This is a genomic window from Thalassospira sp. (assembly GCF_040218635.1).
Taxonomy (GTDB): domain Bacteria; phylum Pseudomonadota; class Alphaproteobacteria; order Rhodospirillales; family Thalassospiraceae; genus Thalassospira.
The window spans coordinates 173,014-229,643 of record NZ_JAVJRB010000007.1 but is presented as its reverse complement, the minus strand read 5'-3'; the positions used below and the strand labels follow the sequence as shown (position 1 = coordinate 229,643).

At 54.8% G+C, this 56,630-nt stretch carries 61 protein-coding genes (2 of these 61 only partly in view); 18 read left to right on the top strand and 43 right to left on the bottom strand.

What is annotated here, in order from left to right:
• Positions 1-103: the 3' portion of an FGGY-family carbohydrate kinase gene (locus tag RIC05_RS07515; RefSeq protein ID WP_350046573.1), read on the top strand. Its footprint begins 1,487 nt before the window's first position; 103 of the gene's 1,590 nt are visible here — the last part of the coding sequence; the start codon falls outside the window, past its left edge; it ends in the stop codon at positions 101-103.
• Between the two features lie 238 nt (positions 104-341).
• On the opposite strand, the gene RIC05_RS07510 is transcribed toward RIC05_RS07515, so the two are convergent.
• Positions 342-3,488 carry an efflux RND transporter permease subunit gene (locus RIC05_RS07510; protein ID WP_350041819.1) on the bottom strand — a complete coding sequence of 1,049 codons (3,147 nt, stop codon included), beginning with the start codon at positions 3,486-3,488 and terminating at the stop codon, positions 342-344.
• An 11-nt stretch (positions 3,489-3,499) separates the two neighbouring features.
• Positions 3,500-4,663, bottom strand: coding sequence for an efflux RND transporter periplasmic adaptor subunit (locus tag RIC05_RS07505; protein WP_350041820.1), 1,164 nt, complete (start codon positions 4,661-4,663; stop codon positions 3,500-3,502).
• Positions 4,664-4,799: 136 nt separating this feature from the next.
• Between RIC05_RS07505 and RIC05_RS07500 the strand changes: the two genes are divergently transcribed.
• From RIC05_RS07500 to RIC05_RS07475, 6 genes are all read left to right on the top strand, one after another.
• Entirely contained in the window at positions 4,800-5,471 is a 672-nt protein-coding gene (locus RIC05_RS07500) for a TetR/AcrR family transcriptional regulator (RefSeq protein WP_350046572.1), read from the top strand.
• 163 nt (positions 5,472-5,634) lie between these two features.
• The gene (locus tag RIC05_RS07495) at positions 5,635-6,798 is read left to right on the top strand and encodes a hypothetical protein (protein WP_350046571.1); all 1,164 of its coding nucleotides are present in this window, start codon (positions 5,635-5,637) and stop codon (positions 6,796-6,798) included.
• A gap of 18 nt (positions 6,799-6,816) precedes the next feature.
• Positions 6,817-7,194: a VOC family protein gene (locus RIC05_RS07490; protein ID WP_350046570.1), complete on the top strand. Its 378-nt coding sequence runs from the start codon at positions 6,817-6,819 to the stop codon at positions 7,192-7,194.
• A gap of 221 nt (positions 7,195-7,415) precedes the next feature.
• Positions 7,416-8,402: an ABC transporter substrate-binding protein gene (locus tag RIC05_RS07485; protein WP_350041824.1), complete on the top strand. Its 987-nt coding sequence runs from the start codon at positions 7,416-7,418 to the stop codon at positions 8,400-8,402.
• A gap of 342 nt (positions 8,403-8,744) precedes the next feature.
• On the top strand, positions 8,745-9,530 hold the full coding sequence (locus RIC05_RS07480; protein ID WP_350046569.1) for an ABC transporter ATP-binding protein: 786 nt from the start codon (positions 8,745-8,747) through the stop codon (positions 9,528-9,530).
• Between the two features lie 4 nt (positions 9,531-9,534).
• Complete coding sequence (locus tag RIC05_RS07475) at positions 9,535-10,461, top strand: ABC transporter permease (protein ID WP_350046568.1); 927 nt, start codon at positions 9,535-9,537, stop codon at positions 10,459-10,461.
• 158 nt (positions 10,462-10,619) lie between these two features.
• Here RIC05_RS07475 and RIC05_RS07470 read toward each other — a convergent pair whose 3' ends face one another.
• The 5 genes from RIC05_RS07470 to RIC05_RS07450 form a co-directional block, all read right to left on the bottom strand.
• A complete protein-coding gene (locus RIC05_RS07470) occupies positions 10,620-11,702 on the bottom strand; it encodes a tartrate dehydrogenase (RefSeq protein WP_350046567.1) in 1,083 nt (360 codons plus the stop codon).
• The gene (locus RIC05_RS07465) at positions 11,699-13,033 is read right to left on the bottom strand and encodes a glycerate kinase type-2 family protein (protein WP_350046566.1); all 1,335 of its coding nucleotides are present in this window, start codon (positions 13,031-13,033) and stop codon (positions 11,699-11,701) included. Before RIC05_RS07465 ends, RIC05_RS07470 begins: the two co-directional genes overlap by 4 nt.
• A 35-nt stretch (positions 13,034-13,068) precedes the next feature.
• Positions 13,069-14,145, bottom strand: a complete 1,077-nt coding sequence (locus tag RIC05_RS07460; protein ID WP_350046565.1) for a tartrate dehydrogenase — start codon at positions 14,143-14,145, stop codon at positions 13,069-13,071.
• Positions 14,146-14,197: 52 nt separating this feature from the next.
• On the bottom strand, positions 14,198-16,267 hold the full coding sequence (locus RIC05_RS07455; RefSeq protein ID WP_350046564.1) for a tripartite tricarboxylate transporter permease: 2,070 nt from the start codon (positions 16,265-16,267) through the stop codon (positions 14,198-14,200).
• Positions 16,268-16,333: 66 nt separating this feature from the next.
• Positions 16,334-17,281 (bottom strand): tripartite tricarboxylate transporter substrate binding protein, encoded by a 948-nt coding sequence (locus tag RIC05_RS07450; RefSeq protein WP_350046563.1) that lies wholly within the window; start codon positions 17,279-17,281, stop codon positions 16,334-16,336.
• Between the two features lie 241 nt (positions 17,282-17,522).
• On the opposite strand from RIC05_RS07450, the gene RIC05_RS07445 reads away from it, so the two are divergent.
• Entirely contained in the window at positions 17,523-18,431 is a 909-nt protein-coding gene (locus tag RIC05_RS07445; RefSeq protein ID WP_350041832.1) for a LysR family transcriptional regulator, read from the top strand.
• A gap of 87 nt (positions 18,432-18,518) precedes the next feature.
• Here the strand turns inward: RIC05_RS07445 and RIC05_RS07440 are convergent, their stop codons facing one another.
• From RIC05_RS07440 to RIC05_RS07425, 4 genes are all read right to left on the bottom strand, one after another.
• Complete coding sequence (locus RIC05_RS07440; RefSeq protein WP_350046562.1) at positions 18,519-20,948, bottom strand: TonB-dependent siderophore receptor; 2,430 nt, start codon at positions 20,946-20,948, stop codon at positions 18,519-18,521.
• A 231-nt stretch (positions 20,949-21,179) separates the two neighbouring features.
• Complete coding sequence (locus RIC05_RS07435) at positions 21,180-22,358, bottom strand: FecR family protein (RefSeq protein ID WP_350046561.1); 1,179 nt, start codon at positions 22,356-22,358, stop codon at positions 21,180-21,182.
• Positions 22,358-22,504, bottom strand: coding sequence for a hypothetical protein (locus RIC05_RS07430; RefSeq protein WP_350046560.1), 147 nt, complete (start codon positions 22,502-22,504; stop codon positions 22,358-22,360). The genes RIC05_RS07435 and RIC05_RS07430 overlap by 1 nt, the downstream gene beginning before the upstream one ends.
• A complete protein-coding gene (locus tag RIC05_RS07425) occupies positions 22,501-23,016 on the bottom strand; it encodes a sigma-70 family RNA polymerase sigma factor (RefSeq protein ID WP_350046559.1) in 516 nt (171 codons plus the stop codon). The genes RIC05_RS07430 and RIC05_RS07425 overlap by 4 nt, the downstream gene beginning before the upstream one ends.
• 204 nt (positions 23,017-23,220) lie before the next feature.
• Between RIC05_RS07425 and RIC05_RS07420 the strand changes: the two genes are divergently transcribed.
• Together RIC05_RS07420 and RIC05_RS07415 are read left to right on the top strand one after the other, a co-directional pair.
• Positions 23,221-23,607: a c-type cytochrome gene (locus RIC05_RS07420; RefSeq protein ID WP_350046558.1), complete on the top strand. Its 387-nt coding sequence runs from the start codon at positions 23,221-23,223 to the stop codon at positions 23,605-23,607.
• Between the two features lie 277 nt (positions 23,608-23,884).
• Complete coding sequence (locus RIC05_RS07415; protein ID WP_350046557.1) at positions 23,885-24,679, top strand: alpha/beta fold hydrolase; 795 nt, start codon at positions 23,885-23,887, stop codon at positions 24,677-24,679.
• Positions 24,680-24,810: 131 nt separating this feature from the next.
• Here RIC05_RS07415 and RIC05_RS07410 read toward each other — a convergent pair whose 3' ends face one another.
• Entirely contained in the window at positions 24,811-25,728 is a 918-nt protein-coding gene (locus tag RIC05_RS07410) for an arylamine N-acetyltransferase family protein (protein ID WP_350046556.1), read from the bottom strand.
• Between the two features lie 369 nt (positions 25,729-26,097).
• Between RIC05_RS07410 and RIC05_RS07405 the strand changes: the two genes are divergently transcribed.
• Complete coding sequence (locus tag RIC05_RS07405) at positions 26,098-26,952, top strand: D-amino-acid transaminase (RefSeq protein WP_350046555.1); 855 nt, start codon at positions 26,098-26,100, stop codon at positions 26,950-26,952.
• A 205-nt stretch (positions 26,953-27,157) separates the two neighbouring features.
• Positions 27,158-28,033, top strand: coding sequence for a DMT family transporter (locus tag RIC05_RS07400; protein WP_350046625.1), 876 nt, complete (start codon positions 27,158-27,160; stop codon positions 28,031-28,033).
• 44 nt (positions 28,034-28,077) lie between these two features.
• Here RIC05_RS07400 and RIC05_RS07395 read toward each other — a convergent pair whose 3' ends face one another.
• The 5 genes from RIC05_RS07395 to RIC05_RS07375 form a co-directional block, all read right to left on the bottom strand.
• A complete protein-coding gene (locus RIC05_RS07395) occupies positions 28,078-28,536 on the bottom strand; it encodes a pyridoxamine 5'-phosphate oxidase family protein (protein WP_350046554.1) in 459 nt (152 codons plus the stop codon).
• Positions 28,537-28,797: 261 nt separating this feature from the next.
• Positions 28,798-28,992: a hypothetical protein gene (locus tag RIC05_RS07390; RefSeq protein WP_350043218.1), complete on the bottom strand. Its 195-nt coding sequence runs from the start codon at positions 28,990-28,992 to the stop codon at positions 28,798-28,800.
• 49 nt (positions 28,993-29,041) lie between these two features.
• Positions 29,042-29,923 carry a TIGR01459 family HAD-type hydrolase gene (locus RIC05_RS07385; protein WP_350046553.1) on the bottom strand — a complete coding sequence of 294 codons (882 nt, stop codon included), beginning with the start codon at positions 29,921-29,923 and terminating at the stop codon, positions 29,042-29,044.
• A gap of 138 nt (positions 29,924-30,061) precedes the next feature.
• Complete coding sequence (locus RIC05_RS07380) at positions 30,062-31,195, bottom strand: quinone-dependent dihydroorotate dehydrogenase (RefSeq protein ID WP_350046552.1); 1,134 nt, start codon at positions 31,193-31,195, stop codon at positions 30,062-30,064.
• A gap of 90 nt (positions 31,196-31,285) precedes the next feature.
• Entirely contained in the window at positions 31,286-31,663 is a 378-nt protein-coding gene (locus RIC05_RS07375; RefSeq protein WP_350059751.1) for a winged helix-turn-helix transcriptional regulator, read from the bottom strand.
• Positions 31,664-31,802: 139 nt separating this feature from the next.
• Between RIC05_RS07375 and RIC05_RS07370 the strand changes: the two genes are divergently transcribed.
• Both RIC05_RS07370 and RIC05_RS07365 read left to right on the top strand, forming a co-directional pair.
• Entirely contained in the window at positions 31,803-32,918 is a 1,116-nt protein-coding gene (locus RIC05_RS07370) for an NADH:flavin oxidoreductase (protein WP_350046550.1), read from the top strand.
• A gap of 243 nt (positions 32,919-33,161) precedes the next feature.
• The gene (locus RIC05_RS07365; RefSeq protein ID WP_350046549.1) at positions 33,162-34,274 is read left to right on the top strand and encodes an NADH:flavin oxidoreductase; all 1,113 of its coding nucleotides are present in this window, start codon (positions 33,162-33,164) and stop codon (positions 34,272-34,274) included.
• Between the two features lie 165 nt (positions 34,275-34,439).
• Here RIC05_RS07365 and RIC05_RS07360 read toward each other — a convergent pair whose 3' ends face one another.
• Positions 34,440-34,799, bottom strand: a complete 360-nt coding sequence (locus tag RIC05_RS07360; protein ID WP_350046548.1) for a DUF952 domain-containing protein — start codon at positions 34,797-34,799, stop codon at positions 34,440-34,442.
• A gap of 279 nt (positions 34,800-35,078) precedes the next feature.
• Between RIC05_RS07360 and RIC05_RS07355 the strand changes: the two genes are divergently transcribed.
• Together RIC05_RS07355 and RIC05_RS07350 are read left to right on the top strand one after the other, a co-directional pair.
• Complete coding sequence (locus RIC05_RS07355) at positions 35,079-35,483, top strand: hypothetical protein (RefSeq protein WP_350046547.1); 405 nt, start codon at positions 35,079-35,081, stop codon at positions 35,481-35,483.
• Entirely contained in the window at positions 35,480-36,052 is a 573-nt protein-coding gene (locus tag RIC05_RS07350; RefSeq protein WP_350046546.1) for a hypothetical protein, read from the top strand. Before RIC05_RS07355 ends, RIC05_RS07350 begins: the two co-directional genes overlap by 4 nt.
• A gap of 44 nt (positions 36,053-36,096) precedes the next feature.
• On the opposite strand, the gene RIC05_RS07345 is transcribed toward RIC05_RS07350, so the two are convergent.
• The 8 genes from RIC05_RS07345 to terL all read right to left on the bottom strand — a co-directional run bounded on the left by RIC05_RS07345 (position 36,097) and on the right by terL (position 41,675).
• Positions 36,097-36,672 (bottom strand): PIN domain-containing protein, encoded by a 576-nt coding sequence (locus RIC05_RS07345; RefSeq protein ID WP_350046545.1) that lies wholly within the window; start codon positions 36,670-36,672, stop codon positions 36,097-36,099.
• A 6-nt stretch (positions 36,673-36,678) separates the two neighbouring features.
• Positions 36,679-37,149, bottom strand: a complete 471-nt coding sequence (locus tag RIC05_RS07340; protein ID WP_350046544.1) for a helix-turn-helix domain-containing protein — start codon at positions 37,147-37,149, stop codon at positions 36,679-36,681.
• A 142-nt stretch (positions 37,150-37,291) separates the two neighbouring features.
• Positions 37,292-37,780 (bottom strand): 3TM-type holin, encoded by a 489-nt coding sequence (locus tag RIC05_RS07335; protein WP_350046543.1) that lies wholly within the window; start codon positions 37,778-37,780, stop codon positions 37,292-37,294.
• Positions 37,781-37,955: 175 nt separating this feature from the next.
• Positions 37,956-38,420, bottom strand: a complete 465-nt coding sequence (locus RIC05_RS07330) for a cell wall hydrolase (RefSeq protein ID WP_350046542.1) — start codon at positions 38,418-38,420, stop codon at positions 37,956-37,958.
• Positions 38,410-38,718 carry a hypothetical protein gene (locus RIC05_RS07325; protein WP_350046541.1) on the bottom strand — a complete coding sequence of 103 codons (309 nt, stop codon included), beginning with the start codon at positions 38,716-38,718 and terminating at the stop codon, positions 38,410-38,412. The genes RIC05_RS07330 and RIC05_RS07325 overlap by 11 nt, the downstream gene beginning before the upstream one ends.
• 113 nt (positions 38,719-38,831) lie before the next feature.
• Positions 38,832-39,257 (bottom strand): DoxX family protein, encoded by a 426-nt coding sequence (locus RIC05_RS07320; protein ID WP_350046540.1) that lies wholly within the window; start codon positions 39,255-39,257, stop codon positions 38,832-38,834.
• A gap of 309 nt (positions 39,258-39,566) precedes the next feature.
• Complete coding sequence (locus RIC05_RS07315; RefSeq protein WP_350043233.1) at positions 39,567-39,872, bottom strand: hypothetical protein; 306 nt, start codon at positions 39,870-39,872, stop codon at positions 39,567-39,569.
• Between the two features lie 270 nt (positions 39,873-40,142).
• Complete coding sequence (gene terL, locus RIC05_RS07310; protein WP_350046539.1) at positions 40,143-41,675, bottom strand: phage terminase large subunit; 1,533 nt, start codon at positions 41,673-41,675, stop codon at positions 40,143-40,145.
• Between the two features lie 517 nt (positions 41,676-42,192).
• Between terL and RIC05_RS07305 the strand changes: the two genes are divergently transcribed.
• Positions 42,193-42,501 (top strand): GIY-YIG nuclease family protein, encoded by a 309-nt coding sequence (locus RIC05_RS07305; protein ID WP_350046538.1) that lies wholly within the window; start codon positions 42,193-42,195, stop codon positions 42,499-42,501.
• A 379-nt stretch (positions 42,502-42,880) separates the two neighbouring features.
• On the opposite strand, the gene RIC05_RS07300 is transcribed toward RIC05_RS07305, so the two are convergent.
• From RIC05_RS07300 to RIC05_RS07250, 11 genes are all read right to left on the bottom strand, one after another.
• Positions 42,881-43,207, bottom strand: coding sequence for a hypothetical protein (locus tag RIC05_RS07300; protein WP_350046537.1), 327 nt, complete (start codon positions 43,205-43,207; stop codon positions 42,881-42,883).
• Positions 43,208-43,216: 9 nt separating this feature from the next.
• A complete protein-coding gene (locus RIC05_RS07295; protein WP_350046536.1) occupies positions 43,217-44,314 on the bottom strand; it encodes a phage head spike fiber domain-containing protein in 1,098 nt (365 codons plus the stop codon).
• 53 nt (positions 44,315-44,367) lie between these two features.
• Positions 44,368-45,780, bottom strand: coding sequence for a hypothetical protein (locus RIC05_RS07290; protein ID WP_350046535.1), 1,413 nt, complete (start codon positions 45,778-45,780; stop codon positions 44,368-44,370).
• 29 nt (positions 45,781-45,809) lie between these two features.
• Positions 45,810-46,244: a hypothetical protein gene (locus tag RIC05_RS07285; protein ID WP_350046534.1), complete on the bottom strand. Its 435-nt coding sequence runs from the start codon at positions 46,242-46,244 to the stop codon at positions 45,810-45,812.
• Entirely contained in the window at positions 46,244-48,184 is a 1,941-nt protein-coding gene (locus tag RIC05_RS07280) for a phage tail protein (RefSeq protein ID WP_350046533.1), read from the bottom strand. The genes RIC05_RS07285 and RIC05_RS07280 overlap by 1 nt, the downstream gene beginning before the upstream one ends.
• 254 nt (positions 48,185-48,438) lie before the next feature.
• On the bottom strand, positions 48,439-49,017 hold the full coding sequence (locus RIC05_RS07275) for a phage connector family protein (RefSeq protein ID WP_350046532.1): 579 nt from the start codon (positions 49,015-49,017) through the stop codon (positions 48,439-48,441).
• Positions 49,018-49,083: 66 nt separating this feature from the next.
• Complete coding sequence (locus tag RIC05_RS07270) at positions 49,084-49,674, bottom strand: phage tail protein (RefSeq protein WP_350046531.1); 591 nt, start codon at positions 49,672-49,674, stop codon at positions 49,084-49,086.
• 79 nt (positions 49,675-49,753) lie between these two features.
• Positions 49,754-50,380: a phage tail protein gene (locus RIC05_RS07265; protein WP_350046530.1), complete on the bottom strand. Its 627-nt coding sequence runs from the start codon at positions 50,378-50,380 to the stop codon at positions 49,754-49,756.
• A gap of 99 nt (positions 50,381-50,479) precedes the next feature.
• Positions 50,480-51,064, bottom strand: a complete 585-nt coding sequence (locus RIC05_RS07260) for a phage tail protein (protein ID WP_350046529.1) — start codon at positions 51,062-51,064, stop codon at positions 50,480-50,482.
• Positions 51,065-51,154: 90 nt separating this feature from the next.
• Complete coding sequence (locus RIC05_RS07255) at positions 51,155-51,430, bottom strand: hypothetical protein (RefSeq protein ID WP_350046528.1); 276 nt, start codon at positions 51,428-51,430, stop codon at positions 51,155-51,157.
• A 60-nt stretch (positions 51,431-51,490) separates the two neighbouring features.
• Positions 51,491-52,306, bottom strand: a complete 816-nt coding sequence (locus tag RIC05_RS07250; protein ID WP_350046527.1) for a phage capsid protein — start codon at positions 52,304-52,306, stop codon at positions 51,491-51,493.
• Positions 52,307-52,489: 183 nt separating this feature from the next.
• On the opposite strand from RIC05_RS07250, the gene RIC05_RS07245 reads away from it, so the two are divergent.
• Positions 52,490-52,648, top strand: a complete 159-nt coding sequence (locus RIC05_RS07245) for a hypothetical protein (RefSeq protein ID WP_350046526.1) — start codon at positions 52,490-52,492, stop codon at positions 52,646-52,648.
• A gap of 32 nt (positions 52,649-52,680) precedes the next feature.
• On the opposite strand, the gene RIC05_RS07240 is transcribed toward RIC05_RS07245, so the two are convergent.
• From RIC05_RS07240 to RIC05_RS07215, 6 genes are all read right to left on the bottom strand, one after another.
• Positions 52,681-53,406: a capsid assembly protein gene (locus tag RIC05_RS07240; RefSeq protein WP_350046525.1), complete on the bottom strand. Its 726-nt coding sequence runs from the start codon at positions 53,404-53,406 to the stop codon at positions 52,681-52,683.
• 88 nt (positions 53,407-53,494) lie between these two features.
• Positions 53,495-53,734, bottom strand: a complete 240-nt coding sequence (locus RIC05_RS07235) for a Bbp19 family protein (protein ID WP_350046524.1) — start codon at positions 53,732-53,734, stop codon at positions 53,495-53,497.
• Positions 53,731-55,332, bottom strand: coding sequence for a portal protein (locus RIC05_RS07230; RefSeq protein WP_350046523.1), 1,602 nt, complete (start codon positions 55,330-55,332; stop codon positions 53,731-53,733). The genes RIC05_RS07235 and RIC05_RS07230 overlap by 4 nt, the downstream gene beginning before the upstream one ends.
• On the bottom strand, positions 55,333-55,569 hold the full coding sequence (locus RIC05_RS07225; protein WP_350046522.1) for a hypothetical protein: 237 nt from the start codon (positions 55,567-55,569) through the stop codon (positions 55,333-55,335).
• A 119-nt stretch (positions 55,570-55,688) separates the two neighbouring features.
• Complete coding sequence (locus RIC05_RS07220) at positions 55,689-56,219, bottom strand: hypothetical protein (protein WP_350046521.1); 531 nt, start codon at positions 56,217-56,219, stop codon at positions 55,689-55,691.
• Positions 56,207-56,630, bottom strand: the 3' portion of a protein-coding gene (locus tag RIC05_RS07215) for a hypothetical protein (protein ID WP_350046520.1). It continues 17 nt past the right edge of the window; only the last 424 of its 441 coding nucleotides appear in the window; its start codon lies beyond the right edge, outside the window — the gene reads right to left on this strand; its stop codon occupies positions 56,207-56,209. Before RIC05_RS07215 ends, RIC05_RS07220 begins: the two co-directional genes overlap by 13 nt.

The following is a 56,630-nucleotide window of genomic DNA, read 5'->3' as shown; positions in this document are numbered from 1 at the left end:
TGCACCGGACCTGTCCGCCAAGGCCGATCATGACCGTCGCTATGGAATTTTCCATCAAATGCATGCCCATCGTCAGACCCTTGATGGCATGAGCAAAAACTGAATTTTTGGCAACTCAATCCCCGTCGAATCCCACCTCCTCCCTGTGTGACCCATTCAAAAGGCTCTTGACGGCACTTTTGGATAGGGCCACAACAAAAGGGCCGATGCTTTCGCATCGGCCCTTTTTACGCACGCGCAACGGCGGGGTCGGGGGATCACGCAGATTTTTAAATCTGCACCGTCACGGCGCGATGCCACACAAGGCCGGTCCAGTTTGGACCGGCCTTGTTCGTTTCAGGTTATTCCGCCGGATGTTCGTGGGCTGCCTTGACGTCACCGCGTTTGGAACGGCTTTTGGCAAAGGTGCCAACAATCAAGACAAAGAACAGCGGCACGAAGAAGATCGCAAGCACGGTCGCGGCAATCATACCGCCCATCACACCGGTACCCACCGCCACACGCGCAGCAGCACCGGCACCGGTCGAGATCGCCAAGGGAACAACACCAAGGGTGAAGGCCATCGACGTCATAATGATCGGACGTAGACGCTGACGTGCGGCTTCAACAGTTGCCTCCAGAAGCCCCATCCCCTGATCGTAAAGTTCGCGGGCGAACTCGACAATCAGGATGGCGTTTTTGGCCGACAGACCAATCGTGGTCAGGATCGCAACCTGGAAGTAAACGTCATCGGGAAGCCCACGCAGCAAGGCTGCGATCACGGCACCCAGAACGCCCAACGGCACGACCATCATGACCGAGATCGGAATGGCCCAGCTTTCATACAACGCCGCAAGACACAGGAAGACGACGATCATGGACAAAGCATACAATGCCGGTCCCTGTTCCCCTGCTTCGCGTTCCTCATAGGAAACGCCCTGCCACTCAAGCCCGAAACCACCCGGGATCTTGGCAACAAGTTCTTCCATTGCGATCATTGCATCACCCGATGCAACGCCCGGTGCGGCAGCACCCTGAATATTCAGGGACGACAAACCGTTAAAGCGTTCCAGTCGCGGCGAGCCATATGTCCATTCCGTCGTGGCAAAGGCCGAAATCGGCACCATTTCGCCCAGTTCGTTGCGGACATACCAGAAATCAAGGTCTTTCGGCATCATGCGGTATTTCGCATCTGCCTGCATATAAACCCGTTTCACACGGCCGTTTTCGATGAAGTCATTGACATAGCTTGACCCCCACGCCGTTGCCAGCGTGCGGTTAACATCGGCCAGATCAATCGCAAGCGCGCTTGCCTTTTCCTGATCGATATTGATGGCAAACTGCGGCATATCGGCCAGGCCGTTCGGACGCACACCGACAAGACGCGGGTCCTGTGCGGCCATGCCCAAAAGCTGGTTGCGGGCGGCCATCAACGCATCATGTCCGTTGCCGCCAAGATCAACCAATTGAAGATCAAAGCCGTTTGCCGTCCCCAACTCGATAATCGCAGGCGGGGCAAAGGCAAAGACCATGGCATCGCGGATTTGGGCAAACGCACCATAAGCACGTCCGATCACGGCACCGACGGCCTGATCGGGGCGCGTACGTTCCGACCAGTCTTTCATGTTCACAAAGGCAATACCCGCATTCTGACCGCTACCGGCAAAGGAGAAACCGGCAACCGTGAACAGACCCTGGATATTTTCTTTTTCATTCTCAAGGAAGTGGGTTTCCAGCTTCTTGAGAACTTCGACCGTACGTTCCTGCGAAGCACCGGCAGGCAACTGAACCATCGAGAACATGATACCCTGATCTTCGTCTGGCAGGAACGAACCCGGCAGTCGAATGAACAAGGCCGCAAGCCCGCCAACAAGGATCACATAGACAAACAGATAGCGCCATTTGCGATGCACAACATGATCAACGCTGCCCTGATAGAACCGGTTGGTTTTATCAAAGCCACGGTTAAACCAGCCAAATGGTCCCCTTTTCGTAAGCGGATCGACATGGGTCGGTTTAAGCATCGTTGCGCAAAGGGCCGGTGTCAGAACAATTGCCACCACAACAGACAAGGCCATTGCAGATACAATCGTGATCGAGAACTGGCGATAAATCGCCCCTGTCGACCCGGCAAAGAACGCCATCGGCACAAACACCGCCGAAAGAACCAGCGCGATACCAATCAACGCACCGGTAATCTGATCCATGGATTTGCGGGTTGCTTCACGCGGCGGAAGCCCGTCTTCGTGCATCACACGTTCGACGTTTTCGACCACAACGATGGCATCATCAACCAAAAGGCCGATGGCCAGAACCATGGCAAACATGGTCAGCGTGTTGATCGAATAGCCAAAGGCCGCAAGAATGCCGAATGTGCCCAGCAAAACCACCGGAACCGCGATCGTCGGGATTAGGGTCGCACGCCAGTTTTGCAGGAACAGCAACATCACCAGGAAGACAAGAACAATTGCTTCAAACAGGGTATGAACAACTTCCTCGATCGACACTTTGACGAACGGGGTGGTGTCATACGGATAAACGATTTCCACGCCCTTCGGGAAGAACGGCTTGAGTTCCGCCAGACGCGCTTTAATGGCCTCGGCCGTATCAAGCGCGTTCGAACCGGTTGCAAGGTTCACCCCGATACCCGTTGCAGACTGCGCATTATAGCGCGCGACAACGTCATAGCTTTCGCCACCGATTTCGATGCGGGCAACGTCACCAAGACGAACCTGTGAACCATCGGTTTCGACCTTAAGCAGGATGTTGGCAAACTCGTCAACCGTCTGCAATTTGCTTTGGGCGGTGATGGTCGCGTTGATCTGCTGGCCGGGAATGGACGGCGCACCGCCAATCTGACCGGCGGTAACTTCGGTATTCTGGGCTTGAACCGCGGCACTGATATCGGTCACGGCAAGGTTGTATGAAAGCATCTTGTTCGGATCAAGCCAGATGCGCATTGCATGCTGCGCACCAAACACCTGAACCGAACCAACACCGTTCACACGACCAAGCGGATCTTCAACAGTTGAAACCACAAAGTCCGAAAGGTCTTCTGCGTTCATCGAACCGTCAGACGACACAAAGCCGACAACCATCAGGAACGAACCGCTCGATTTGGTAACGGTCACACCCTGCTGCTGCACTTCGGTCGGAAGTGACGACATCGCAGCTTGCAATTTGTTCTGAACCTGAACCTGTGCAATGTCCGGATCGGCTTCGGGTTCAAACGTCAGTTTGATCGACACCTGACCGTTTGCCGAAGAATTCGACGACATATAACGCAGATAATCCAGACCGTTCATCTGCTGTTCGATCACCTGTGTCACCGTGTTTTCAACGGTTTGCGCAGATGCCCCCGGATAGTTCGCCGAGATTTCAACAGATGGCGGTGCGATGGACGGATACTGTTCGATTGGCAATTGCCAAAGTGACAGTCCCCCCGCCAGCATAATCACCAAGGCCACAACCCAAGCGAATACGGGACGGTCAATAAAGAATTTTGCCATTGAATAAGTCCTTATTCGGCGGCTTTGGCGGTTTCAACAGGCTGGGCAGCAACAGGTGCGCCCGGTCCGATGCGCTGGATGCCATCAACAATCAGTTGATCGCCATCTTCAACACCAGCCGAAACCAGCCAATCTTGTCCTTGGGACTGCTCAATCGTGATGTCTTTGGAAACGACTTTGCCATCCCCGACCACATAGACATAAGCCGATCCATCCGGGCGACGCATCACCGCTTTCTGCGGGACAAGGAACGCCCCTTCAATGCGACCCTGACGCACCTGACCACGGACAAACATGCCTGGCAAAAGGGTGCCATCCGGGTTCGGGAAGACAACGCGCAACCGGATGGTGCCGGTGGTTTCATTCACCGTAACGTCTGAAAATTGCAATGTTCCCTTGTGCGGATATTCTTCGCCGGTGGCATCAACAATCAGCGACACTTCGACATTGCCGTCTTCAACACCCTTGATGCGGCCATTCGCAATGGCATGCTTGATTTTCATCAAACGACCACCGGCCTGCGTCACATCAACATAGATCGGATCAAGCTGGGTAATCGTGGTCAGCTTGGTGCTTTGATTGGCCGTGACAAGCGCACCTTCGGAATAATCCGAAGATCCGATCTGCCCTGAAATCGGGGCGGTCACAGTGGTATATTCCAGATCAATACGGGCCTGTTCCAGTTCGGCACGGGCGGCAGCAACAGATGCCTTGCCCTGTGCTTCGGCGGAAACCGCGTCGTCATATGTCTGCTGGCTGACCGCCTGCGACTTGATCAAAGGGTCATAGCGCGAACGGGTTTTGGTTGCCTGATCAAGGGATGCACGCTGACGGGAAAGTTCGGCCTGTGCGGCATCAACTTTCGCCAGATAGACATCCTGATCAATCATATAAAGCTGCTGACCAGCTTCAACAAACGCGCCCTCGGTGAAATTGCGTTCTTTGATAATGCCATCGACCTGCGGACGAATATCCGCCTGTCGGAATGCGATCGTGCGACCGGGCATTTCTTCGACAAGACCAACGGTCTGTGCCTCCAAGGTCACGGTTCCAACCGGCGTTGCCTGCTGCTGTGGCGCGGCTGCCTGTTGTTCTCCGCCTTTATTTTCTTCGCTGCAGGCAGCTACCATCACGGCAAGCGCGGCCATACCAGCAAATTTCAAACAAGATCGCATGGACAAATTGCTTTTCCTTCTAAGTCCGGGCAAAGCATTTTGAGGGCGCTTTGCCATTGCATTTCGAAATACTGTACGGTACAGTACACATTGTGCACTGCACGATCAAGAGCCGAAAACAGCAGTATCAAAAATCATGAGTGAAACGCCAGAAAAGCTTGAAAATCAATCCTCTCGCGGGTCTGCGCGTCGGCGTGCGATGATGGATGCTGCATGGCAAATTCTGCTTGATAAAGGGTTCTCTGGCGTCACACTTAATGATGTTATTTCGCAATCGGGTGGCTCTCGTACAACCCTTTACGAAGCATTTGGCGGAAAAGACGGTCTTATTGCTGCTGTCATGACCGAACGCTGCATGGAGTTTTCCGCAGAATTACACATCTCGCTGGAAACTGATCTCCCCCCTCGTGATGCCCTTACGGACTTCGCAACCAAATTGGCCAAAAAGATACTATCCGAGGAAGCCGTTCGCTTCACGAAGATTCTCTACACAGAAGGCCATCATTTTATACCGCTAGTTGATAAATTCATGAAAGTCGGCCCCGACAGCACCCGGGCACGCCTGGCAAGATACCTGAAACGTCAGCACGATCTTGGCCGTATCGTGATCGATGACCCGGATCATTACGCCGAACTGTTTGATTCCATGATATCGGGCGGCTGGCAAAAACAGATGCTGCGGCTGATAAATCCTCCTCACTATGCCGACGCGGAAATCACCCAGCGCGTCACACGGGTTGTTGATATTTTTCTCTGTGGTGTCGCAAGCCCTGCGTACCGCAACGACGTCAGCACCAACACCCCCTAACACCTTCATCTCTAACAGCCCCCTCCTGACAGCATCCTGTCAGGTGTCAGGGGCAGTCTGCATAATAATTGTCATTCCTTGCCCTACCTTCACCAAAATTGGGGTAAATAGTACGATACGTTTAAGTCGTGTTCGCCAATTATAAAGCTCAGGGGATCAGTTCATGCGTGTGCGTCATGCTTTGTTCAGTGTTGGAATTTGTGCAATTTCAATGATTGCGTTCAACAGCCGCGCCCAAGCGATTTCCGTTCAGGATGCCCGCACAGCCGTTGATGCCATTTTGATGCAGTCGGGTATTTCCGCAACCGAACTTGATGCCCGTATGATTGATGGCGACGCGGTCGAACTGGTCTATGACGCCATTTCCCTTGATCTGCGCGGATATTCGACCGCCCGCGAACTGACCATGGATGATGTGCGCGTCATTGTGCGTAACACAGATACCGCCGATCAGCTTGATCTTGATATCAAGCTTCCCGAACGCGCCAAAATGCAGGCCGAAGCCACAAGCGACCAGCGCGACATCACCATGCGCAATGCCGGTGGCTATCTGCGCTGGGACACCAAACGCAATGTGCCTGTCACCTTTGATGGTTCGGCCAGTTTCCTGACCGGGGATGAACCGATCACGCGCAAACACTGGTTGATGAACGGCCTTGTCATCCAATGGTTGCCGGAACTGGCCCGCATTGCATGGCAGGCAGCGGAATGGACCGGGGCGAACCGCGAAAAGCGCGGATCGATGCAATCGGCAAGCTTTGTGCTGTATCCCGGTGAAAACGGTGAAACCCATCTTGATTACGGCCATGATGGCCTGTGGCTGCCAAGCCTGTTCCAACCGCGCACCGTCCGGGTCAAAAGCAGCAGCACCGGCCTGCCTTGGACCGATGCCAAACCGATCATTGAAAAAGGCTTCCACGATATCCTGACCGGAACGGCCCCGCGCATGGCGCGCCGTCAGATCGGTGATGCTCTGTGGCAAAAGGCCGCGGCAAATGGCGCACCGGTCAAGGTGGATGAATTTTATATTGAATCCCGTGGCCTAGAGGCCCTTGGATCAGGTGAATTCCTGGCCCAGGCCGCCGCACGATATGGCTTCACCGGCGATTTCGATGTCAAATTGCTCGGACAGGATCGCCTTGTCGATCTGCTGGGCACCCCTGATAGCCCGACCCTTCTGGGCGCACTTGTCCCATTCGCTGTAGATGGCCTTGCCGCCGGACGTCCCGGCCCACAAGGCACCACAGAATATGATGGCAAGTTGCTGCCCGATGGTCGGGTGATTGTGAATGGCCTGACCGTATTTCGCACCGCCGATGGCAGCTAGACGGTGACAGGTATTGTTTTGGATAATCTAATCGCCGGACCGTGCAACCGGCTGATCATTTATGCCAAAAAGATCGACGCCATGGTGCAGTTCTATTCTGATTACTTTGGGTATCAGGTTTTCACAAAGCCCGATGACCGCATCATCGAGCTGCGCCGAAACGATGGCGGCATGATCCTGATGCTCCATCCCGCCGGCAAGGGCCAGAAAGAAGGCCAGTCTTTGATCAAACTGGTTTTCGATGTCAGCAATGTCGAAGCTTTCCGCCAGAAATTGATCGACGACGGCATCGATATCGGCCCGATCCATCAGGCTGATAACTATCAGTTTGCCAATTTTAAAGACCCGTCAGGCAATTCTGTCTCGATCTCAAGCCGGGCCTTTGCACCGCACTGATCTGCTTGGCAACCGATGCCCAAGACGACAAACCTCACATATCCAAAACACTTATGGCCGCTTTGCCATTGGTCAAAGCATGCCCCGCGCCCGGTGTGCAAAGGGTGTCGGCATATTTTGATCATACATATTATTGACGTAGTACGCGGAACTACGCATGATCCGCGATCAAGGTCGGTTTGACGCAATACCGACCCAAAAGAATCAGGGAGTTTCAAAGAATGAAATTGAACAAAAGTGGTCTTCTTTCCGGGCTGGTCCTGGCAGGCAGCCTTTTCGCATCCATCAGCAGCGCATCTGCCGACACCATCAAAGTCGGGATCGCCAATTTTGGCGAACATCCGCAGCTGAATGCCGCGATTGTTGGCTTCAAAGAAGCCATGGCCGCCAACGGCTTTGTCGAAGGCACGGACGTGACCTATTCCGAAAGCCACACCAACTTTGACGCATCCCTTGTGCCGCAAATGATCACGAAGCTGCAGTCAGAAAACCCCAAACTGATCTATACGGTCACCACCCCGGTTTCCCAGATCGCCAAACAGGCCTTGGCTGGATCAGGCATTCCGATTGTGTTTTCCGCCGTAACCGACCCGGTTGCCGCCAAGCTGGTCCCGTCATGGGACGCCGGTGACGAAGGCATGACCGGCGCATCGGATTTGCAGGACATTGCAGCGGTTCTTGAATTTACCCGCAAACTTCTGCCCGATGCCAAACGCCTTGCCATCCCGTACAATCCGGGCGAAGCAAACGACGTTGCCTTGCTTGAAAAGGTCGAAGAACTCGCACCGGCTGCCGGTTTCTCGGTCGTGGCCGTTGGTATTGATAACGTCAATGACATCTTGCAGCGCATTACATCTGTCGCCGGCAAAGCCGATGTCATCTATACCCCGGCATCAAACCTGATCCAGCCGGCAATTGCCGCGGTTTCCGCAGCCGCCCGCCAGATTGGCGTTCCGATTGTGAACTCCGACAGTTCTGCGGTTGCCAATGGCACGGTCCCGGCCAGCTTCTCGGTCGATTACGGTCAGGTTGGTTTGAATGCAGGTAAAATTGCCGCCCAGATTCTCAAGGGCACCTCACCTGCCGACATCCCACCATCGGCACCGTCCTATGAAACGCATGCACCCATGATTTCAAAATCAGCGGCAGCTGCCTTTGGCGTTGAAATTCCGGCATCCTTTAACGATTGCGGTTGCATCGTTGAATAATTCGAACGCGACTTGAACAAACATTGGCGCTGGTAGGAACCATTCTTACCAGCGCCAATGGTTTCGGGTTCATTCTTATCCACGTAACCGGACCAGCAATCACTATGAGAGTGAAATACAAGGAAAGACCCGCAGCGTGGGGCACTCCCCCACGCAAGGGGTTTGACGCAGGAGTTCTCTCTCATAGCGATTGTCCTTTGGATTGCCCGGATTTGCACGGGCTGACTTTGTCGTAAAACCTTGAAAGATTCATATCTTTCCGCAATTTTACTCCGCGTATCCGCACAAATCCGGGCAACCGGTTCAGTTGCGTGGATAAGAATAAACCCTGGGAGAAGACGGGTGCTCGAAATCCGATCTGCACGAAAAACATTCTATGCCGGACAAGCCGATGAAAAAATCGCGCTTGATGATCTTGATCTGACCCTGAAAACCGGCGAATTCGGTGTTGTCATTGGCTCGAACGGGGCGGGCAAAAGCACCATGCTAAACGCCGTTTCCGGCGCCATGCCCCTTGATAGCGGTCAAATCCTGATCAATGGCGATGACGTGACCGACACCCCGGTCCATACCCGCGCCACCCGGATTGCCCGGGTGTTTCAGGACCCGATGCTCGGCACAGCGGCCAGCATGACCGTTGCCGAAAACATGCTTCTGGCAGATTTGCGCAGCACCAAACGCACCTTGTCGCGCGGGCTGAATGCCAAACGCCTTGCCGATTACAAGGAACGGCTTTCCGCCCTTGGTCTGGGTCTGGAAAACCGGCTTGAAACCAAGGTCGAATTGCTATCTGGCGGACAGCGCCAATCCTTGTCCTTGATCATGGCGGTTGGTGGATCGCCTGATTTGTTGTTGCTTGACGAACATACCGCTGCCCTTGATCCGCGCACTGCCGATCTGGTGATGCAGGCAACCGTGCGTGCGGTTGATACCCTGAAACTGACAACCTTGATGGTCACCCACAACATGCAGCACGCGGTTGATTATGGTCACCGGGTGATCATGCTCGATGCCGGTCGGGTCAAACTGGAAATCGGGGGCGCTGAAAAGGCCAATGTCACGGTGGCAAAACTGGTCGACCATTTTGCGGTCAAGACCGATGCCATGATGTTAGGGGCCGGGGTGTAATCCAATGATGGAATTTTTGTCTTCGACCTTCACAAGCTATGTCGCCCTGGTGCCTGTCACCCTATCGCAAAGCTTGATCCTTGCCTTTGTCGTCTTGGGGATCATGATCCCGTTCCGCACCCTGCATTTCCCTGATCTGACCAGCGAAGGCGCCTATCCTTTGGGCGGTTGTGTCTGCGGTGTCATGATTGCAGCGGGTTTTAACCCGGCTTTGGCGATTGTTGCCGCCCTTTTGTGTGGTTTTCTGGCCGGGTGCTGTACCGCGCTTATTCACCTGCGGTTCCGTATTCATACCCTGCTTGCCGGTATCTTGATGATGACGATGCTCTACAGCATCAATCTGCGGATCATGGGCAAATCAAACCTGTCGATCTTTGGATCAGACAGCGTTTACAACTGGGCACCCTTTGTCACACCGGGCTTCCCGGTCAGCAAGATCATCATCGCCGGGATCATTGGTGCTGGTGTGTTCTTGGCCCTGAACTGGTTCTTTAAAACCGAAAAGGGAACGGCATTACGCGCCGTTGGCTCCAACCCGGCCATGGCCGAGGCACAAGGCATTTCGGTTTGGGTATCAACCATCATCGGTGTCGGCCTTGCCAGTGCATTTTCGGCCACCAGTGGCGCGCTGATGGTTCAGTCACAGGGCTTTGCCGATGTGAATATGGGCCTTGGCATCCTGATCAACGGGCTTGCCGCCCTTATGATCGGCGAGGCCGTCGTTGGCAAACAATCGGTGTTTCGACAGCTTCTTGCCCCGTTTGTCGGTGCGATCATTTATTATCAACTGGTCTCGCTGTGTCTGGCCGCCGGCATGCCACCGCCCGATCTTAAACTGGCGACCGGTCTGTTCGTTCTGGCCATGCTGGCCCTGCCCAGCCTGAAACGTGGCCGTGGTGGCGCGCCTGCCCGTGAAAAGTTCCGCGAATAGGCTAAGGCCAACTCCAACCACATCTGCAAAACGGCCGCCTGTTGGGCGGCCGTTTTCGTTTAAGAGATGCCGGTATGTTTTCAGAAAACAGGAACCCGACCTCCTGACTAGACGCCAGAAGATCGGGCGGGAGGACGACCTGCCGGGAAATCTGAAAATCAGCCCTGTGCCAACACCGCATCGACGATTGCCTGTCCGCAGGTCACGGTATCGGCTTTGCCGCCAAGGTCTGCTGTGCGGAACTCTTCTGTTGCAAGTGCCGTTTCCACCGCCTGCAAAATCCCGTCATGTGCGGCGGTATATCCCAAATGATCAAGCATCATGGCACCGGCCCAGATTTGACCAATCGGGTTGGCAATGCCCTTGCCCGCGATATCGGGGGCAGAACCATGAACCGGCTCAAACAATGACGGGAATTTGCCTTCGGGATTGATGTTGCCAGATGGCGCAATGCCGATGGTTCCGGTACAGGCCGGACCAAGATCGGACAGGATATCGCCAAACAGGTTCGATGCGACAACCACATCAAAACGATCCGGGTTCAGCACGAACTGCGCGGTCAGAATATCAATATGATACTTGTCCCAACGGACATCAGGATATTCTTTGGCCATTTCGATCACCCGTTCATCCCAATAGGGCATGGTGATGGAAATACCGTTGGATTTTGTCGCCGAAGTCAGATGTTTTTTCGGGCGCTTCTGTGCCAGATCGAATGCATATTTCAAAATCCGGTCAACGCCGATCCGCGACATGATCGTTTCCTGAATGACGATCTCGCGGTCCGTACCGGGATACATTTTTCCGCCGACCGATGAATATTCACCTTCGGTATTTTCGCGAACAACATAGAAATCAATATCGCCCGGCTTGCGCCCGGCAAGCGGTGAACGAACGCCGGGCATCAGCTTTGCCGGACGCAGGCTGACATACTGGTCAAAATCACGCCGAAACTGGATAAGCGATCCCCACAGTGAAATATGATCCGGAACCGTATCGGGCCAGCCAACCGCGCCAAAGAAGATCGCATCGTGATTACCCACCTGCGCCTTCCAGTCATCAGGCATCATCTGACCGTGTCTAAGGTAATAATCGCATGATCCGAACTCGAACGTCTCAAACGTCAGATCAATGCCGTAAACCTTGGCCGCTGCTTCCAGAACGCGCACACCTTCGGGCATCACTTCGGTCCCGATGCCATCCCCGGCAATCACTGCAATCTTGTGGGCTTTGTTCGTCATTTTATGTCTCCTCCGACCGGGGTGTTGGTGTGTTTCCCGGTAATAAATACTGCGCGAAAATCATTTACATTGGTCAATGTCGGGCCTGTGACAATCTGGTCATTCAGTGCTTCAAAAAAGCTGTGCCCGTCATTGTTTTCCAAACTTTCAATTGCCTTGATCCCAAGCCCCGCCGCCCGGGAAATCGTATCGGGCCCAAAATACGCACCAGCGATTTCTTCCATGCCATCGACCCCGTCGGTATCCCCGGCAACACCATAAACATTTGCCATACCGTCCAAGGCAACGGCCAATCCCAAAAGAAACTCGACATTCCGCCCACCCCGGCCATTCCCAAGGATCGTAACCGTCGTCTCCCCGCCAGACAATAAAACGCATGGCGGTTTAAACGGTTGTCCCCGGCAGGCAACCTGGCGGGCAATTCCGGCCATGACGCATCCTGCTTCTGACGCCTCGCCTTCAATCGCATCGCCAAGAATATGGGCATCAATGCCAGCTTGGCGCACCATATCGGCCGCTGCTTCCAATGCCATTTGTGGCGTTGCAATCAAAACCGCCTGACAATTTGCCATGCGCGGATCATCGGGTTTGATGCTTTCGCTTTCGCCGTTTTCCAACATGGTCCGGGTTTTGGCCGGAACCGAAATGCCATACCGATCAAGGATCGCCAAAGCATCCCGGCAAGATGTCGGGTCGGCAACCGTCGGACCAGAGGCAATATCAAGCAACCGATCACCCGGCACATCCGAAATCGCCAAAGTGACAACCTTTGCCGGGAAACACATCGCCGCCAGACGCCCGCCCTTGACGTTTGAAACATGCCGTCGAACACAATTCATCTCGTCAATCGACGCACCGGATTTCAGCAAATCGCGATTGATCGCCTGCATCCCGTCAAGATCAAGCGGCGAAATCGGATCGACCAGCAAGGCCGATCCGCCCCCAGAAATCAAACAAATCACCAGATCATCTGACGATAATCCCGCCACCGCATCCTTGATACGCTGGGTTGCCAACCAACCGGCCTGATCGGGCACAGGATGGGCGGCTTCGATAATCTCGATATGCTCTGTTCGAACGCTGTGGCCATAGCGGGTGACCACAACACCCGAAAGGCTCCCTTCCCAATGCTGTTCAAGCGCACGGGCCATCTTGGCCGACGCCTTGCCCGCACCAATAACAATCGTTCGTCCCTTGGGCGGCGCTGGCAAATGCGGGGGAACGCATATATCGGGATCAGCCGCGCGAATGGCGGCTTCAAACAGACCAACCAGAAACGGTTTGATATCGGTCTGGTTCTGAAGTTCAAACAGGTCTGCCCCGTTTTGCATGATGCGTTCCCCCGCCGTGATTTTACCCTGCGCGATCAAGCATTATCGCCCTGGATCGCGGCAATCACGGCATCTGTCACCTGACGGGTCGTTGCCGTTCCGCCAAGATCAGGCGTATGAAGGGTACGATCCGCAGTGACGCGTTCAACCGCCCGCATCAATCGTTCGGACGCTGCCTGCTCGCCCAGATGGTCAAGCATCATCACCGCACTCCAGAACGTCGCCACAGGATTGGCAATGCCCTGACCCGTAATATCAAATGCCGACCCATGAATGGGTTCGAACATGGACGGGAATTTGCCTTCCGGATTAAGGTTGGCGGTCGGTGCAATGCCAAGCGACCCGGCAAGGGCCGCGGCAAGGTCTGATAAAATATCGGCATGCAAGTTGGTTGCGACAATCGTATCAAGGGTTTCCGGGCGCAGGGTCATGCGCATGGTCATGGCATCGACCAGCATCTTGTCCCATTCAACATCCGGGTAATCCTGTGCGACTTCGCTGGCAATTTCATCCCACATGACCATGCCGTTACGCTGAGCATTTGATTTGGTCACGACAGTCAATTTCTTACGCGGACGGCTGAGCGCCATATCAAAGGCAAACCGCATGATCCGGGTGACACCGGCACGGGTGAAAATCGAAACTTCAGTTGCGACTTCTTCGGGCAAACCCACATGCGAACGCCCGCCTTGACCGGCATATTCGCCTTCGGAATTTTCCCGCACAATCACCCAGTCAAGTTCGCTTTGCTTAACGTTGCGAAGCGGGCTTTCAATGCCCGGTAGAATACGGGTCGGGCGGACATTGGCGTATTGATCAAACGGCTGACAAATCGCCAGACGCAAACCCCAAAGAGTAACATGGTCCGGCACATCGGGCGCACCAACTGCACCAAAATAGATCGCATCATGATCGCGTATCTGATCGCGACCATCGGCTGGCATCATCAGCCCGTGCTTTTTGTAATAGTCCGAACCCCAGTCGAAATGATCAAAGCTCATGGTAAAGCCACCGTCGCGCTTGGCAAGCACGTCAAGAACTTCAACACCGGCCGCAACAACCTCTTTACCGATCCCGTCGCCGGGGATGGCTGCAATACGATAGTTTTTCATTTTCAGTCTCTGTTCGTTAGCAGGTTAAGGAGTTTTCTTGTGACCGATGGTCCTAGAACAGAAGCCCCTTTGGCATTCTGATCAGAAGAACTTCTGCCATAAGAAGGTAAAGACCGCCGACAATCACAATGCCGGCAACGGCCTCACCAAGAATTTGTTTCCGGGTCATCGCCTCATAACAGGATATCCGGGCCAGCAATAAGAACGCCAGAACCGCCATACAACCAAACCCGACAATTGGCACACCGGCAACCCAAATCGCCATGACGGCCACCAAGGCATACCGCCGAGATGATGATTCTTCGACTGCTCCGTGGCCTGCTGCCTTGCCTGCTGGTTTGCGCAAGAAATTCAACCCCAGAAGCACGATCGACAGGACAATGATGGCAACCGAAATTGTGCTTGGGAACACCGATCCCATCGGCGACATCGATGATGTCTGGACAAAGGCCAGGACAGCAACAATGATCAACAATACCGACAACATCATCCCGGCAGCATCGCGTGGCTGCGCCATCAGTTTTTTAACACCCGCAAATGGTTCAAACCCGGGTTTTGGTGCATCTGCCTCAGGCAACGTCGTGGCGCCGTCACTGTCATTAAAGTTCCGTGCCGCATCCAGTGCACGTTTCCGGGCTTTTTCCTTACGCTTGGCAAACACCAGCGGATAAAGCAACGTGAAGCCCGCCAGAACCACAATCGCCAGACTGATCGGCCGACCAAAGAACATGCCGGTCAGGTTCCCGGTCGCATTGCCAATCAGATAGGATTGAACAAACCCCTGTTCGGCAATCTGACCCAGTACAAGTCCAAGAACAATTGGTGATGGCGCAAAACCACAGCGGTTCAAAAGCCAGCCAATCACGCCAAGCGCCAGCATCATCTGCACATCATGCAGGTTGCTGTGGATGGCAAAGCTGCCAACGACGGTTAAGAACGCAATGGTCGGCACCAGAAGGGTCTTGGGGATGGATGCGATGGATTTATAGGCATAGCGCCCGATCAAAAGCCCCGCCGGCAGCATCAAGGCGGTCGCGATCAGCAAGCCAAAAATAAAGGTATAAACAATGTCGCCTTGTTGGGTGAACAGGGTCGGCCCGATCTTGATCCCCTGCACCAGCAAGGCGCCAAGAATAACCGCATCTGGCGGTGTGCCGGGAATACCCAACACCAATGTCGGGATAAAGCCGCCGCCAACCGTGGCGTTATTGGCTGATTCCGTGGCAATGATGCCATCCGGCGCCCCGTTGCCAAAGGTTTCAGGATGTTTGGATGACCGGCGCGCTTCGGAATAGGACACCAACCCGGCAATCGATCCCCCGGCACCGGGCAAAACACCGATCACAGTCCCGATCAATGAACTTCGCAGAACGTTGAATTTACTGCTCCAGGCAATGCCGAATGCTTCGCGCAGGCGAATGCCGCGATTGCCCTGTTCGACCTTTAAATGCGGGTCCGGGGTTGCCACCAGATCAATCAAAACCGGAATGCAGTAAAGACCGATCAATGCGGAAACAATATCGAACCCGCCCAGCAACATATGGGTTCCCATGGTAAAACGGATATCCCCGCCAACCACGGCCACCCCGACCATTGCCAACATCAGGCCGACACAACCGCCCAGCAATCCTTTAAGCGTATTGCCAACCGACAGGGCGGAAATAAGGGTCAGTCCAAAAATCGCCAGCCAGAAATATTCCGGTGGCCCGAAGGCCAAGGCAACCTTGGCCAGCGGCGGTGACAGCAGCAACAGGAACACACCCCCGACAAGCCCGCCAAAAACAGACGCAAGCGTTGCCAGTGTTACTGCCAGACTACCATCACCGCGTTTGGCCATCGGGAAACCATCAAAGGTGGTCGCGATTGCTGATGGCGTTCCCGGTGTATTAACCAGAATGGCGGCATAGGCCCCGCCATAAATGGCCCCGGTATAAATCGCACCCAGTGCGATCAAGCCGGTAGCTGGATCCATTGTGAATGTAAAAGGGACCAGAACGGCCACCGCCATAGTTGCCGACAATCCCGGCAAAGCACCGATTACCGTGCCAAGAACCACGCCGCCAAGCGCCATCAAAATATTCAAAGGCGTCAGGGCGTTAACGAAATAGCCAAGGAGCTCCATGACGATGGACCTTTCCAATCCCGATTTTTTTATTGTCGCAGGTTTCTTATTGGTCGCTTGCGCCGGTTATCGATTGGCGATGCCAAGCGTCTCGGCGATTGCGCGGTATTCTTCTGCTTTGGCCGCGACGAAATCATTGATGAAATCGTACGGGATATCGGTCAGAACAAAGCCGGCATCTTCCATCTTTTTCTGGAATTCGCTGTTATTGTTCACCTCGGTCACCATCTGCGAGATTTTTTCACGGATCGGTTCCGGGGTTGAATTCGGAACAGCCACACCGCGGAATGCACCGCCGGTAATGTCAAATCCAAGTTCCTTGAATGTCGGAACATCCGGGAAAGCCTTCACACGGTTTTCCGAGGCCACGGCAAGCATCCGCATGCCATCGCCGTTATTCACACCCGATGTGACATAGTTAAAGCCACCCGTGGTCTGACTGCCCAGAATTGCCGTCACCGCCGGGCCGGTTCCGCTAAACGGAACATAGGTTGTGGTGATATCTGCAAGCTGGTCAAACTGAACCTGACCAAGATGGTTGGCGGAATTCGACCCGGACCCGCTCAGCGTCACCATCCCCGGATTGGCTTTTGCATATTCGATCAAATCGCCAAGCGAGTTAAATTCGCTGTCTTTGGGAACGAACAAGGCATTCGGCGTGTAGTGAAAGAAGTTGATATAGGTCAGGTCCTTGGTCTCGTACCCGACATCTTTTTCCATCGGCTGCAGGATGGTATGGGGCAGATTGATCCCCATGATGGTGTAGCCATCACCTTCCATGCCATTTAGCTGCGACCATGCCTGTGCACCACCGGCACCGGCCATATATTGAATGACAACCGGCTGACCGGAAATCTGTTCGAGATAGGCCTGCTGAAAACGTGCGGACACATCAGACTCACCACCCGCATTAAACGGAATGATGTAATTGATGGTCTTTTCCGGAAATTCGGCAAATGCAGGGGTTGCAAAGAAAGTCGCGGCCAAGGCCGCCGCAAGTGCGAGCTTACGCATTGGTATTCCTCCCGGTTATGAATGGGCTGACCATTTTGATCAGCATTCCGGCAGGTGACCGAAGACTTGGACAATTCAACCACCCTGCCAGAGTTTCCCTGACGTCGTTCGGGCGATTAATCGTGCTGTAGGACGCACCGTTATTCTTGAAACACTGCCCGAATGACACTTGCAGTGTAGATTTTTTATTAAATCAGTATAATTTCTGATTATTCATTTCATTATGTCGCACAGGTTAAGAATGTCTTCTGACAGTGATCTCGGCTTTTTTGTCCTTCTGGTCCGTAAGGGAAATCTTTCGGCCGCCGCACTCGAACTCAATCTGTCGCCACCGGCCGTCAGCAAACGGTTGGCGAAACTTGAAGACCGGTTGGGGGTGCGGCTGTTAAACCGGACAACGCGCCGGATCAGCATGACCAGCGAAGGCGAGGCCTATTTTCAAAGCGCCATCCAGATCATGCGCGAGATCGAAGACCTTGAACAACGCGTAACAAAGGCAAGCGAAACGCCAAGCGGGCTGTTGCGCATCAATGCCACCTTCGGGTTTGGTCGGGAATATGTCGCCCCGGTAATTTCGGAATTTTGCCATCTCTATCCCGAAGTCGAAACCCAGTTGCTGCTGACCGATGCCCCGATGAACATGGTCGAAGAAGCCATCGACCTTGGCATCCGGTTTGGCGGATTGCCCAATTCCCGCATTCGCGCGCGCAAGCTTCAGGGCAACCGGCGGTTTTTATGTGCATCCCCGGCCTATATCGAAAAGCACGGCACGCCCAAAACTTTGGCCGATTTGATCCATCACAACTGCATCATTCTGCGACAGGACAATGACGTCCATGATGTTTGGAAATTTCAACGCGGTCAGCATTCCGAAACCGTCAAAGTCCACGGCACACTCAGCAGCAATGACGGCGAAATCGCCTTGGGCTGGGTCTTGAACGGCCATGGCATCATGATGCGATCGGAATGGGACATTGCCCGCCACGTCAAAGCAGGCCGCCTGCAACTCGTGCTACCGCAATACGCCCATGTCGATGCCGACATTTATGCCGTCTACCCGGAACGCCATAACCTGTCGGCCAAAGTCCGCATCTTTATCGATTTTCTGCACCGGAACCTGCGCAAAAACTCCACCGCCCGCATTCAATAAGCCAAAACCGATTGCTGATTTCCAATAGCAAAACGGCCACCCTTCCAACTCTGGAACGGGCGGCCGTTTGCTTTGATATCGCCGGTGTTACCAGCTGTATTTCAACGTTCCAAGAACCGTGCGGCCATCGCCGTAATAGTCGACGCTATTGTAACTTGTGGTGACATATTCACGATCAAACAGGTTGGTTGCATTGATCGCAAAATTCACGTTCTCGGTAATGCGGTAATTGATCGCCGCATCAAAGACGGTGTGCGATGCAATGTCCACCTGATTGGCATTGTCGCCATAGCTTGGCCCGGCAAAACGAACCCCTGACCCAAAGGTCAGATCCCCGCGCCAGCCCTGTCCGGGCACGGTATAATCAACCCACGCCGATGCCGTATGTTCCGGGATCTGCTGCGGGCGGTTGCCATCATTGGTGCCATTGCCGTCATTGACGATTTCAGCATCAAGATAGGTATAAGCCACCGTCATATTGACCTGATCGGTCAGCGACATTTTGCCTTCGAACTCGATCCCGCGCGTATTGATCTCACCGATCTGGCTTTTGACATTGGATGTGACGTTATAAGGCACATTGGTCTGGGTCAGATCAAACGCCGCAAGGGTAAACATCGCATCGATTGCTTCAGGCTGATATTTGATCCCGACTTCATATTGCGTGCCTTCCTGCGGCTTCACTTCGCCTTCGACACTCGTGATGCTGTTATAAACCGGCAGGAACGATTCAGAATAATTCCCGTAAACCGACACATCCGGTGTCACCTTATAGGTCAGGCCCGCACGTGTGGTGAAGGACTGCTGATCGTTTTCCTCGGTCGTGCCGTTATTGACGTAATAGGTGTCACTTTGCACATAGTCATAGCGCCCGCCCAACGTGACAATCCACGTATCATCAAGGGTAAGCTGTTCTTGTGCATACAGACCATAGGCATTCTGTTCGATGTCCCAGTCCGTCCAGTGGGTGTTGGCGTTGATACATCCCACACCGCAATAAACGGGATTAACAAACCCGATCCCCGTCGCCGTGCCGTATTTGGCCGTTTCACGGTTATCGATGCGGTTGTAATCAAACCCGACCAGCGTTTTGGCGTCGGTTGTGTCCCAGCTGCGGTCGTATTCGAACTGGTTGTCGATGGCAAAGTTGCTCATCTCACCATCGATTTTATAGGCCGTCCGGTTAGCCGTTGGGCTGCTTGATTCAGCCGCCACCTGACGATATTCCAGTTCAACATTGGTGTAGCGCGCAATCTGGCGGAATTCCAGACGATCCGTGATCAGGTGTTTGAAATCATAGCCAAATTCATACTGTTCGGTGTTGAATTTGTTAAAATCCGGCTCGCCCAAAAATGTATTCGGATCGATATCCACCCCGCGTGGCACACCATAGGCAAGGCTGCTTTCGCGCTTGCTGTAATCGGTCAGAATGGTCAGCTCCGTTCCGGCCTTTGGCTTATAGGTAAAAGCCGGTGCGACATAAAGCCGGTCATCTCTGGAATAATCCTGCGCACGTTCCGCATCCTGCCAAAGTGCGGTCAAACGGTATGTCCATTTGCTGTCTTCGGCCACCGGGCCGGTCACATCACCGCCGGTGGTCAGATGGTTTTCACCAAAGGTCGTGAAAACTTCGCCGCGTGCGTCATCTTCCGGGCGTTTGGTAATGCCGTTGGCCAGACCACCCGGCGCGTTCATACCAAACAGGGTCGATGTCGATCCCTTTAAAATATCAATCTGCTGAAGCCCATAAGGTTCAACCCGGCTGACCGTCCAGCCCGGCACATGATTTGGCAACCCATCGCGGTAAACGCCATTGGTCGTTTCACCAAATCCGCGGATACGGACATAGTCAAAGCGGTCATCAGAACCGTATTCATCAACGGCAACCCCCGATGTATAGGCCAATGCCTGCTGCATATCCTGTACATTGCGGGTTTCCATTTCCTTTTGCGTAATCACCGAAACCGAGGCTGGATCATCAAGCACCTGCGTATTGGTTTTTGATCCCGTCACACTGCGCGATGCGACAAAGCTCTCGGTAATCGCATCTTTCGGGCCGGTTACATCCGATGCGTTGGCTTCAACCCGCACCGGGTCAAGAACTTCCCCCTGTGCTGCCTCCCCCGTTACCAAAGGTTCGATCACCACCGTGCCATCACTGGTCACATCAAAACTAAGCCCGGTCCCCTGCAAAAGGGTTTCAAGTGCCGTATCGGCACGCATGGTCCCCGATACCGCACCGGCCTGTACATCACGCGCAAGCGCCCCGTCAACTGTCACCTGCAAACCGGTCTGAACGCCAAATTGCGCCAGCGCACTGGTCAATGACTGTGCGGGAATATCAAATGCATATTGACCCTCAATACCGTTCTGCCCGGCCGTCGTGGCACTCGCCGCCTGTGCGAACGCAGGTGTGGCAAACATCACCGGCACCAAGGCACTCGTCATCATCAAGGCAGTGGCGATTACGGCAACGCGACCACGATTTCGCAGTGCGGATGCACCCCCGTTCTTCATTCGTCTATTCTCCGTTTCTTGTCATATGCCTCAACCAACTTGAGAATGCAAATGCTTCTCAGTGGCGCATACAAAACAAAACGGCTGCCGATTGGCTTTTTTCAAAAATACTTTCAATAAATGCGAAAATTTTCCGAAAAGACCTGAAACCCGGTGATTTGAGCATGCAGAAAACCGTCGCCAAGCCCAAAGGCCTTGCGGGTTTCGAACACTGATGGATGGATCAAAAAATCAGGAAGGTGAAACGATCAGAACCCACGGGGTAAGTTCGCGCACAGTCGCATTTTGCGCCCGTGCCATACCGCGCAACGCCGATACCGGATCATCAAGACGATACACCCCTGTCACCGTTTGCTGCCCAAGGGCTTCATCCGTGATCAGGATGGTGCCGCTGTAATAGCGGCGCAATTGATCGACAATTACGGCCAATGGCTGATCCTGTGCGATCAATTGATGGTTCCGCCATGGTGCGACCTGGCCTTTTGGCGTCGTGCTGCGGATAACACTGCCATCGCGCGCCACCCGTATCGCTTCACCCGCGGTCAGTTTTTGTGAAAGTTCGGGGACATGATCGGCATTATCCACCTGAACCAACCCGTGCTCGACGCCCACCTTTGATACATTGCCGCTATCCGATACATCAAATCCGGTGCCAAGCACAGTTACCGTGACGGTATCTGCGCCAACCTGAAACGGTTGTTCCGGGTTTGGGGTCACGTCAAAAAAGGCTTCACCGTCAAGTAATTCAACAAAACGGGTCTTGCCATCAAACCGGACCGTGATCGCACTTTCCGGGGCAAGGGTGACTGTGCTGTTATCAGAAAGCGTGATCGTTTTGATCTCGGCCGTGCCGCTTATATGATCGGCACGCAGTTCGGTTGCGATTTTGGGACCAATGATCGCCGCCATAAGCGATGCCGCCACCGCCAACCCGCCAAGCCCGATGCCCCGCCATGTTTTATTGCCCCGCTGATCAAAACGGCTTTGCAAGGAAATAACGGTGCCATTTGGCAGGTGAAGGCTCTTTGCATCCTCAGACATCACCGGCCCATCGGGATGATCGTTTGGCCCATCCCCCCGATTGATCCCGGCGGCATCCTTGTTTGGCTCGGATGTTTCGTCTGCTTCGGATTTTTCGGCGTTATTCTCGGCACGTGTTTTGGCAAGGAACCGTTGCCAGTCGGCCTGACCACCTTGGTTCACATCGGCATCAAACGGTTTGACCTGCGCCATCAGGTCTGCTGCCTTGCAGGTCGCATTCCAGGCCGCGATATGATCATCGCTTTGCCCGCACCACTGCGCAAACTGCGCACTAAGCTCCGCATTATCAGGATCATCCTGCAACAGGATCAACCAATCGGTTGCTTCCTGTGCCACCTGTTTCTGGACTGGATCAGTTATGCCTGTCATCACGCCACGTCGCCCTGCTTGGCACCGTTACACGGTGCGTCCAAGGCCATCCCACCCGAATTTTTGTCCCGATTGCCACCCGAACGGGTCTTGGCACGAAGCTGTTCTACACTGAAAAACCCGGATCGGTCATGCATTACCTTCATGGCCAGCCGCCCAACCGTTGCCGGCAATGATCAATACCATCGGCCACCAGCTTGTGGGCAAGCGGAATAGAAATATCAAGATAGGTCGCAATTTCGCGCAGTTTCGCCCCGCCAAACCGGTGCATTTCGCAGGCAATGCGCGTGCGTTCAGGAAGCTCGCCCAAGGCTTCCATCGCCTTGGCGTAATCATCTTTATACAGGATTACGGTTTCAGGATCGGGCGCCTCGTCGGCGGATACCTGCACCGCGATGTCATAGTCCGACGCGTTTGTTACGCTATATTCACGCGCATCACGCCGTTTGCTATCAAGGGCAAGATTGCGCACGATCCGGTATAGATACCCGGTCGCATCATCAAGAAACCGGCCCTTGGACGCCGCATCAAACCGAAGCCAGGCTTCCTGTACCAGATCTTCGGCCAGAACGCGGCTGCCGATGATGTTGCTGGCATAGTTCACAAGCGCAGAACGCTGGCGCATAAACAGGGCCAATGAGGATGAATTTCCAGGCAATCAGATTTTCCTTTAAGGACGCACCGGCAGGTTTGGGCCCGCAGTGGCACGACACCTACAGTAATTGAGACTGATTATCAATAACCTTTACATAACCCTATCCATTGGTCTGATCGCGTAAAACCCGGCTTAGGAAATTCCTTACCAACCTTTGCTATCGTTCGATAATATCAACAAGAAACAACCGCCTCGGGGAGATCCACCATGCAGAAAATCAGCCTTGTCATCCTTGTGACCGGCCTTGTCGCCGCAGGCATGTGGGGGGTTGGCGACTATATGAACCGCAAGGGCGAAGAACATGGCGACGTCACACAGGGGCAATCAATTGCCGAACAAACCTGTTTGCGCTGCCACACAAAATTCAAAGGCGATCCCCTGCCCGACCCGACCATCACAGATGCCCCGCCCCTTGCCAGTTTCGGCCAACGCTGGCCGCTTGAAAATCTGGAAGAAGCATTGGCCGAAGGCATCACGGTTTCCCATGACAGCATGACCATGCCGGAATTTTCCTTCACCCCGGAAAGTATTGCGGACCTTCTGGTCTATCTTGGTGAACTGACCCGCGAGGCAAATGCCCGCGACAACGGGTAATATTTTCGGGCTGTCTCCACAAATCGCCGTCCGCCCCTGCAAAAGACATCATTCGTGCGCAATTAAACAGCGTCATCAAACATGGCATATCCAGTGATGATCGCAATTGGCACGGTTTTGCTTCTCCAAGTCGGTCACGAATTCCTCACACCCAAGTGATCGCACGTCATTAAATCGCGAGCGATTTATTATTGTGCGATTTAAAATTTGGCACTAGAACCATTTCATCGCAACAACGGCTGGCCGGTCCAGCGCCCACAATTCAAGGGAAGATGAGATGTTTAACCTGAAAAACCTGATCAAAACTGCCGCTTTTGTTCTTGGCATGACAACTGCCGCATCGCCGGTCTTTGCCGCAGACACCGCACCCAAACCGACCATTATTCTGGTGCATGGCGCGTTTGCGGCCTCCGATAGCTGGGATGGTGTTGCCCCGATCCTCCAGGACAAAGGCTATCCCGTCATCAGCATCGCAAACCCGCTGCGCAGTGTTTCCGGTGATGCCGCCTATACCCGCGCACTTGTCGACAATATCGATGGCGACGTTGTTCTGGTTGGTCATTCCTATGGCGGGCCGGTCATCACCAATGCCGCAAAGGGTGCCGCAAACGTCAAATCGCTGGTCTATGTTGCCTCTTTCGCCCCGGAAAAGGGAGAAACGATTGCCGAACTGGCCGCAAAATACCCCGGCGGCACACTGGGCGAAGCATTGGCGGCCCCCGTACCGCTTGGCAATGAAATCCACGACCTTTACATCGACCCGACGAAATTCCATGCGCAATTTGCCGCCGACGTGCCCGCCGACAAAGCCCGTCTGATGGCAACAGCCCAGCGCCCGGTTACCGACTTTGCCTTGAACGAGCCATCCGGTGACGCCGCATGGAAAGACGTCCCGTCCTTCCACATCTACGGCACGGCAGATAAAAACATCCCGCCTGCCGCCATGGCCTTCATGGCCGAACGCGCCCATTCGAAAAAGACAGTTGTGATTGACGGCGCATCCCACATCGTCATGGTTTCCCGCCCCGACGCTGTTGCCGATCTGATTGACATCGCCGCCAGCGCGAAATGATCCGGGGCATCTAGATCAGGCTTCCTGATCACGCCACAAAGACAAGACCCGAAAATCATGGGGCGGGGAGCCATAAGCTCCCCGCCCTTGATCCATCACATTCGGGATAAACACCGCACATCGGTTCATGCCTAGCTGCGATTGACCAATCTTGCAAAGGCCCGCTTCCATGCCGGGTCCGGCTCAATCCCGAAGATGTCTTTTAATGTCTGGGAAATATCGCCAACCGACAGGGTATGTTGCTCTTCCTCCCCCGTGACCAACCGGATGGTCAGACGATTATTAAGCAGGGTAAACCGCGCAAACGGGGCCGACCGTGCGACCATCAGGGTTTTGCAAAAACCGCTTTCGGGATGATCGGATGCATACCAGTTCATGACCTCGTAATCGACATCGGCCACGGGTGCGAAATCGATCTCATGCACCGCTTTCCACACCCCGTCGCGTTCAAGCTCGATCAGATAGCTGTGCGGACCTTTACTCACGCGATAGGTATCATGCGGTGTGACTTGCGGGCTCGCAACATCCAGCATCAAGGGGGCGGTCGGCACACATCCGCCCAGGCCAACATCGGCAAGCCAGGCTTCGCCGTCAATCATCACCCGGTTGGCCATGTGGCAGCGCGGACGCGGCATGTCATCCGGGCCGTATCCCCACAAAACCCGCCCCGCCAATCCTTCGACGTCAAACCCCAAACTGCGCAGCACCCGGCCAAACAGCGAATTATGTTCAAAACAATATCCACCCCGCCCGTTATGGATCAGTTTCTGGTCGATAGTCTCCGGCGCGATGCTGATCGGTTTGTCGTTAAACACATCAATCGCCTCGAACGGAATGGTCGCCGGATGCAGGGCATGCAGATTCTGCAAGACCTCCAATGTTGCTTCACGCGGGCCGTCATAGCCGATCCGCGCGAAATAGGCATCCAGATCAACTTCCTGTACCGGGATCGGCACCGGCTTTGCCCAACTGGCATCAATCACATTTTGCAGGCCGGACAGATTGTTACCATCGTCAAGATTGGGGATCGTTTGCAGGGGGCTGTTCATCACAAGGCTCCATTATCTGATGATGTTTTTCATCTCATGGAACAGGACGATAGAACCTCAACTTATGTTAGGGTCAAAAGGAAATTTTCCGACAATTCATAAATCGAAGAATCTGCGACTTTTCACTCCCTGAACCACGTATAACGCTTACATCCCCGCATATGAACACCCCATCAAAGCAACAATTCACCTTTTATACGCAGGATATAGAGCTTTCCCGCGACAGCCGGCCTCGCACTGTGATATTGCAGTAGCTAAATAGGAACAAGGTCGCCGCTTGGAATACGAAGCTGGCAAGACCAAGGAACCGTCGCGATACAGATCAATTACGGATCACAAAAGGTCCGTTTGCCATTCAGGAAAGTTGCCATGCGTACTGTTTATGTAAACGGCGAGTTTTTGCCGGAAACCGAAGCCAGGATTTCGATTTTTGACCGATCCTTCCTGTTCGCCGATGGCGTGTATGAAGTGACCTCGGTTCTGGATGGCAAGCTGATTGATTTCATGGGCCATATGAAGCGCCTTGAACGCTCGCTGTCGGAACTGAAATTCGCATTCAAGCCTGATATCGATCAGCTTCTTGAAGCCCACCGCGAACTGGTCAAACTCAACAACATCACCGAAGGCCTGATTTACCTGCAGGTCTCGCGCGGCTCGGCTGGTGATCGTGATTTCGCGATTGATCCGAAAACCACCCCGACCATCGTGATGTTCACCCAGTCCAAATCCCTGATCAAATCGGCCCTGGCCGAACGCGGTCAGAAGATTGTCACCTTCCCCGATATCCGCTGGCGCCGGTCTGACATCAAAACGACCCAGCTTCTCTATGCGTCGCTTCTCAAAACCGAAGCCGCAACCAAGGGCGCGGATGATGCATGGATGTTGCTCGATGGTTTCATCACCGAAGGATCGTCAAACAACGCCTATATCGTGACGCAGGATAACACCATCGTCACCCGCGAACTCTCGACCGACATCCTGCACGGCATCACCCGGGCATCGGTTCTGAAATGCGCCGAAGAATTGCAGCTCAAAGTCGAAGAACGCCACTTCACCCTTGAAGAAGCCCAGAACGCGAAAGAGGCCTTTTCGACCTCGGCATCGGCATTCGTCTGCCCGGTTGCAGAAATTGATGGCAAGAAAATCGGCGATGGCGTCCCCGGTCCGATCGCCAAACGCCTGCGCGAGATTTACATCGAAGCCAACCGCGCCACCGCGATCTGATCGCCCCGCGCATCTTCGATCCGTTTGCAAAACGCTGCCCGTTCATCCGGGTGGCGTTTTTCTTTGCTGCTCTCGACACCGCGATTGTCTTAAAGCATGTTGCATTTAAGCTGAGAATGCAAAGAATGCATTCAACGTCAAACACATGCGCCGTGGAATAGAAAAATTGGCAATAAGCCATCTCAGGGGAAAGCCGTCCGTGAATATGAAGCCTCAGCAGCGCCAACATAACCTGACCGGCATTCTTCTGATGTGTGCCGGGGTCGCATTCCTGTGCATCAATGACGGCTTGGCCAAATCCCTGATGGATCACTATTCGCCGATCCAGATCATTTTCATGCGCAATGTGATTGCCCTTCCCTTTGCGGTGATGCTGGCCCTTAAAATGGGCGGGCGGCGGGCGCTTCGATCCCATCGTGTCGGGGTGCATTTCCTGCGCGGATTGATCTGGATTACGGCAACGGTTCTGTTCTTTACCAGCATCCATCTGATGGGACTGGCCGAAGCCACCGCCATTGCCTTTGTCGCCCCGCTTTTCATCACCGCAATTTCAGCCCTTTTCATCGCCAAGGTCGGCTGGCGGCGTTGGGCGGCGGTCAGCATCGGGTTTGTCGGCGTGCTGGTGATTGTCCGCCCCGGTGCGGCAAGTTTCGAGCTCGTCTCGCTCCTGCCGGTCGCAACAGCCTTTACCTATGCGCTTTTGATGTTAAGCGCGCGCTTTGTTGATGGCCGCGACAGCATGTGGACGCTTTTGCTCTATCTCAGCGCCACCAGCGCCATTCTGACCGGTTCCATCGTGACCTTTTTCTGGACCCCGATCCGGGCTGAGGACATCTGGCTGTTTATCGCCATTGCCATGTTCGGAACGGCCGGCATGACCATGATCACCCAGGCCTTCCGGGTTGCCGAGGCCCCGACAGTCGCCCCATTTGATTACACAGCACTGATCTGGGCCACCGGACTTGGCTGGATCTTCTGGGGCGAAACACCCGATGCCCTGACGTTTGTTGGCGCGGCCATCATCACGCTCAGCGGGCTGTTTATCATCTTCCGTGAAAAAAAGGTCGAGGCGGAAGCTTGAAGCTTCCCCAAAGACCGGACCCGCAGCCAGCATACCCGAAAGACTTAATCGACCGGTTTCACACCATAGGTCCGCATGGCAGATTCGCGCATATCGGCCTCTTTCACATCCGGGTTAAACCGATAACTCGGTGCGATGATTTCCTTGGCCTTGGTTACTGTCACATCCCAAAGGGTCGCGACCCGAAACGCATCCCCTGCCATCTTTTGCAAGATCGCCTTGCGATCCTCAAACCCGTCATCACCTGCCCGCAGCAAAACCGCATCCCCATAAAGCTGCCAGCCTTTCTGCGAAAACACATCGACAAAGCTGACACAAACACGCGGCTCGTCACGGATATTCTTAACCGAGTTTGGCGAGGCAATATTGGCAATAATGATGCGATCTTCACCAAAGCAGGCAAAGATTTCCTTGGGGCTGACCGACGGCCCGTCCCCGGATGTGGTCGCCAACCAGCACAGAACTGAGCGGTTGGCATAATCGCGGATATCATCGTTAAGCATGGGGGATTTCCTTCCTGTGGCGCCGCCTCATTCTGGCATCCCGCCACCATGTAGGCCAGTATGGAAACATGCACCGCACATGCCCCAACCTCAAGATGCCCGCCTATGCGGGCATGACGGTTAGCCCTTTTGCCGGAAAACACCCGTCATCCCCGCGACGGCGGGGATCTCGCCCCACAAGCACCACCCGCACAACAAAAAACCCGCCTTCCATCAGAAAGCGGGCACATCAGATATCAAGACATCGCGTGAAAATCAGCCTCAGTAATTCGCCTTGAACGGCGGTTCTTCTCCACGTTCGGCCGCCGCAGCAGCAATATTGCGCAAAAGAGCACGCTTGCTTTCGGTGCGATATTTTCCGGAATTGCGCACAACATAATCCTGCCCGGAATAGCCAAGCTCGGCCTTTTTCCGGTCAATGGATTGTTCAAGCTCTTTAAGCGTTGTTCTGCGCATCGTTATACTTTTCCAGAAATGCCCGTCTGAAATCACCATAAGCCATAACCTACCAGCAGAAATCCCCCATCGCATAGGTAATGTGACGACCCGTCGCCTCCAGAAGCGCATCAAGCTTCCCCTTGTCGGGCAGCGTCCCACGCGGGGCATCCAGCTCGGCGGCGTGAATACCCCCGGTGACAAGGGCAACATCCAGTCCGGCATTGTTTGATCCGGCAATGTCGGTCGAAATGCTGTCGCCGACCACCAGCAATTTGGCATCCGGGCCTTTGTCAAACATCTGCAGGCAAAAATCATAGGCACTGGCCAACGGCTTGCCTTCCCAGCGGACATTGCCGCCGAGTTCCTCGTACCGTCCGGCAATCGCACCGGCACAAATGATGCGTTCCCCGCCCCGAATCACTTCGCGGTCCGGGTTCGGGCACAGGACCGGCAAGTCACGGGCTTTCAGCGCATGCAAAAGGTCTTCATATTTTGACACCGGATCATGGTCTTCGTTCGGCCCGGTGATCAGAACCCAGTCGGCATCATCAATCGTTTTGACAATTTCGACATCCTGTCCTTCAAACATCGACATATCGCGCACCGGCCCGACCATCAGGACCTTGCGTCCCAATTTGGCGTACCAAGGGTCAGAACGTTTCACAAGCTGGGCATAGGCGATTTCGCCCGATGCCACCGCCGGACCATATAAATCGCGCGCAATGCCCATATCTTCCATCCGTGCGGTCACAACCGAAGACCGGCGCGGCGCGTTCGAAAGCAAGGCCACCGGGATTCCGGCATTTTTCAAGGCGGTCATCGCCGGGATCGAGCTTGGATACGGATCAACCCCGTCATGCACCACCCCCCAAAGATCAAGGATCACGGCATCATATGTGCCGATCACTTCCGAAAGGCCATTGATCATTTTATAGGGCGTGGTCGGCATGTGCGTTTTCCGTTTCTGCTTAACAGTTATACTTGCGGGTCGAGGTCCCCGCCTGCGCGGGGATAAGAGTGCCCAACCATACATCGTGCCGTTTACCCGTCATGCCCGCTTCGGCGGGCATCCATCAGGAAGGCAAGCTCACCCCTTAGACTTCGCAGCTTGTGCTTCCTTGGCCGCACGGGCTTCGTCAACCGGAATGCCCTTGCCCGAAATTTCCGGGAAGGCCGCCCCGACCGCGTCAGACACATTGGCAAAGCCATCCTTGCGCAGGCGCCGTTCAAGGTCTTCCTTGATGTCACTGACAAGTTCCATCCCGTGATAAACCAGTGACGAATAAAGCTGCACAAGCGACGCACCATTAAGGATCTTCTCATAGGCATCCTTGCCTGATGCAATCCCGCCCACCCCGATCAAGGGGATTTTGCCCTCGGTCAGGCGGTAAAAATCGGCCAGAACCTTGGTCGATGGTGCCATCAAAGGCGGGCCGGAAAGACCGCCCTTTTCATCCTGATCATAGCTATTCAATCCAACCGGGCGATCAATCGTGGTGTTCGATACAATCATGCCCTCAAGCTTGACCTTCATCACCACCGCCGCAATGTCGGATTTATCTTCATCGGTCAAATCCGGTGCGACCTTAAGCAACACCGGAACGCCTTTGGCATATGTATTGCGCGCTTTAAGCACCGCCTTCAAAAGCTTTTCAAGCGGCGCACGCCCCTGCAAGGCACGCAGCCCCGGCGTATTGGGCGAAGACACATTGACCACCAGATAATCGGCATAGGGACCAAGTGCTTCGACCCCTTTGGCGTAATCATCGGCCGCATCTTCGGAATATTTGTTTTTGCCAAGATTGGCCCCCAAAACACCCCGGCGCGCACGTTTGCGCAGGCGCGAAGCCACCACCTCAACCCCGTCATTATTGAACCCCATGCGGTTGATCACCGCACGGTCGGAATAAAGACGGAAAAGACGCGGTTTGGGATTGCCCGGTTGGGGCAGCGGGGTGACCGATCCGATTTCAACAAAACCGAACCCGTGAGAAAGGGCAGCATTGGGAACTTCGCCGTTTTTATCAAACCCGGCAGCAAGCCCGACCGGATTGGCAAATTTGCGGCCAAACACTTCGGTTTCAAGACTTGGCGTGGCATCTGTCGCGCCATCTTCGCGTGGCACCAGATTGTTTTTCAGCGCCCAGATGGCAAGACCATGCGCACTCTCTGCATCCATCCAACGGACAATCGGCAATACCAGTGACTTATACCACCCCACGCGACAGGCTCCCTCAAGCGTTTAAAACCTGTCCTTTTCTTACGCGGCTGAGCGCCGATGGGCAAGGATCAATAGCGTAAAGGACGGGTCTTAACCCACCTCTTCCAACCGCGCATCAAACGCTGCCCGTGCGGCATCCACCGCCTCTATGTTGTCGCGCGTCCAGTAATAAAGCGCCTTGAACGGCCCGATCAGGCTGCGGCCCAGATCGGTGATTTCATATTCAACCGCCACCGGCGATGTCGCAATGACATTGCGGCTGACAATCCCGTTGCGTTCTAGTTTGCGCAAAGTCTGGGTCAGGGCCTTTTGCGTGATGCCCTCCAACCCGCGTTTGATCGCGTTAAACCGAAGCGGCCCGTCGGCAAGGACGGCCAGGATCATCATCGACCATTTATCGGCGATCTGGTCAAGCAGCTCCCGGCTCGGGCAGTTCGACCGGAACACCTCGACTGAACATTCCTTCATTTCCATGTCATTTCCTCCGGTTCAAGTCACTCAGGTTTCCTCAGATATACCTGGTCACCTCAAGGTGCCTAATTGACAGTAGGTATACGTCGTATATCTAGTAGTCACTATACACCCATTTCCAAACGGAGGATACCCGATGTCAAATACCGACATTCTTTTTCAACCCTTCAAGCTGAAATCGCTTGAACTTTCCAACCGTATCGTCATGGCCCCGATGACGCGTTCCAGTGCCCCGAATGGCATTCCAGGTGCGGCAAATGCGGAATATTACCGCAAACGTGCGCAAGGCGGCGTTGGCCTGATCCTGTCCGAGGGCACGGTCATCAACCGCCCGGCATCGCGCAACGAACCGGACATTCCCCTTTTCTACGGGGCTGACGCCCTTGCTGGCTGGAAGGGCGTGATTGATGCCGTTCATGGTGCCGGGGGCAAAATGGGTCCGCAGCTTTGGCATACCGGATCGGTCAAAAGCTCTCAGACCGAATGGGTGCCCGATGCCCCGGTCGAAAGCCCGTCCGGGCTTGTCGCCCCGAATGATCCGCGCGGTAACACCATGTCTGATGCCGATATCGCCGATACCATCTCAGCCTTTGCCCAGGCCGCCCTTGATGCCAAAAATGCCGGGTTTGATACCTTTGAAATTCACGGCGCGCACGGCTATCTGATTGATCAGTTCTTCTGGTCGGGCACCAATCTGCGCACCGACCGTTTTGGCGGTAAAACCATTGGCGAAAGATCAACCTTCGCGGTTGAAGTCGTGCGGGCCATACGTGCGGCCGTCGGGCCGGATTTCCCGATTATCATGCGCATTAGCCAATTTAAACAGCAGGACTTAACCGTCCGTCTTGCCAACACACCCGATGAAATGACCGCATGGCTCGGTCCGCTGGTCGATGCCGGGGTCGATATCATTCACGCATCCCAGCGCCGTTTCTGGGAACCGGAATTCCCCGAACTTGACGGGCAAAAGGGCCTGAACTGTGCCGGATGGGCCAAAAAACTGACCGGGGCAGCCACCATCAGCGTCGGCTCCGTCGGACTTTCAGGTGACATTTTGACCGCGTTCGCAGGCGAAGGCTCCCGGACCACCGGACTTGACGAACTGGTAACCCGCATGGAACGCAACGAATTCGATCTGATCGCGGTTGGCCGTGCGCTGATCACCGATGCCCAATGGGCGGCCAAAGTGCGCGACAATCAAACCGACGCCCTGCTCGGCTTTGATCCTGCAACGCTGGGCGAACTTGTCTAAGTTGCACTGACCAGATCGATATCATCCAGCCCGCCGGTTTTCCCGGCGGGCTGTTTGTTTAGAGCAACTTCCATTTAAAGTGAAGTTGCTCTAATGCACCCTTTTACGCCTTTGACACACACAACCGGCGATGTGCAGTTTCCTTGAGTATACCAGGTTTCCTTCAGGTGCCTTATTGACGCCAGGTATATAATGGATATCTAGTGTCCATCATAGACCTTCATCAGATTCGGAGTTTCCCCGATGTCGAACACAGATATTCTGTTTAAACCGTTCAAGCTGAAATCCCTTGAACTCCCTAACCGTATCGTCATGGCGCCGATGACCCGGACCAAGGCCGAAAACGGCATTCCGGGTGCCACCAACGCCGAGTATTACCGCAAGCGTGCCGAAGGCGGCGTTGGCCTGATCCTGTCGGAAGGCACCGTGGTCAACCGTCCGGCATCGCGCAATGATCCGGGCATTCCGTTCTTCCATGGCGATGATGCCATCGCTGGCTGGGCCAATGTTGCCAAGGCCGTGCATGGGGCCGGTGGCAAAATGGGCCCGCAAATCTGGCACACCGGCTCAACCCGCGCCTTTACTGAATGGCAACCCGATGCCCCGGTCGAAAGCCCCTCCGGCCTTCTTGGCCCGAACGAGCCACGCGGCAACACCATGACGGATGCCGACATTGCTGATACCATTGCCGCCTTTGCCAAGGCCGCGCTTGATGCCAAAAATGCAGGATTTGATACCTTTGAAATCCATGGCGCGCACGGCTATCTGATCGATCAGTTCTTCTGGTCGGGCACGAACCTGCGCACCGATCGCTTTGGCGGCAAAACGATCAAGGAACGATCCACCTTTGCCCGCGAAGTGGTTGCGGCCATGCGTGCCGCCGTTGGTGAAGATTTCCCGATCATCTTGCGTGTCAGCCAATGGAAACAGCAGGACTTCACCGCCCGCCTTGCCACCACCCCCGATGAAATGACCGATTGGCTTGCCCCGTTGGTCGATGCCGGGGTGGATATCATCCACGCATCCCAACGCCGTTTCTGGGAACCGGAATTCCCGGAACTTGACGGTGAAAAGGGTCTGAACTTTGCCGGTTGGGCGAAAAAGCTGACCGGGGCTGCGACGATTTCTGTTGGTTCTGTCGGCCTGTCATCTGATTTCATCGGCGCATTTTCCGGCGAAGCATCGGAAAAATCCAACCTTGATGGCTTGGTCGAGCGCATGGAACGCAACGAATTTGATCTGATCGCGGTTGGCCGGGCGCTGATTTCCGATGCCCAGTGGACCAACAAGGTCGCCAAGGGTGCATTTGATCAGCTTGAAGATTTCAACGCCGCTGCTTTGGCCGAACTGGTTTAACCCCTCAAACCGCCAAGCACCAACTCGAACCCCCAACCCCACCCGCGCGGTCATCCCTGATCGCTTTTGCGTTTCCCCCAAACGCAAAAAAGAACCGGGCAGCACCCATATCGGTGCTGCCCGGTTTTAGTTTCATCTTGCCCAATAAAGGCCATGAAAGCGCGCCTAGCGCAAATCTTCCGGCAAAATGTGAACGCCGTTATCATCAAGCGGCAATTCATCGACCCGCGTAACATGCTCGACCGATAGCACATCATATAGATGCGGGAACAAGTTTCCGCCGCGCGCCGGTTCCCATTTCAGCTTGTCCCTGACCGATGCCACCGTCACATGCAGCAACCGCAACCCGGTCCGCTTGCCATAATGCAGCGCCAATGTCGCGGCCAGCGTGTCACGGGTCGAAAAATGGATAAAGCCATCGGCTTTGTCATGCGCAGCACCGTCATACTTGCCGGTCGCAAGGGCAGTCGCCCATTCATCCGAACCCAGCACACGGAAAATCGTGGTGTCTAATGTGTTTGTCATGAGGGGAATTTAGGTCCACAGACCACCAACAACAAGGCCCAAATTGCAGAAGCCTCAATTTTACCCATAGGTAAAATCATTACCCGACACCTCGGATATCCGTATAGATTTACCCATAGGTAAACTTTCATTGATTTAGCCCAATCCATCGGCGGCGATAGTCCCCGGCTTGACCTGATCGTCGAAGATGTTTCCAAACGATGCGACCTGCGGCTTTCACGGCTTTGATCAACAAATAGTCTGGTTGATCCCGTTGCCCGAAGGATGAGAAGAAAACCAATGGATGATGAATTCGACCTTCCGCCGGGCATCGGCCCGCATAATGACCGCGAACTTGAACTGATGCTGGCTGGCACCAAACCGATGGCACTGTTCTCAGACGCCGTCCATGTCAGCGATTATTTCCCCGATGCCGATTTTGCCCCGTATGTCGAAACCGGTAAGATCATCCGGGTCGAAGAAATCATTCCTGATGAACCCTACGCCATGCGCTACCTGTTCTTCGCCCTACCCGGCGAGGAATGGCGGATCGAAGAAGCCCTTACGATGTCACGCAATCTATGGGCCAGAACGGTCAAAGATCATGATGCGGATTCTGCTCGGATGGGTGAGTTGTTGGGGTATTCGGCAAACGACATCAAGGCGTTTCTTGAACACCTCAAAAGAGGCGGCAACCAAGAATGACCTCAGAACATCAAAAACGTGATGAACATAACTTTGTACTCAAAGCATCTCAGCTACTAAATACCCAGTGGAAAATTTTAGAACAGCGCGAGAAACCAGATTTTATAATTAGAGAGGATGCACGCACTTTTGGGCTGGAGGTAAGGGAAATTTTTCTCAATGAAAATCAGGACAAAGGGGGCTCATCCATAAAACAGACTGAAAACCACCGAAGCAAACAGCTAGAAAGATTTGCTCGTAGCTTTGAGAAAAAATCTGATTTGGCATTGCATGTCAGACTCCTTAGGAAGTCAGGTGCTGGAAATGTTTCTGAATGCGAGTTGAAAGAACTGCACGAGGCCTTAACGGCAGAAAACCTGGAACGCAGAGAAACTGGCTACCAAACTCAGTTTTTGCTCCGTTGCGGCACCAAGGTTTGGGTCACCAAAGAATTCCATTCTCGCTGGTACATTTTAAACGATAGAGTCGGATGGGTAAGCCAAGATCCAATTGAACTAATTCAAGCAGCGATCAATACAAAAGGCAAAAAACTGGATACTTATCGTAACAATGCTGGACTGGGACCATAAAAGGGGACAGTCCCCTTTTTCCGCATCGTCGCCTTTTTCGCGCATCACCAATATTGCTCATATTCCTTAAGCAGAAGCGCCGTCGTCATTAAACCGCGACTTTCGGCAAATTGAATGATCTTGCCTGTCGAAAGAGCCGGGTTTTGGTAGCCCGTTCTCATCGTCTTCAAAGCGCCAAAGGCCGTTTGCTCGTGCAGCGTTATGGTATCTGCGATAAATTCATCAGGCGATTTGAGTTCAATCTCGAATCTTGCCAGTTCTCCTGAGGGAAAATCTTTCAGGTTATCCGTCACCAGAACTTGTGCGTTGGTATGAACTGCAGCAGCCAAGACGTGGCAATCATTCGCATCCGGCAGGTTAACTGCCGGGATAAGGGCTTCATGTCCGGTCACGCAAGCATCCCTGAACGCCCTCTCCATCGCGGCGCGTTGTTTTACGCCATCTGCCTTACCTTTGGTAATTTTGGCAATCGCCCGCTCTGTTTCATCAAGGATTTGCGGGCTCCAGCGCGGGCGGAAAAGTTCCGCCTCGGCAAGGTGAAGCAAAAGGTTACGTTTGAACACATCGGCCAGAACACAGGCATCAAGAAGTGCTGTAAAATGGTCTACCCGATATGTCATCTGCGCTTAGTACCCTTCCAAAAGAAGCTCTGCGTCCATTTTTGCCAGTTCGGACAAAGCTTCTCGGCGCTCTGCATCCCGGGCTGCCTTATAGGCAAACAAATCCTCCGCCCTGATCCGGCGGTGCCGCCCGACGGTGGCATAATTGATGTCGCCTGCCTCAAGCAGCTTGATCAAATAAGGCCGTGAGACATTCAACAGATCTGCCGCCTGTTGCGTCGTCAAATCTGCCGAAAGCGGGATCATCTGAAATCCCTGACGGCTGGACACCAGCCGCAACAAAGCCATCAGGCTTTCCGTTAATGCCGGACTCAATGTAATTGTTTCCGGCTTCCCGTTACCGGGCATGACGGTCAGCTTGGTATCCTCACCTTCCTTGGTCTGCGAAGCAATAATCTGGCGAAGCTGATCTGCTGTCGCGCTTTCGATTTGCGTGGGCAATCTACCGCCAAAATCGTCTTTGCGAATTGCGGACATATTGCAATCTCCATTTCACTTTCCGGCGCACGGCTACAAATTTCTACAATTTTTCTTGTAGCTTGTTACTTATACACACCCGCCCGGGTATTCGCAATATTCGAAACAAACGAAACAAACGAAACAAACGAAACAGTCAAAATCACATGATCTTCTTATCCGCACTCCGCTTAACCACACTCACGCCAAGCACACCAAGCGCAATCCCCCAGATCGGGCTGGTATTGACCAGTGCGGCGATGATCGCCGGGGCCTGAAGTGGGGTTAAGATAATGGCATAGGCAATTGCCCCCATGGTCATGATCCATGTGAGCGCGACCGCATAGCCAAAGCTTGGCCGCCAGCGGCGCACATACGCATCTTCGCTGGCAACCTCGGCCCGAATGGTGCGGTTGACCGATTTAAGCGTCTCGGTATCGCGCGCGAGCTCAAGTTCGGCCATGCGCTCAGTGTGACGGTTGGCTTGGTTGATTTGCTCAGGCGTGACATCGCCCTTGGTCACCGCAAGTTCAACCTGCTTAAGGCCCTCGGCGGCGGTTTTGGCAATCGGGTTGTCGATATGGTCAAGCCCCGCCCCGACCGCCTTGATCAAAAGCGGCAGGCCAATCTGGGCAAGCAATGCTGGGATCATTTTATACCTCCATCAAATTCGGGGCATCCCACCGATGGTCGGGATTGTCGTTAAGGCGTGGCGAAAAGGAGCATTGGCGAGAACCGGCGCGCAGCGTACGTTTTAGGACGTGAGCACCGGAAGCACAGCCAATGGTTCTTTGCAGTCCGTCTTGGCGGCAATAGCGGCCATCGGATTAGCCAATGTCGCGATAGAACAGATGATTGCCAATCTCGGCAACCGGCACATGGCCGCGCGCCCAATAAGGATCAACTGCCACCGTGTGATAATGCGTCGCCCCGTCGGTCTGATCGCAAAGATCCCCGGCCACCGCCCGATGGGCAATGCGTTTGCACAACCGGTACGCCGGATCACGTGAACTGAGGGCCAGAAGCTTTTTGCGGTTGGGATCCCCCGCGTTCCAGCACGAAAACTGTGCCGGTTTAAGGCACACACCCTTCACATCACTCCCCCACCAATAGCGCCCGCGTTTTTGCGCAAATGCCACCCGGTTGAGGATGACCGATGCCACCGCCTCGATCCCGGCAAGCTCTTCCCCGCGTGCCTCGCCATAAAGGGTGCGGGCAAGGATTTCTGTTTCGCTCAGGCTTTCGGGGTCAACGGCGGTTTGGCTTGGTCGGGATTTAAGATCAATGCTCATGGGCGGGGTCCTTTTTAAGCGGTGCATCAAGCTTTGCCTCGATCCGGAGCAAATGGCCGGTCAGGCGTTTTTCAATGTCTTTGAGATACGGGATCGAGACGTAATTGCGCGCGACATCAAGCTTGAATTCCGCCAAACCGTCGCGCAGATCGCCAACATCCCGGTCATGGCGGGTGCGTTGATCTTCAAGCCGGGTCAGAAGTTCGGATCGCATCCGCCAATGAAGCCAGAACAGGCTGGCAACAGCGGGGATTTCCACCGCCGTAATCCACCAGATCACATCGACAGGTTGGGTCATGGGTCTTCCTGATGTTAAAGGGACTGAAAAAACGGCAAAGACACCTGTAAAAAAAGCCCGCAGACAAAATGCCTGCGGGCCGCGAAAATCCGGTTGCATGTAACCGGTAGAGATCAGTCAGACACGTTAGCGACCAAGCGCCGAAGATGGCTGGCAATGGCAGCAATCATCAGCCCGCCGATCACCGCAATATGCTCCATCGCAAAGAACATCGAAATCTGGGCATCAGCCCCGGTTTTGCTCCAGAAATGATGCACAATCAAAATCGTTAACAGCAAAAACCCGCCCAGCATCCCGGCCGCCAGCCACACCACCCGATCCAGCAGGATCAATACCGCCCCGCTCAGAAGTGTGACCACCACCAGACCGTTGAAAAGCCCTGCTGGCGAAAGCCCTGCTGCCGTCATTTCGGCCATGCCGCCGTCAAAATCAATCAACTTTGCCAAACCGGATGCCAGAAACACCCCCACCAGACAAAGCCGCGCGACAAGCCAAAGCCACCGGCTCTCCAGAACCTTCTCAATCATTTCCTGCATCATATGCCTTTCCTTGATCCATGCCGCCGATATGCGGCACTCAAACCGGCACAACCTAAAACCTGAACCAAGGGTGAGGTCAACAGGAATTTTTCATTTATTTTCAGATAGTTGAAAAAATTATTCCGTCAAAAAAAGACCCGCAAACCAATCGGATTGCGGGTCAGTCAAGGGAGGTCATCTGCATCGGGCACACCCCGAATTCGATGAGCGGTACAAAACCTTGGTCACCGGCGCATCACGCCACATTTGATACTGGCGGAGCACCCGTTGCAGGCAGCGTCGTCAGGAGGCATCCATAAGATGCCTGCTCTAAGCCGCTGGTCCTTTAAGTTTTTCTTCAAGATCCTGCCAGGCCTCGCCAGAAGCGACAAGGCAACTTGGCCCGGATGGATATGTAAACAGGATGGTCCAGGTTTGCCCGTCGGGTCCCTTAAGGACCTCGATCACGCCACCGTTCGAGGTCACGCCAACAGCAACCGGTTCTTCGGAATATTTGGCACTCAGGCTGTCGATGACTTTACTGCGGTCACCGCACACCGGGGATGCCGAGGCTTCCGGGATCGCAACTGTAACGGCACCTGCCATTACAGCAATCAAGCTCAGTGTTTTCCACATGGTCAGGCCTCCTGACAGTCAGGTGCGCCCAAAGGGGCGTCTTGGTGTCCTGTACTGCTAAATTGATCAAAAAATTGACCTTGGCCGTTTCCTGCAATTCACCCGTGTCTGGCTTGGCTTAAACTGCCCTTTAGTATAGGTTAAAAATGCCTTTACTATGCTTTCATATAATAAACGTAAGCATTAAACCTGAATTTTCCATGAATATTTCACAAAAGTGATACTTAACCCCGTTAACCACCTGAGATTGTGAGAAAAAATTTCTCGACTTCACGGATTGAAACGCTTTTGTGCATGGAAAATGCCGCTATTTGCCCGCCAATCTGCCCGTTTTAACGGTAAATCGACCCTTGGAAGCCGCACCGGCTCGCTTAAAATGCACCCGGCAACCGCGTCAAGCCCGTCATCCTGCCCTTTACCATATCCGTGATCGCTTTTGCTTCCATCGGGATGCCATTCGCGCATCTGGCGCAGGAACGGCGTTTTACCGACGGACTGATGAACATGAAGCAACCCGGCCCCCATCACAGCGCCAAAGGCATCTTCGATCCGGGTCGCCTTATTGGTCGTTTCATAATGTTCTACGACGCTCGCCGCCCATCCGATCTGTTTTAAGGCCCGGCGCAGGATATTGGGCAGGAACCGGCCAATGCCATTGGTCTCCACCCGAAGCGACGGCAAATGATTGCGCACCATAAATTCTGCCACCTGATCGCAAAGCTGGCTGGCTTCATCGCGCCAAACGCTTTGGGCCTGCGCGCCATGTTCGATCTTTTGCGGGTCCGTGGTGCGAAGCCATGCAATATCATGCAACCAGTATTCGCCCTGATCGCAGATATAAACGCAGGCCACTACCGCCCCATCGCCATTCATCGCCCCAAAGCTCGGATCAAAATGGCACGCACTTGCCACCATTTTGCGCCCGCCAATCGACAGGCACATGCGGCCATTGGCATGGTCGATCTCTGTATTGGCGTCATAATAATGAAGCTTCGCCGGATCGAGCATCCCGGCGACCGGGGCGACCATTTCAAGCATCATCTGGCTTTGAAATTTACGATCCGTCGTTTTCGCCCGCATGTCGGCAATCGCGGCATCATCAAATCGCTCCGGCCAGTTTGACGCCCCGTGCTTATTGACGATGGGCAACATAAAACGTGAAAAACCATCCAGAAACGCTGCGACTTCGCCGGTCTCCGGGCGCACCTCATCGGCATAGATCGAATAAAAACTGTGCGGTGTGCCAACATAAAGCTGCGCCCCGCCGGGCGACAGGACATAGGCAATTTCGGATAACTTTTCACGCAGCTCGGATCGTTTATGGGCCGTATCGCTGTTTTTCGGCACCTCGACATCATCGCAAATCACGATATCGGCGCGCGATCCGGTGATATTGCCGCCAATCCCGACCGCCTGCATCGATGGATCGCGCAAAACACCCGCACGGGTAACGGTAAAACGCTCGCTCCCCCAATCGACCAACCGTTCCGGCAGACGGGCGGCCAACAGCGGATGGCGTTCAATCACGCGCTTTACAGTGCGCACCATCTTTTTCGCCAGATCAAGATCCGCCGCCAGCACCAGAATGCGCAAATCCGCATCGCGATACAAAAGCCATGCACAAAACAACCCGACCAGCGTTGACTTCCCCGAATTACGAAACGCCATCAGAAGCATCTCGCGTCTGCCCGACTGCCAACATTCTTCCAGCCAATCGGCCATTTTCCGGTGATGGGCGGGCAAGGATAACCCCAACATCTGATCCCAGATCCAGACGAATTCGGCAAAGCTTGCCAACGCCATTGCCAATTCCTCCACACCTAAATGATATCTCTGAAGCGGCCTCGATTTCCGTCATCCTGCCAAGGCGGCCCCTCATGTCACCAAGGGATCCACATGCCGTCGTACCCGCGAAAGCGGGAACCCATCTCAACACAGAACCAATGCAGCACCATGGATGCCCGCCTGCGCGGGCATGACGAGATCATTGGTGCCCTAAACCGTCGTTCCCGCGAAAGCGGGAACCCATCTCACCCCAGGACCAAAGCAGCACCATAGATGCCCGCGGAGGCGGGCATGCCGGGATCATTTGTGCCCGTATCGTCGTTCCCGCGAAGGCCGGAACCCATTTCACCGCAGGACCAAAACAGCACCATGGATGCCCGCCTCCACGGACATGACGGGACAATTGATGCCCAAAACCGTCGTTCCCGCGAAGGCGGGAACCCATGCTTCCGCAAGCACCTGAACGAACGTGACAAACTCAAATATCGCCCAGGCACAAAAGCAAAGATGGAAACCCCACCAAAGCAACCTAAAGATGTGCTATTTTCCACCCATGCAGCAGCCATGTGTATATATTCTCGCCAGCCGTCCGAATGGCACTCTCTATGTCGGCGTAACCAGCGACTTGCGGCAGCGCATCTATCAACATCGTGCCGGCGAAGTTCCCGGCTTCACCCGTCGCCATGATGTCAAACAGCTCGTTTACATCGAACCACACGCCACAATGCCCGATGCCATTCTGCGAGAAAAACGCATCAAGAAATGGCGCCGGGCGTGGAAAATACGCCTGATCGAGGAACACAATGCCAACTGGGTCGATCTGTTTGATCAGTTAAACGTCTAAGTTCTCCAAATACAGATCAATGGTACATCTGACACCTCAACCGTCGTTCCCGCAAAAGCGGAAACCCATCTCACCGCAGCACCAAAGCAGCACCATGGATGCCCGCTTGCGCGGGCATGACGAGATCATTGGTGCCGCATATCGTCGTTCCCGCGAAGGCGGGAACCCACCTCACCGCAGAACCAAGGCAGCACCATGGATGCCCGCCTGCGCGGGCATGACGGGACCATTGACGCCCAAAATCGTCGTTCCCGCGAAGGCGGGAACCTACCTCACCGCAGAACCAAAGCAGCACCATGGATGCCCGCCTGCGCGGGCATGACGGAACAGTTGATGCCCAAAATCGTCATTCCCGCGAAGGCGGGAATCTCGCGCCCCATCACATTCCTTTCAAAGTACGCCGCGCCTCCTTGATCAACTTCTCAACATCCACATCCAAACTCTCCCCCTCCTTCGCCTTGCCGCTCAATGCCTCGTTCTCCGCACCAGACGCCCAACGCAAAAGCTTGATCAGAATTTCAAGATGACCAAGCCCCGCCTTGCACGCGGCCTGATGGGCGGTGAAATCCTTGGCGTCGCGCAGAAGGGCGGCCTGCTGTGCCGCCCGGCGATAGGCCTTGCGCACCCGGCTGATATCACCGGGCAAATCGCGCAACAGCTCCGCGCGCAAATCCGTCAATGGATCGATCTTTTCTGGCTCCCCCATCGCCCATCCTTATTCTGTGCAAAGTGCTGATAACCGCGCATCTGAAAGCCGTTCCGGCCAATAGGCCAGATTGCGCAGATGCCCGTTCAGATGCTTGTCCACCCTGTCATAAGATCCCAGCACAATCTTGGAAAAATTGCGCGGCATGGCAAAGCCGTCCGGGCTTTTAAGCACCACTCCATTTAAGCCCACCGCCACTACGTCATCCTCCCACGCCACCGCAATCCGGTGGCGGGTCGCGGGCGTCAATGTGCCATAAAGCGACTGTGTGATGATCGCCACCCCGTCCCGGCGAAGCGAAATGCGCACCTGATCAGCCGCACTGTCATAGCCAAGATCAAGATGATCCGCATTCAGACTGCTGGAATAAAGCTGCAATATCCGCCAGATCCCCTGCCACCCCGTCGCGGTTTCAAGATCAAACACAAATGTCCCCGCCCCTTGGGCAAACCAGTCACCCGGATCAAGGCTGACATCATCCCCGGCCCGTGTGGCCGGAATGCCGCCACTGATGATGTCGCTGGTTGGTGCCGCCCCCAATTCCAGTTGCGCATTCCAGATCAGGATCGATGCCGGAAGGCCCGAAATCGCCGTGCTTATTTTGGGATAGCGCGTGGTGCCTGATGCGGCCTCGGCAATCCACACCCGCTTCCAGTTTTCATCTAACGAAACCGCATGGCTCGATGGCCCGTTGATCCCGCCAAGGGTAATGTCCGCAACCCCGGAAATACTCCGCATCCAGATGGCAAAGCTGTAAGCTTCGCCAACATCAAGATCACCGACATTCTGATAAAGCCCGTCCGCCCCACCGGGAAGGGTAAGCTGTGTCGCACCCGTGCTGCCATCCGGCGCGGCAATCAGGCTGCTGGCAATCGTCACCCCGGCATTCCTTTCCCAAAGCGCATTGGTAAAATCGCTGGAATAGCGCAAATGGTTGGTGGCCGGACCTTCGATCAAAATTCCCCGCCTGCGCCCCAAGGCATCATGATCAAATCCCGGCTGATCAATCGCATGGCTTTGCAACAATCCGTTTTCGCCACGGATCAATTTGGTGCTCGCACGTGAAAGCTTCATACAGGTGCCAAGCGGCTGATAACGCAATCCCATTGGATGCATCTCCTTGAACCGAAATATCTGGGAAATTGGCGGATTTTCGGGAACTACCCGCCGATGCGATGCAGATGGAAAAAGGTCAAAAGATCGCTTTGCCCGATGTCGCGCGTCGTGCTGTCGGTATGGGCCAGACGCACCCGCAATCCGCTGCCTGATCCCGTGCCGATCCGGGCGATCCCGCTTAGGCGCAATGTATGGGCCGCCCCCATTCCAATCGCGGTGATATCATTGGCCTGAAGGTGGCTTGACCAGTTTATGCCGTCATATCGTTCAACCGATAAGGTCGTCATCACCGTTTCGTCTGTCACCGGAAACCGCACCCCGATATCGATATGATAAAAGCCCGGCGGCAAACCCATCGGCCCGAAATGGGCGATGTCATAAAGACTGTGGCTGTCTTCAATCACCTGATCCCATTCAATCAAAAACGCCCCACCGGCCGGGATGCTTTGGCTACCGGTTTTTAACAATTTGACCAAAGGTCCGGCTTCACGCACCGGGCAGGCAAACCACCGCCCACCATCGCAAATCACATCAACCATATCGCCCCGCAGTGGCAGGCCATAAACCGCGTTTTGTGCCGCCCCGTTGGTTGGCAAAATCACATCGCCACTGGCCGCTGTAATATCCACCAATGTACCATCGCCGTTAAACACACGATACCGCACCCCGTTGCGCGCAATCGCCACATTGGGCAGGGTCAATCGTGCCCCGTTGGACAACCGCACAAGCGATCCGGTATCGCGGATATCCATGATCCGGTTGACCGGCGCATCGACAACCGGCATGCGGCGTTCATCCTCCCACGCCAGCAAATTGCCACTGCAAAAATCAAGATCCAGCATCGCACCGGCATCTTCGCGGCCAAAGGATTTCTGCGCTGTTTCACAGCGTGTTTCGGCGGCCTCCGCCCGGTTCGCCGCATCGGTCGCCCGCGTGGCGTGATCCTGTGCCGCGCCGATCTCTTGTGCTTGCGGACCATTGGCGATCCCGTCCCCATCGGCGTTCCAGACCAAGGCCCGACCCGGCGTGATGTCGGGCAATTCCGCCGATGCAAGATCAACATCCCCCGCCGCCAGTCGAAGCGTGCCGCCAAGCCCCCGATCCACATCACCAATCGCAGCGGTGATAAAATCAAGATCGCGTTCAATCGCATCCCCGCGCGGGATCGACATGGCGTCATAGGAACTTAACCGCCGCAATCGCAACACCCGCGCAAGGGTAATCGTGCTGCCCACGGCAGGCGGAGTTTCAAACCGCACGGTTCCGCCGGTTTGGCCACCAGCTTGACCACCTGTTCCAAGACTGATGTGAAACCCCGAAATAATATCATGCTCATCAACCGTGATGCGCAGATCACTGCTGTCAAACACTTCAAAATCAAACGGAAAGGCTGTGCGTGCGCCATCGCCCTCAAACCGGATCGATGCGACCTGTTGATTGGAAAAAACCGTGCCCATATCCTGCCTCCCCTTGGATCAGCGTTTGATCAGCGTTGCGAAAACCACGCGGTCAGGCGTGCGACCGTGTCATCCTGCGTTGATCGCAACAGCGACTTTTCGCGCCAGCTTGCCTGATGGTTGATCTGATTGCGTTTGCGGGTGGCCGCCGCGTCATCGGATGCCGCGTCTTGCTGTGCGGCTTTTTCATACCCGGCCAATACCGCACTGGCAGAACCAGATCCACCGGCCATAAGCCCCGATGCCCCTTGGCGGGCGCGAAGGCTTGCCTGCCGACGGCGCAGGGCATCTTCGCGCGCCGTATCCTGTTGTTTTTGTTTGGCTGCAATATCGGCCAGGTCGGCCTGTCGGGCGGCCTGGGTCAGCTCGATCCGGCTTTGGGCATCGGCCTGACCGGCCTGAATTTTCTGTCCGGTTTGCAAGGCCGATGCGGCCATTGGCACAATTGATGTAAACCCGCCCATCAGTCATTCACCCCCATTTCGCTTGCCGCACCCAGCAATAAAAAAGGCCGGGGAAAATCCCCGGCGATGCGCCATAAACCACTGTTGATTGTCCCGCCACTGCCGCGCCGCCACCCAAGACTACGCAGTGTGATATCGCCGCTATAAAGCGTCTCTTTTTCCGTCTCTGTCCCTGCCGCATCATCCGAAACCGGCAGCGCGACGTCGCGCAATCCGCGCCCTGTATCAACGCAAAGCTGCCCGCTTTGCTGCAACCGCAATGTCAGCGACACCAACCGCACGGCATTGCCCCCATGCGGCCGACTGCCATCGCGTCCCGCCGGGGGCAGGGCATAAATTTCATGGGTAAACGGCACCCCGATCTGAACCGAAGAAACCGGACCAACATTTTCCGGCAAGCTCACCGTCCCACCGGCCACCAAAAGCCCATCGGTTAAGGTACCTTCCGCCCACGCACTCACAGCTAAACCATCAAGCGCATCCAGATTTCCCCAATGGCGGCGTGGGGGTTCAGCCGCATCAATCTCTTGATCGGTTTGCAGATCAAACCCGCAAGCTTCGTCAAACACACCCAGAAAATACCGATCCCCCCGGCGCAGACTGACATAAACATCCCCACCCGACACCGAAACCGATTGAAACTGGCAATCAGCAACACTTTGCGCCGACCAGGCGGTAATGGCTTCAGACCGATACAGGGTCAAAGTTCCAAGCGACCCATCGCCCATCACCACATGAAGCAACCGACGATCGGCATCAAACGCCTGATCGACCGGATCATTGACCAGATGGCGCGACAGCAACGCCAGATCAGCCGACCCATAGGCCTGCTCAACATCGGTAAACAGGAATTCACGAATTTCCCGCCCGCTGCGCCCGGCAAAGATCGTCGCCCCGTCAATATTAACCAGCGGCACCGTGCGCTTGCTTTGACTGCCGATCCGGGTTTGCCGGGTGATCTGAATATTGGCGGGGGTTAACGGATCGCCCGTCACCATCCATTCCGACCCGCTGGTAAAAACCTGCAAATGCCGCCCGGCAAACACCCCGGTAATCGCATTGACCTGATCGGCCAGAAGGGCAAATTCAATCGCCTCGTCATCAAGGCCTTCACCCAGGTCAAAATTAAACAGATCCCCGGATTTTGACATCCACAACCGGTTGGGCAAATCCCGCGATCCGCCAATCACCATGCGGTCCTGGTGAAACGTCACACTGCGCGGCCATCCGCGCACGGCTGAAAAGGCCTGCTCGCTAAAATCGATGGTCGCATCGGTGCTTGGCAAGGTGTCTTTCAGCGAAATGGTTGCCGCTCTGGGCCCGGCAACATGGGTGATTTCACCCTCAATCCCGGCAATGCGCCACAATGTGCCGACATGCCCGTCAACAAACACATCCGCATTGGCCGTGATCGTCACCGACCCGCTGGTCCCCGACGGGGTCAGGGTGACAGCAGGATCGATGAATTTGTAATAGGGTTGGGCGGTGTCATAATTGGTTGCGCGCCAGGCCCACAGGGTCATGTGCCAGTCACCCGATGGCGTTCGGGTCAAACGCACCGGCGATGCATCAGGATGAACGACCAAAAGCGTATCGGCACTTTGCGTCCAGTTTAAAAGATCATGATGCTCAACCCCGAACGGGGTTTCAAACCACCGCGTTGCCACCCCGTCTTCAAACACCACCGCACGTTTATCGCCAAAGGCCAGAAGATAGGTCTGTTCGGTATTAAACTCGAACGTGATCAGGCGGACCGGCCCGTCCAGCTCATCAACCAACCGGATGCCGGGACGGCGACGCACCCCGCCCGATGGTTCGATAAACACATTGCGCAACCGTGCCGCCCCGTTGGCATAAGCCGTCAAATCCGACCGCCCCCAAAGTTCCGGCGCAAGTTCCCCGGTCGAGAATGTGTTTTTCTCCAAAACGCGGCGTGCCATTGGCGGCTCCTTGATGAAAGTGACGGCTTAAAATCTTGCAGTTCGTGGCCCGTGTCTGCGCGTGGATGAAATTCGGTCCAGCCTGTTGTTTCAGGCGCCGTCATCCCCGCGAAGGCGGGGATCCATGCTGCTACTGGAATGTTGCGACGGAATGGGTCCCGGCGCGGGAACGACGGACGGCAAAAATACGTGCATCGAACGAACGTCATCCCCGCGACGGCGGGAATTCGCACAACATGCGCAGTTCTCGCCGCCTACCCCCGTGCAGCGATCAGCGAAAACCCCTCAATCGCCTGCGGGGTGGATTGCTGCGCATCGGCAAGGCGGGCTTGACGAAACTGATCTTCGGATCGCTTAAACAGATATTCCGCCCGTGTGCTGCTTTCAGTCAGTGGCAGGCAGAATTCAGCCGCCAATCGCGCAATCAGGGCAAGATCAAACCACGGTGGAAAGCTGCCCTCGGCCAAGCGCCCGACATAGGAAAGCCAGGCCGTTTCCCCATCACACACAACAGCCCGGTCGCGTAGCTCAAACCGGGTGATTTTTCCCCCGTCATTTTCAAGTGACAGCAACCGGATAAAATCACGCGGCAGGGCAAATAAATGGCTGCCGCCTTGCGGACCCTGCCCGTCATCACCCGATACCAACCGCGCCAGCCACACACCGCGCGCGGCAAACCGCCACGGATAGCCCGCCAACATGCCATCGCGAATGGTCGGATAAAGCAGACGGGCAATTTCCGCTTCGGCGGTGTCTTCCTCAAACGATGAAATCGGCGCCGCCCCGATCATCACCAAGGCCCGCGCACAAAGTGCTACATCACTCAATGCCATCTGATCCCCCAAAACAAAAACGGGGCCCGGAAAACCGGACCCCGCAAAGACTGATCAAACCAGCAATCAAACCTTGATGATGTAATTTACCACCAGGAAAGGCTGCATGTTGTTGTGTGGCAGGTCACCGCCGTCAGATGGCATTTGAAGGAAATTACCACCGTTATGGTACTGGGGTTCGTTTAGCATTCCGTAGAGCTGCAGATCACCACCGACCAGTGCATTACTGTGGTTATGACTTGGCATTTCATCGACTGTCAGCTGATGGCTTTCTTCGCCATTCGCAGCCCCAACCACACGATCCGACAAACCATCACCCTGCCCGGCACCAATCGGGGCACGACCCCGCAGATCCGGCAGTTTAAAACTACCCGGCGCCTGACCAACGCCATAGGTGCTGCCAATTACGCTAAACAAATCAGCATATTCGCTGGCAAGAAGTTCCGCCCCGTCACACGCCATAAATCCTTCCGGTGCAACAGAACCGGCAAAGGGCAAAATGGTTGCCACGGGCACAGAACCACCCGAAGAACCACCACCGCCAAACAGCGTTTCCAGTGCCTGAAGCAACTGCGTATCGTCCATGCGATCCGGAACAATTTCAGCCGCCAGAACAACATTAAGAACTTCACTTTCAACCGGGCTCAAACACTGCATATGAATTCTCCAACCTTGATACAAAAAACCCGGCAAGCGGAAGCCTGCCGGGTGTCGTTTAAATGCGGATCAGGTGACCTTACTGGCCGGATGAAACCACCGGATAAAACGCCTTGATCGCATAGGTCATTGCGATGTTACGTGGGCGGGTTTCGTCTGCGTAGTTGTAGGGTGAATTCGTCAGATTACTGGTTTTCCTGTCATCAATAGCAGTTAGATCGTAATCACTTCCGCCGGACTGACCAGTCGTGCGGTTGACACCAGATTGCGCATCCATTGCACCTAGACGGTGGTCATGATCTTGCAGTGCATGGTCCTGCCCACTCGCGAACACACGACCATCATCAACACCACGGCCCGCATCAAAACCACGGACAAACTCGCCCCGCAGATCTGGCAAATTGAAGGTCGACACTTCGTCACCATGGCCCCAAAGCGTACCAACGGTGGCGAAAAGACCGGCGTATTCAGCACGTGAAACAGCCGAACCATCACAAACCAGCCAGCCTTCCGGCGGGGTTGGCATGGCAAAAGCAGAAACGGCACCGATTTCGCTGCCGGCGACGCCAACGCCACCAGAACCACCACCTGCGATCAGGCTTTCAATTGCCTGCAGCAGCTGGGTTTTGTCATCGCAGTCAGGCCAGATGCCTGCGCCCTGAATAACATTCAGAACTTCGCATTCCACCGGGGTTGAACCCTGCATGGGCAGTCTCCTTGGTTGGGTAAAAGAAAACCCCGACAACGGATGCTGCCGGGGCAAGAGCGAAGGAAAGGATATGAAAGCGCAAAGTGTCGTTAAGGATCAGGCAGGGGTTGGGTTCGATGCCTTGATTGCGTAAGTGATAGCGATGTTACGTGGACGGGTATTGCCACCGTCTGTCCCATTATAGGGATTATCCGTTAGCCTATACTGCGTCGAAACCGTTGAATCGTTATCACCCGCAACCCAATGATCAATTGCGCCTAAATGTGCGTCACCAAGACCAAACTCGGCGTTCGGATTGTCCCAATAGATGTAATGTGGGAAACCGCTGGCCCATTGAATATGTGTTTGGTGTTTGTGGTCGCCTACATTGCTAGCTTGGGCAGAACCAAACACACGCCCGACATCCACACCACGGCCCGCATCAAAACCACGCATGAACTCACCGCGCAGATCGGGAATGTTAAAGGTCGCAACTTCGTCACCAGCGCCCCAAACAGTGCCAAGGGCAGCGAACAGCTCCGCATATTCGGTGCGCGAGATAGCCGCTCCGTCACAGATCAGATACCCGTCCGGCACAGACTGGGTGGCAAAGGCATGGATCGAGGCAATCGGAACCTGAAGCCCGGCGATCTGGGCGGCGTCAAATTCGGTGCAAATTGTAATCTTGTTGCTGTTACACATTTTCATTCCTTGGGCTGCTAAAAAGAAACCCCGACAGAAAACTGCCTGGGCGAGGTTGAGGGAGGAAGTCGAAAGAGAACAAGGTTGGGATCAGTCGGTGTTGCCGGTACCGATTGCCGTCATATCGCGGACATCAACACCGGCCGCCCCCGAACTTGCGACGACGAACATGCCGCCCGACATTGTGGCGTCGCGGTTAGTGTTGGCGATGATGAAATCACCGATGCGCAGCATGTCGCGCGCATCGGCGAAATAGTCCGTGGTATCGACATCAGCGGCGAGATCCGGGGTGATATAGTGCCAAAGCGTAAAGCCGTTGGCATAGGCCAGAACGCTAAGATTCCGGGCTTTGAAACCTTCTGCCATGGAGAACTCCCTTCATTGCAATTTTGAAAAATGAAGCGGTTAAATGGGTGCCGCGCAGCGTTATTCCTGTGCGTGCAAACAGGTCACCCCGTCGCCATCAATCAGGGCAGCACCCTGTGACATGGAGTTATTCACAAAGTGTGCCGCGTGATCGCCATGCCAGGTGATATCGGACTGAACATCTGATCCAATCGCATGGCCAATGGCGGTGCGGTGATACCAGAAGCACGATCGAATGCCGCTTGCGACCGGAAGGCCCGAATGAGGCATCCACAGCGTCCCCAACCACCGTTTGGCCTGGGTTCCCTTCCACGGAAGATCGTCATCACCGATATAATCAGATCGGGAAAATTCATCGATCTGAAGCAGTTCCGACCATTGTTTCCACCCGACAATCGCAAAGCGTTGCCCATCATCGGGAACATCGCGTTCGCCCAACCCTTCGAACGCCATCATGACCTTTTCAAGCGTCATGCCCTCGGCATTATCCGGGATGATGTCATCGGTCGCAGTCAGGGCGGTAATGATCAGCTCGTCGGTTTTACGACCCAGCGCATAGGCCCCGGCATTGGCCAGAACCATCTTTTCATCATGGTTGATTTTAAGCTCGTCCAAAGCATCGACCCAGTCCCCGGCATAGTAATCACGCAGATCGCAGCGCACTGCTTCGTGATCAACATTCATCACCGGCACCTTGCCATGGCGGGCCTTGGTGGTGGCCGTGCCCTTGCCGACTTTTTGAAAAACGGTGCTCGCCCCCTTGATGCTGTTTTTCACCCGCACCGTATTGCGCAGTTTCGATCCCATGCGTTGATAGGCCTGATGCACATCTGCCTGAAAATGATCGACAAAACTTTGATCAATCGTATCGCTCATGGTGTGTTTTCCCCTTGTTTCAAAAAGGCTTTCCCGGCCTGCCCACGTGCGCTTGCAGCGCGTGCCACAATTGTCCGCAAACTGGTCATTTTCCGGTCATGGTTGATGGGTAAAAGAACGCGGTTCCCCAGTGGAACACATGCCGGTTTGCCCCCGGCCTGTTGCCCCAAACGGGTCTTTCCCGTGTTCAAACCTGATGAAGAGTTTTACGTTTTGCGAAAGTCGGTTCTGCTTGTCTTCACCCTGATCGGGCTTGGTGTTGCGGCCTATTTCATCCTGCCGCTGACCCCGATACCCGGCTATATCGACGGGGTTCTGAACCGGTTCGAGCTTCTTTTCTGATGCCACCCTGTCGCGGATAGAAACACCCCCGATCAGGGGCGGGACAGCCTGGCGAAATCTGCTTGCACATCGGCAACCAATGCCGGATCGCGATCCCGCCAATAGCGCGGATCGTTCATCTTGCGGCGAATTTCCGCCCGCACATCGTCATTGGCATCCGTATCATGTGACCGGCCAAGTTTGGCTTCTTGTGACTGGCCCATCAAACGATGCAGGGCCGTGACCCCGTCTTTGGACTGGCACATGGCATCAAAGGCGTCTTTGGGCAGATTGGCCCGGCCCCAGCTTTCGATTTTGGGGGCAAGCTTTTGCCAGTTTTCCACCCCGCCAAATGCCGCGATCAAATCCGCGCGATCGGTCGCCCGCTTTGCGGCCTGATCAAGTTCATCCATCATCGGGTTCAGGATTTCACCGGCAAGATCATAAACCAGTTGCGCCTGTGCATGATTAAACCCGGCCTCAAACAAACGCTGATTTAACGCAGGGTCCGCAGTGCCCAAACCGGCATCAATCGAAAGCGCGTATGCATCGGGGCTTTCGGGGATTTGCGTGACATCGAACGACGGATTTTCGTCATTGCCAAAACCGCCATCCGCAACACCATCCGCCGCGCTCTCCCCCACACCCGCATCCGGATTGCCGGTGGCGTCATCTGCGCCTTGCAACCCGAAACTCACCAATTGCGTCGCGGGCGGGTTTTCCAAATCGTGCGACGCCACATCCTTTTGCTGCTCACCCTGATCGGGATCGGTTGTCATGCTGACACTCCGCAATGTGGTTTGAAAAAAGTGGTTTGGTACGTGCGGCGCGAGATTCTCGCCGTCGCGGGGATCCCGAGCCGCATGCTCAGTCCGCCTTATGTCCCGATGCAAGTCTGCGCATCTGAAGTACGAGGGCACGCTGCCCTTCGCGCATCCAGATCGCGTGACTGTTGGCGTCCGGCCCAAGTGACGTGTGAAGGATTTGCCGTTCAAGATCGGCAAGCACCCGTTGCCCGGCAGGAGTATCAAGGCACGCCTGCCAATGATCGATATCGGCATCCTCTGGCATCTCGGGTATCGGGTCGAACCAGTCCCAACCGCTCATGATACGTCCTCCAACACTTCGGGTGGCAATGCCGGGCGCAACAAATGATCGGGCACGCCAAACTGATCGGCAAGCCAGCGGACCATGACCGGCAAATCAACCTCGCCCAGTGCTTCGGGGCCAAGGGTCGCGATGCGCGATAACCAATCTAGTGCTTGGCCCGCCTTCACCCGTTTGGGCAATTGTGCAAGTGGTGCGGAATGGCGCAAAACCACCACATCGCCATCAATCGGAATGTCGGGAAGTTCGCCGGTTTTGGTCAGGATATAAAGCGCGCGTCGGATCAACGGATAGAGCAATTCCGCCTGCAACCGGCCATAGGTTGCGCCCAAAAGCCGCGCATTTTCCGATGCCCGTTCAAGCACCTCTGTCGCCGTCATGCCCGGCTGATCAACCTGCCCCAATCGATCGGCCAGCAAACAACGGCGAATACGATCACGAAGGTCTGACAACACCAGATCAGACACATCAAACCGCCCCGGAGCTTCTAGCGGTTTAAGCCCCGCCGACCCCACCGCCTTGGGAATGATGCTGCCGGGGATAAGCCGGATGGTGGCCGGGTTGAGCACCCCGTCATCATCGGCCTGCCAAATGCCCGTCACCGCGATGGAGGCGTTTTTCAGCACCAACTCAACCACCTTGTTGGCAGTCTTGATATCGGGCAGTGCCTTCATCACCGGGGATCGGCCATAGGTTTCCCCCGGTGCCTTCATCCAGCGAAAGGCGATATAGGGCGAGACATCAAAATGATCGCGACAGATCACATCATCATGCGCAATCGATGAAGCCGCGCCCGAACCTGTGCCGCCATTCGACGTCGTTCCGTCTTCAAGAAACACACAAATATCATATCCCGCCCCGCCATCGGTTTTGGGAATGACCGCCTCGATCACGGTAAAGCGTTTTGGCTCGCCCCCTTTTGCATCATTGCCACACTGTACCGGCAGGTTTTTCGCATCCGGCCAGTTTTGCTTGATTTCATCGAAAGTCAGCGAGAGCTTGCGAAACACCGCATCCATCTTGCCGTCACTGCGTTCTTCAAATGCCAGATCACGCAACGGAACAGCGGCAAAGCGAAAGGCAGACGGGCTGCGCAGATCGGCCTTTTCAAGGCGCAAACACGCAGTGCCCGCCGTGACCAGATCCAGAAACGCCTGATGCATTTCGACCGCAAAGTTTGACCGGTCAAAATGCCCCTGCAAAATGCGGACAGCACGGCCCAATTGTTCGGTCAAAACCTGTCGGTCGTCGCTCGAAACATTCCCACCCGGTTCAAGATCAAACCATCCCCCGCCCGGCGGGGTGATTTCGGCCATCAGGCTGGCGGCAAGCTGTTCGACCGCATCGGGGGCGGTTGCATCAAACACCCGATCAAGGCGTTTGCCACCATCGGTTAGCAAGGTGGAACCATTGCGCTGTGGCAGCGCAAATTCATAACAATCCTGCCAATGGGCTTGCCAGGTGCGCCGTTTGCCAACCGCCTTTTGATAGCGGGTGCGCAAGGATGCGATGCTTGGCCCTGTTGCCTGATTTTGGTCGCGCTTTGTTGCCGTTTCGTTGACGGCCGCCTGTTTCATCACCGCTAAAGCATGTTGCATTTAATCCCCCAACAAGTTTTTGCCACCCACGGCCTGATTGATCCGGTCATTCAAAAGCCCGCGATAGCTGGTCGCGATCAGGCTTGATCGCCCATAGCGTCGCCGTTCAAGCGCCTCTTTGCGGGCATTACTTGCCGCTTGTTGCGCACTGGTTTCGGCTTCTGTGTTGCTGGTATTTGATGCTGTGACCCGATTGCTGGTCGCAACCGGCTTTGGCGTGGAAAACAGGCTTCCCATCGGGTTCTCCTGCAAGTCGGGATGCGCGAACCCCAAACGAAAAAACCCGCAAGGGCAAAAGCCTTGCGGGCGCAATTATCGCGTTGATGTGGTTCTTATAGCACCATAAAAAGAACAAATCAAGAACATTTTTCAGAAAAATGCACATTCCTGATTTCTGCTGTGGCATCACCTTGTTTTTGCAAGTGTCGATAAAGCTGCCAGGGGGTCACTATCCAGAACCCTGAAAGGCCCAGCAACCGTTTGACCAGCTCGACACAACTCATTGGACCGATGCGGATTTTCTGTGCGACCGATTGCGGATAAGACGCCAAGATACAGTGATGCCCAATCGCACGGTAATAGGAACACGGATCAAAGATCGGCGAATAGCACCAGCTTTCACACCGCACCCGATGGCTTTGCGGATCAAGGCAAATCCATTCCCCGGCCCGCAGCCCGGAAACCAGCACGAAACAATGGCGAAACCCGGGTTTGAGGAATTTCAAAAACCGCTTTTCCGGCGCATCGGCAAACACCACCAGCACCGAAACTTCGCGCCCGGATGCAGATTGTTCAACCCAACGCTCGTTCATTTCCTGAACGCTGCTGGCCAAAGCCGGTTCGTTCACATTGCTTGAGATTACGGTATTTGAAATCACATCCCGCATGGTGACAAATCCCCGCCAAGTTCGACCAGAACGTCTTCTTCGTGGAAATTCTCATCCTTGCGAAGCTCCACAATGCCGCGTTTGATCAGAACCGCTTCAAGTGCATCAAGTGCCTGTTGCCACAGATCATATTTCGCCCCTTCGCGCCGGTCGCGCGGATCGGGTTCGCGTTCGACAAGCCCATAATATTCAAGCACTTGCAAATGCCGATCCCAAAGCGTGCCATCATGTTTCAAGCGCATCACCGCGTTATACACATCATCGGGATCACACGGGCGAACCACCTCGCCCGCATCGGCAATCACACGTGCGCCTTCGATCCGTGCGGTTTGACAGCGCACAAACCAGAACCACGCATGACGGGCACTGGAAAACGGCGTAATTTCGCGCTCTGACAGGGGTTTTGGGAAA

What these genes read in the sequence shown, in the direction of transcription:
- RIC05_RS07510 (WP_350041819.1), bottom strand. Translation starts at nt 3,488, where the DNA reads ATGGCAAAATTCTTTATTGACCGTCCCGTATTCGCTTGGGTTGTGGCC.
- RIC05_RS07505 (WP_350041820.1), bottom strand. Translation starts at nt 4,663, where the DNA reads ATGCGATCTTGTTTGAAATTTGCTGGTATGGCCGCGCTTGCCGTGATG.
- RIC05_RS07500 (WP_350046572.1), top strand. Translation starts at nt 4,800, where the DNA reads ATGAGTGAAACGCCAGAAAAGCTTGAAAATCAATCCTCTCGCGGGTCT.
- RIC05_RS07495 (WP_350046571.1), top strand. Translation starts at nt 5,635, where the DNA reads ATGCGTGTGCGTCATGCTTTGTTCAGTGTTGGAATTTGTGCAATTTCA.
- RIC05_RS07485 (WP_350041824.1), top strand. Translation starts at nt 7,416, where the DNA reads ATGAAATTGAACAAAAGTGGTCTTCTTTCCGGGCTGGTCCTGGCAGGC.
- RIC05_RS07475 (WP_350046568.1), top strand. Translation starts at nt 9,535, where the DNA reads ATGATGGAATTTTTGTCTTCGACCTTCACAAGCTATGTCGCCCTGGTG.
- RIC05_RS07470 (WP_350046567.1), bottom strand. Translation starts at nt 11,702, where the DNA reads ATGACGAACAAAGCCCACAAGATTGCAGTGATTGCCGGGGATGGCATC.
- RIC05_RS07465 (WP_350046566.1), bottom strand. Translation starts at nt 13,033, where the DNA reads ATGCAAAACGGGGCAGACCTGTTTGAACTTCAGAACCAGACCGATATC.
- RIC05_RS07460 (WP_350046565.1), bottom strand. Translation starts at nt 14,145, where the DNA reads ATGAAAAACTATCGTATTGCAGCCATCCCCGGCGACGGGATCGGTAAA.
- RIC05_RS07455 (WP_350046564.1), bottom strand. Translation starts at nt 16,267, where the DNA reads ATGGAGCTCCTTGGCTATTTCGTTAACGCCCTGACGCCTTTGAATATT.
- RIC05_RS07450 (WP_350046563.1), bottom strand. Translation starts at nt 17,281, where the DNA reads ATGCGTAAGCTCGCACTTGCGGCGGCCTTGGCCGCGACTTTCTTTGCA.
- RIC05_RS07445 (WP_350041832.1), top strand. Translation starts at nt 17,523, where the DNA reads ATGTCTTCTGACAGTGATCTCGGCTTTTTTGTCCTTCTGGTCCGTAAG.
- RIC05_RS07440 (WP_350046562.1), bottom strand. Translation starts at nt 20,948, where the DNA reads ATGAAGAACGGGGGTGCATCCGCACTGCGAAATCGTGGTCGCGTTGCC.
- RIC05_RS07435 (WP_350046561.1), bottom strand. Translation starts at nt 22,358, where the DNA reads ATGACAGGCATAACTGATCCAGTCCAGAAACAGGTGGCACAGGAAGCA.
- RIC05_RS07430 (WP_350046560.1), bottom strand. Translation starts at nt 22,504, where the DNA reads ATGAAGGTAATGCATGACCGATCCGGGTTTTTCAGTGTAGAACAGCTT.
- RIC05_RS07420 (WP_350046558.1), top strand. Translation starts at nt 23,221, where the DNA reads ATGCAGAAAATCAGCCTTGTCATCCTTGTGACCGGCCTTGTCGCCGCA.
- RIC05_RS07415 (WP_350046557.1), top strand. Translation starts at nt 23,885, where the DNA reads ATGTTTAACCTGAAAAACCTGATCAAAACTGCCGCTTTTGTTCTTGGC.
- RIC05_RS07410 (WP_350046556.1), bottom strand. Translation starts at nt 25,728, where the DNA reads ATGAACAGCCCCCTGCAAACGATCCCCAATCTTGACGATGGTAACAAT.
- RIC05_RS07405 (WP_350046555.1), top strand. Translation starts at nt 26,098, where the DNA reads ATGCGTACTGTTTATGTAAACGGCGAGTTTTTGCCGGAAACCGAAGCC.
- RIC05_RS07400 (WP_350046625.1), top strand. Translation starts at nt 27,158, where the DNA reads ATGAAGCCTCAGCAGCGCCAACATAACCTGACCGGCATTCTTCTGATG.
- RIC05_RS07395 (WP_350046554.1), bottom strand. Translation starts at nt 28,536, where the DNA reads ATGCTTAACGATGATATCCGCGATTATGCCAACCGCTCAGTTCTGTGC.
- RIC05_RS07390 (WP_350043218.1), bottom strand. Translation starts at nt 28,992, where the DNA reads ATGCGCAGAACAACGCTTAAAGAGCTTGAACAATCCATTGACCGGAAA.
- RIC05_RS07385 (WP_350046553.1), bottom strand. Translation starts at nt 29,923, where the DNA reads ATGCCGACCACGCCCTATAAAATGATCAATGGCCTTTCGGAAGTGATC.
- RIC05_RS07375 (WP_350059751.1), bottom strand. Translation starts at nt 31,663, where the DNA reads ATGAAGGAATGTTCAGTCGAGGTGTTCCGGTCGAACTGCCCGAGCCGG.
- RIC05_RS07370 (WP_350046550.1), top strand. Translation starts at nt 31,803, where the DNA reads ATGTCAAATACCGACATTCTTTTTCAACCCTTCAAGCTGAAATCGCTT.
- RIC05_RS07365 (WP_350046549.1), top strand. Translation starts at nt 33,162, where the DNA reads ATGTCGAACACAGATATTCTGTTTAAACCGTTCAAGCTGAAATCCCTT.
- RIC05_RS07360 (WP_350046548.1), bottom strand. Translation starts at nt 34,799, where the DNA reads ATGACAAACACATTAGACACCACGATTTTCCGTGTGCTGGGTTCGGAT.
- RIC05_RS07355 (WP_350046547.1), top strand. Translation starts at nt 35,079, where the DNA reads ATGGATGATGAATTCGACCTTCCGCCGGGCATCGGCCCGCATAATGAC.
- RIC05_RS07350 (WP_350046546.1), top strand. Translation starts at nt 35,480, where the DNA reads ATGACCTCAGAACATCAAAAACGTGATGAACATAACTTTGTACTCAAA.
- RIC05_RS07345 (WP_350046545.1), bottom strand. Translation starts at nt 36,672, where the DNA reads ATGACATATCGGGTAGACCATTTTACAGCACTTCTTGATGCCTGTGTT.
- RIC05_RS07340 (WP_350046544.1), bottom strand. Translation starts at nt 37,149, where the DNA reads ATGTCCGCAATTCGCAAAGACGATTTTGGCGGTAGATTGCCCACGCAA.
- RIC05_RS07335 (WP_350046543.1), bottom strand. Translation starts at nt 37,780, where the DNA reads ATGATCCCAGCATTGCTTGCCCAGATTGGCCTGCCGCTTTTGATCAAG.
- RIC05_RS07330 (WP_350046542.1), bottom strand. Translation starts at nt 38,420, where the DNA reads ATGAGCATTGATCTTAAATCCCGACCAAGCCAAACCGCCGTTGACCCC.
- RIC05_RS07325 (WP_350046541.1), bottom strand. Translation starts at nt 38,718, where the DNA reads ATGACCCAACCTGTCGATGTGATCTGGTGGATTACGGCGGTGGAAATC.
- RIC05_RS07320 (WP_350046540.1), bottom strand. Translation starts at nt 39,257, where the DNA reads ATGATGCAGGAAATGATTGAGAAGGTTCTGGAGAGCCGGTGGCTTTGG.
- RIC05_RS07315 (WP_350043233.1), bottom strand. Translation starts at nt 39,872, where the DNA reads ATGTGGAAAACACTGAGCTTGATTGCTGTAATGGCAGGTGCCGTTACA.
- terL (WP_350046539.1), bottom strand. Translation starts at nt 41,675, where the DNA reads ATGGCGTTGGCAAGCTTTGCCGAATTCGTCTGGATCTGGGATCAGATG.
- RIC05_RS07305 (WP_350046538.1), top strand. Translation starts at nt 42,193, where the DNA reads ATGTGCTATTTTCCACCCATGCAGCAGCCATGTGTATATATTCTCGCC.
- RIC05_RS07300 (WP_350046537.1), bottom strand. Translation starts at nt 43,207, where the DNA reads ATGGGGGAGCCAGAAAAGATCGATCCATTGACGGATTTGCGCGCGGAG.
- RIC05_RS07295 (WP_350046536.1), bottom strand. Translation starts at nt 44,314, where the DNA reads ATGGGATTGCGTTATCAGCCGCTTGGCACCTGTATGAAGCTTTCACGT.
- RIC05_RS07290 (WP_350046535.1), bottom strand. Translation starts at nt 45,780, where the DNA reads ATGGGCACGGTTTTTTCCAATCAACAGGTCGCATCGATCCGGTTTGAG.
- RIC05_RS07285 (WP_350046534.1), bottom strand. Translation starts at nt 46,244, where the DNA reads ATGGGCGGGTTTACATCAATTGTGCCAATGGCCGCATCGGCCTTGCAA.
- RIC05_RS07280 (WP_350046533.1), bottom strand. Translation starts at nt 48,184, where the DNA reads ATGGCACGCCGCGTTTTGGAGAAAAACACATTCTCGACCGGGGAACTT.
- RIC05_RS07275 (WP_350046532.1), bottom strand. Translation starts at nt 49,017, where the DNA reads ATGGCATTGAGTGATGTAGCACTTTGTGCGCGGGCCTTGGTGATGATC.
- RIC05_RS07270 (WP_350046531.1), bottom strand. Translation starts at nt 49,674, where the DNA reads ATGCAGTGTTTGAGCCCGGTTGAAAGTGAAGTTCTTAATGTTGTTCTG.
- RIC05_RS07265 (WP_350046530.1), bottom strand. Translation starts at nt 50,380, where the DNA reads ATGCAGGGTTCAACCCCGGTGGAATGCGAAGTTCTGAATGTTATTCAG.
- RIC05_RS07260 (WP_350046529.1), bottom strand. Translation starts at nt 51,064, where the DNA reads ATGTGTAACAGCAACAAGATTACAATTTGCACCGAATTTGACGCCGCC.
- RIC05_RS07255 (WP_350046528.1), bottom strand. Translation starts at nt 51,430, where the DNA reads ATGGCAGAAGGTTTCAAAGCCCGGAATCTTAGCGTTCTGGCCTATGCC.
- RIC05_RS07250 (WP_350046527.1), bottom strand. Translation starts at nt 52,306, where the DNA reads ATGAGCGATACGATTGATCAAAGTTTTGTCGATCATTTTCAGGCAGAT.
- RIC05_RS07240 (WP_350046525.1), bottom strand. Translation starts at nt 53,406, where the DNA reads ATGACAACCGATCCCGATCAGGGTGAGCAGCAAAAGGATGTGGCGTCG.
- RIC05_RS07235 (WP_350046524.1), bottom strand. Translation starts at nt 53,734, where the DNA reads ATGAGCGGTTGGGACTGGTTCGACCCGATACCCGAGATGCCAGAGGAT.
- RIC05_RS07230 (WP_350046523.1), bottom strand. Translation starts at nt 55,332, where the DNA reads ATGCAACATGCTTTAGCGGTGATGAAACAGGCGGCCGTCAACGAAACG.
- RIC05_RS07225 (WP_350046522.1), bottom strand. Translation starts at nt 55,569, where the DNA reads ATGGGAAGCCTGTTTTCCACGCCAAAGCCGGTTGCGACCAGCAATCGG.
- RIC05_RS07220 (WP_350046521.1), bottom strand. Translation starts at nt 56,219, where the DNA reads ATGCGGGATGTGATTTCAAATACCGTAATCTCAAGCAATGTGAACGAA.